The 56736-nt window shown below is 63.8% G+C and carries 52 protein-coding genes and 7 pseudogenes (1 of these 59 cut by a window edge); 35 read left to right on the top strand and 24 right to left on the bottom strand.

Annotated features, from left to right (window positions below; translation table 11 throughout):
* From J0I99_RS06305 to J0I99_RS06275, 7 genes are all read left to right on the top strand, one after another.
* Nucleotides 1-556, top strand: partial view of a carbohydrate ABC transporter permease gene (locus J0I99_RS06305; RefSeq protein WP_291391743.1) — the 3' portion only. It extends 383 nt beyond the left edge of the window; only the last 556 of its 939 coding nucleotides appear in the window; the start codon falls outside the window, past its left edge; the stop codon is at nucleotides 554-556.
* A complete protein-coding gene (locus J0I99_RS06300; protein WP_291396632.1) occupies nucleotides 553-1416 on the top strand; it encodes a carbohydrate ABC transporter permease in 864 nt (287 codons plus the stop codon). The genes J0I99_RS06305 and J0I99_RS06300 overlap by 4 nt, the downstream gene beginning before the upstream one ends.
* Nucleotides 1413-2663 carry an ABC transporter ATP-binding protein gene (locus J0I99_RS06295; protein ID WP_291391745.1) on the top strand — a complete coding sequence of 417 codons (1251 nt, stop codon included), beginning with the start codon at nucleotides 1413-1415 and terminating at the stop codon, nucleotides 2661-2663. Before J0I99_RS06300 ends, J0I99_RS06295 begins: the two co-directional genes overlap by 4 nt.
* A gap of 79 nt (nucleotides 2664-2742) precedes the next feature.
* Nucleotides 2743-3582: a sugar phosphate isomerase/epimerase family protein gene (locus J0I99_RS06290; RefSeq protein WP_291396631.1), complete on the top strand. Its 840-nt coding sequence runs from the start codon at nucleotides 2743-2745 to the stop codon at nucleotides 3580-3582.
* Nucleotides 3579-4448 (top strand): sugar phosphate isomerase/epimerase family protein, encoded by an 870-nt coding sequence (locus J0I99_RS06285; protein ID WP_291396630.1) that lies wholly within the window; start codon nucleotides 3579-3581, stop codon nucleotides 4446-4448. Before J0I99_RS06290 ends, J0I99_RS06285 begins: the two co-directional genes overlap by 4 nt.
* Nucleotides 4449-4521: 73 nt before the next feature.
* Complete coding sequence (locus tag J0I99_RS06280) at nucleotides 4522-5562, top strand: LacI family DNA-binding transcriptional regulator (protein WP_291396629.1); 1041 nt, start codon at nucleotides 4522-4524, stop codon at nucleotides 5560-5562.
* 8 nt (nucleotides 5563-5570) lie between these two features.
* Entirely contained in the window at nucleotides 5571-5879 is a 309-nt protein-coding gene (locus J0I99_RS06275; RefSeq protein WP_291396628.1) for a putative quinol monooxygenase, read from the top strand.
* A gap of 190 nt (nucleotides 5880-6069) precedes the next feature.
* Here the strand turns inward: J0I99_RS06275 and J0I99_RS06270 are convergent.
* The 9 genes and pseudogenes from J0I99_RS06270 to J0I99_RS06230 form a co-directional block, all read right to left on the bottom strand.
* Nucleotides 6070-6335, bottom strand: a pseudogene (locus tag J0I99_RS06270) (ATP-binding protein); the annotation flags it as partial.
* 113 nt (nucleotides 6336-6448) lie between these two features.
* Nucleotides 6449-6795 (bottom strand): annotated as a pseudogene (locus tag J0I99_RS06265) (IS21 family transposase); the annotation flags it as partial.
* 58 nt (nucleotides 6796-6853) lie between these two features.
* Nucleotides 6854-7019: pseudogene (locus tag J0I99_RS06260) on the bottom strand (integrase core domain-containing protein); the annotation flags it as partial.
* A 90-nt stretch (nucleotides 7020-7109) separates the two neighbouring features.
* Nucleotides 7110-8819: a recombinase family protein gene (locus J0I99_RS06255; protein WP_291396626.1), complete on the bottom strand. Its 1710-nt coding sequence runs from the start codon at nucleotides 8817-8819 to the stop codon at nucleotides 7110-7112.
* Nucleotides 8819-9370, bottom strand: a complete 552-nt coding sequence (locus J0I99_RS06250; protein WP_291396624.1) for a DUF2924 domain-containing protein — start codon at nucleotides 9368-9370, stop codon at nucleotides 8819-8821. The genes J0I99_RS06255 and J0I99_RS06250 overlap by 1 nt, the downstream gene beginning before the upstream one ends.
* The gene (locus J0I99_RS06245; protein ID WP_291396622.1) at nucleotides 9367-9993 is read right to left on the bottom strand and encodes a DUF3489 domain-containing protein; all 627 of its coding nucleotides are present in this window, start codon (nucleotides 9991-9993) and stop codon (nucleotides 9367-9369) included. Before J0I99_RS06245 ends, J0I99_RS06250 begins: the two co-directional genes overlap by 4 nt.
* A 420-nt stretch (nucleotides 9994-10413) precedes the next feature.
* A complete protein-coding gene (locus J0I99_RS06240) occupies nucleotides 10414-11304 on the bottom strand; it encodes an SMP-30/gluconolactonase/LRE family protein (RefSeq protein ID WP_291396620.1) in 891 nt (296 codons plus the stop codon).
* A complete protein-coding gene (locus tag J0I99_RS06235) occupies nucleotides 11301-12413 on the bottom strand; it encodes a cellulase-like family protein (RefSeq protein ID WP_291396618.1) in 1113 nt (370 codons plus the stop codon). The genes J0I99_RS06240 and J0I99_RS06235 overlap by 4 nt, the downstream gene beginning before the upstream one ends.
* A gap of 3 nt (nucleotides 12414-12416) precedes the next feature.
* Nucleotides 12417-13532: a cellulase-like family protein gene (locus tag J0I99_RS06230; protein ID WP_291396616.1), complete on the bottom strand. Its 1116-nt coding sequence runs from the start codon at nucleotides 13530-13532 to the stop codon at nucleotides 12417-12419.
* A gap of 146 nt (nucleotides 13533-13678) precedes the next feature.
* On the opposite strand from J0I99_RS06230, the gene J0I99_RS06225 reads away from it, so the two are divergent.
* From J0I99_RS06225 to J0I99_RS06170, 12 genes are all read left to right on the top strand, one after another.
* Complete coding sequence (locus tag J0I99_RS06225; RefSeq protein WP_291396615.1) at nucleotides 13679-14419, top strand: FadR/GntR family transcriptional regulator; 741 nt, start codon at nucleotides 13679-13681, stop codon at nucleotides 14417-14419.
* A gap of 31 nt (nucleotides 14420-14450) precedes the next feature.
* The gene (locus J0I99_RS06220; protein ID WP_291396613.1) at nucleotides 14451-15647 is read left to right on the top strand and encodes a mandelate racemase/muconate lactonizing enzyme family protein; all 1197 of its coding nucleotides are present in this window, start codon (nucleotides 14451-14453) and stop codon (nucleotides 15645-15647) included.
* 26 nt (nucleotides 15648-15673) lie between these two features.
* Complete coding sequence (locus J0I99_RS06215) at nucleotides 15674-16651, top strand: substrate-binding domain-containing protein (RefSeq protein WP_291396611.1); 978 nt, start codon at nucleotides 15674-15676, stop codon at nucleotides 16649-16651.
* A 70-nt stretch (nucleotides 16652-16721) separates the two neighbouring features.
* Complete coding sequence (locus tag J0I99_RS06210) at nucleotides 16722-17702, top strand: ABC transporter permease (RefSeq protein ID WP_291396650.1); 981 nt, start codon at nucleotides 16722-16724, stop codon at nucleotides 17700-17702.
* Nucleotides 17699-18430: an ATP-binding cassette domain-containing protein gene (locus J0I99_RS06205; RefSeq protein WP_291396609.1), complete on the top strand. Its 732-nt coding sequence runs from the start codon at nucleotides 17699-17701 to the stop codon at nucleotides 18428-18430. The genes J0I99_RS06210 and J0I99_RS06205 overlap by 4 nt, the downstream gene beginning before the upstream one ends.
* Nucleotides 18430-19185 (top strand): SDR family oxidoreductase, encoded by a 756-nt coding sequence (locus tag J0I99_RS06200; protein ID WP_291396607.1) that lies wholly within the window; start codon nucleotides 18430-18432, stop codon nucleotides 19183-19185. The genes J0I99_RS06205 and J0I99_RS06200 overlap by 1 nt, the downstream gene beginning before the upstream one ends.
* A 530-nt stretch (nucleotides 19186-19715) precedes the next feature.
* Entirely contained in the window at nucleotides 19716-20687 is a 972-nt protein-coding gene (locus J0I99_RS06195) for a substrate-binding domain-containing protein (protein ID WP_291396605.1), read from the top strand.
* A 65-nt stretch (nucleotides 20688-20752) separates the two neighbouring features.
* Nucleotides 20753-22270: a sugar ABC transporter ATP-binding protein gene (locus J0I99_RS06190; RefSeq protein ID WP_291396603.1), complete on the top strand. Its 1518-nt coding sequence runs from the start codon at nucleotides 20753-20755 to the stop codon at nucleotides 22268-22270.
* 73 nt (nucleotides 22271-22343) lie between these two features.
* Nucleotides 22344-23294: an ABC transporter permease gene (locus J0I99_RS06185; protein WP_291396601.1), complete on the top strand. Its 951-nt coding sequence runs from the start codon at nucleotides 22344-22346 to the stop codon at nucleotides 23292-23294.
* On the top strand, nucleotides 23291-24223 hold the full coding sequence (locus J0I99_RS06180) for an SMP-30/gluconolactonase/LRE family protein (RefSeq protein WP_291396599.1): 933 nt from the start codon (nucleotides 23291-23293) through the stop codon (nucleotides 24221-24223). The genes J0I99_RS06185 and J0I99_RS06180 overlap by 4 nt, the downstream gene beginning before the upstream one ends.
* Nucleotides 24224-24236: 13 nt before the next feature.
* On the top strand, nucleotides 24237-25460 hold the full coding sequence (locus J0I99_RS06175; protein ID WP_291396597.1) for a CaiB/BaiF CoA-transferase family protein: 1224 nt from the start codon (nucleotides 24237-24239) through the stop codon (nucleotides 25458-25460).
* Nucleotides 25457-26212, top strand: coding sequence for an enoyl-CoA hydratase/isomerase family protein (locus tag J0I99_RS06170; RefSeq protein ID WP_291396595.1), 756 nt, complete (start codon nucleotides 25457-25459; stop codon nucleotides 26210-26212). Before J0I99_RS06175 ends, J0I99_RS06170 begins: the two co-directional genes overlap by 4 nt.
* Here J0I99_RS06170 and J0I99_RS06165 read toward each other — a convergent pair.
* The gene (locus J0I99_RS06165) at nucleotides 26170-26904 is read right to left on the bottom strand and encodes a GntR family transcriptional regulator (protein ID WP_291396593.1); all 735 of its coding nucleotides are present in this window, start codon (nucleotides 26902-26904) and stop codon (nucleotides 26170-26172) included. The two genes, J0I99_RS06170 and J0I99_RS06165, sit on opposite strands and share 43 nt — an antisense overlap.
* On the opposite strand from J0I99_RS06165, the gene J0I99_RS06160 reads away from it, so the two are divergent.
* The 5 genes and pseudogenes from J0I99_RS06160 to J0I99_RS06140 all read left to right on the top strand — a co-directional run.
* Nucleotides 26904-28064: an extracellular solute-binding protein gene (locus J0I99_RS06160; protein WP_291396591.1), complete on the top strand. Its 1161-nt coding sequence runs from the start codon at nucleotides 26904-26906 to the stop codon at nucleotides 28062-28064. The two genes, J0I99_RS06165 and J0I99_RS06160, sit on opposite strands and share 1 nt — an antisense overlap.
* Nucleotides 28065-28070: 6 nt before the next feature.
* On the top strand, nucleotides 28071-29243 hold the full coding sequence (gene dgoD, locus J0I99_RS06155) for a galactonate dehydratase (RefSeq protein WP_291396589.1): 1173 nt from the start codon (nucleotides 28071-28073) through the stop codon (nucleotides 29241-29243).
* 1 nt (nucleotide 29244) lies between these two features.
* A complete protein-coding gene (locus tag J0I99_RS06150; RefSeq protein ID WP_291396587.1) occupies nucleotides 29245-30165 on the top strand; it encodes a hypothetical protein in 921 nt (306 codons plus the stop codon).
* Nucleotides 30158-30925: an SDR family NAD(P)-dependent oxidoreductase gene (locus J0I99_RS06145; RefSeq protein WP_291396585.1), complete on the top strand. Its 768-nt coding sequence runs from the start codon at nucleotides 30158-30160 to the stop codon at nucleotides 30923-30925. The genes J0I99_RS06150 and J0I99_RS06145 overlap by 8 nt, the downstream gene beginning before the upstream one ends.
* 90 nt (nucleotides 30926-31015) lie before the next feature.
* Nucleotides 31016-31563 (top strand): annotated as a pseudogene (locus J0I99_RS06140) (GguC protein); the annotation flags it as partial.
* Nucleotides 31564-31597: 34 nt separating this feature from the next.
* On the opposite strand, the pseudogene J0I99_RS06135 reads toward J0I99_RS06140, so the two are convergent.
* Nucleotides 31598-32571: pseudogene (locus J0I99_RS06135) on the bottom strand (IS3 family transposase); the annotation flags it as partial.
* A 69-nt stretch (nucleotides 32572-32640) separates the two neighbouring features.
* Complete coding sequence (locus J0I99_RS06130; RefSeq protein ID WP_291396584.1) at nucleotides 32641-33825, bottom strand: mandelate racemase/muconate lactonizing enzyme family protein; 1185 nt, start codon at nucleotides 33823-33825, stop codon at nucleotides 32641-32643.
* A 116-nt stretch (nucleotides 33826-33941) separates the two neighbouring features.
* On the opposite strand from J0I99_RS06130, the gene J0I99_RS06125 reads away from it, so the two are divergent.
* The 8 genes from J0I99_RS06125 (at nucleotide 33942) to J0I99_RS06090 (ending at nucleotide 41982) form a co-directional block, all read left to right on the top strand.
* On the top strand, nucleotides 33942-35039 hold the full coding sequence (locus tag J0I99_RS06125) for a LacI family DNA-binding transcriptional regulator (protein ID WP_291396582.1): 1098 nt from the start codon (nucleotides 33942-33944) through the stop codon (nucleotides 35037-35039).
* A gap of 4 nt (nucleotides 35040-35043) precedes the next feature.
* Nucleotides 35044-36117 carry a mandelate racemase/muconate lactonizing enzyme family protein gene (locus J0I99_RS06120; protein WP_291396580.1) on the top strand — a complete coding sequence of 358 codons (1074 nt, stop codon included), beginning with the start codon at nucleotides 35044-35046 and terminating at the stop codon, nucleotides 36115-36117.
* Nucleotides 36118-36222: 105 nt separating this feature from the next.
* Nucleotides 36223-37818, top strand: a complete 1596-nt coding sequence (locus tag J0I99_RS06115; protein WP_291396578.1) for an ABC transporter substrate-binding protein — start codon at nucleotides 36223-36225, stop codon at nucleotides 37816-37818.
* 63 nt (nucleotides 37819-37881) lie between these two features.
* Nucleotides 37882-38829: an ABC transporter permease gene (locus J0I99_RS06110; RefSeq protein WP_291396576.1), complete on the top strand. Its 948-nt coding sequence runs from the start codon at nucleotides 37882-37884 to the stop codon at nucleotides 38827-38829.
* A gap of 11 nt (nucleotides 38830-38840) precedes the next feature.
* On the top strand, nucleotides 38841-39713 hold the full coding sequence (locus tag J0I99_RS06105; protein ID WP_291396574.1) for an ABC transporter permease: 873 nt from the start codon (nucleotides 38841-38843) through the stop codon (nucleotides 39711-39713).
* Nucleotides 39710-40753: an ABC transporter ATP-binding protein gene (locus J0I99_RS06100; protein WP_291396572.1), complete on the top strand. Its 1044-nt coding sequence runs from the start codon at nucleotides 39710-39712 to the stop codon at nucleotides 40751-40753. Before J0I99_RS06105 ends, J0I99_RS06100 begins: the two co-directional genes overlap by 4 nt.
* Entirely contained in the window at nucleotides 40750-41754 is a 1005-nt protein-coding gene (locus J0I99_RS06095; RefSeq protein ID WP_291396570.1) for an ABC transporter ATP-binding protein, read from the top strand. Before J0I99_RS06100 ends, J0I99_RS06095 begins: the two co-directional genes overlap by 4 nt.
* Before the next feature lie 48 nt (nucleotides 41755-41802).
* Entirely contained in the window at nucleotides 41803-41982 is a 180-nt protein-coding gene (locus J0I99_RS06090) for a tautomerase family protein (RefSeq protein ID WP_291396568.1), read from the top strand.
* 286 nt (nucleotides 41983-42268) lie between these two features.
* Here J0I99_RS06090 and terL (J0I99_RS20295) read toward each other — a convergent pair whose 3' ends face one another.
* From terL (J0I99_RS20295) to J0I99_RS06075, 4 genes and pseudogenes are all read right to left on the bottom strand, one after another.
* Complete coding sequence (terL, locus tag J0I99_RS20295) at nucleotides 42269-42679, bottom strand: phage terminase large subunit (protein WP_367115355.1); 411 nt, start codon at nucleotides 42677-42679, stop codon at nucleotides 42269-42271.
* A gap of 263 nt (nucleotides 42680-42942) precedes the next feature.
* A pseudogene (locus J0I99_RS06085) lies at nucleotides 42943-43790 on the bottom strand (ABC transporter permease).
* Nucleotides 43790-44074, bottom strand: a pseudogene (locus tag J0I99_RS06080) (ABC transporter permease subunit); the annotation flags it as partial. The pseudogenes J0I99_RS06080 and J0I99_RS06085, both read right to left, overlap by 1 nt.
* A gap of 235 nt (nucleotides 44075-44309) precedes the next feature.
* Nucleotides 44310-44516, bottom strand: a complete 207-nt coding sequence (locus tag J0I99_RS06075; RefSeq protein WP_291396566.1) for a helix-turn-helix domain-containing protein — start codon at nucleotides 44514-44516, stop codon at nucleotides 44310-44312.
* 139 nt (nucleotides 44517-44655) lie between these two features.
* On the opposite strand from J0I99_RS06075, the gene J0I99_RS06070 reads away from it, so the two are divergent.
* On the top strand, nucleotides 44656-45438 hold the full coding sequence (locus tag J0I99_RS06070) for a hypothetical protein (protein WP_291396564.1): 783 nt from the start codon (nucleotides 44656-44658) through the stop codon (nucleotides 45436-45438).
* Between the two features lie 70 nt (nucleotides 45439-45508).
* Nucleotides 45509-45820, top strand: coding sequence for a hypothetical protein (locus J0I99_RS06065; RefSeq protein WP_291396563.1), 312 nt, complete (start codon nucleotides 45509-45511; stop codon nucleotides 45818-45820).
* On the opposite strand, the gene terL (J0I99_RS06060) is transcribed toward J0I99_RS06065, so the two are convergent.
* Genes terL (J0I99_RS06060) through J0I99_RS06050 form a run of 3 tightly spaced genes read right to left on the bottom strand, consistent with a single transcriptional unit; the run spans nucleotide 45768 to nucleotide 49111 of the window.
* Nucleotides 45768-47249 carry a phage terminase large subunit gene (terL, locus tag J0I99_RS06060; RefSeq protein ID WP_291396560.1) on the bottom strand — a complete coding sequence of 494 codons (1482 nt, stop codon included), beginning with the start codon at nucleotides 47247-47249 and terminating at the stop codon, nucleotides 45768-45770. The two genes, J0I99_RS06065 and terL (J0I99_RS06060), sit on opposite strands and share 53 nt — an antisense overlap.
* Entirely contained in the window at nucleotides 47242-47712 is a 471-nt protein-coding gene (locus tag J0I99_RS06055) for a DUF5681 domain-containing protein (RefSeq protein ID WP_291396558.1), read from the bottom strand. The genes terL (J0I99_RS06060) and J0I99_RS06055 overlap by 8 nt, the downstream gene beginning before the upstream one ends.
* 1 nt (nucleotide 47713) lies before the next feature.
* Entirely contained in the window at nucleotides 47714-49111 is a 1398-nt protein-coding gene (locus J0I99_RS06050; RefSeq protein ID WP_291396556.1) for a DNA methyltransferase, read from the bottom strand.
* 1140 nt (nucleotides 49112-50251) lie between these two features.
* Between J0I99_RS06050 and J0I99_RS06045 the strand changes: the two genes are divergently transcribed.
* Complete coding sequence (locus tag J0I99_RS06045) at nucleotides 50252-51736, top strand: MFS transporter (protein WP_291390203.1); 1485 nt, start codon at nucleotides 50252-50254, stop codon at nucleotides 51734-51736.
* Nucleotides 51737-51899: 163 nt separating this feature from the next.
* Here J0I99_RS06045 and J0I99_RS06040 read toward each other — a convergent pair whose 3' ends face one another.
* From J0I99_RS06040 to J0I99_RS06020, 5 genes are all read right to left on the bottom strand, one after another.
* Complete coding sequence (locus J0I99_RS06040) at nucleotides 51900-52820, bottom strand: GTP-binding protein (RefSeq protein WP_291396554.1); 921 nt, start codon at nucleotides 52818-52820, stop codon at nucleotides 51900-51902.
* The gene (locus J0I99_RS06035; RefSeq protein WP_291396552.1) at nucleotides 52817-54310 is read right to left on the bottom strand and encodes an amidohydrolase family protein; all 1494 of its coding nucleotides are present in this window, start codon (nucleotides 54308-54310) and stop codon (nucleotides 52817-52819) included. Before J0I99_RS06035 ends, J0I99_RS06040 begins: the two co-directional genes overlap by 4 nt.
* A 232-nt stretch (nucleotides 54311-54542) precedes the next feature.
* Nucleotides 54543-55526, bottom strand: coding sequence for a fumarylacetoacetate hydrolase family protein (locus J0I99_RS06030; protein WP_291396550.1), 984 nt, complete (start codon nucleotides 55524-55526; stop codon nucleotides 54543-54545).
* A 7-nt stretch (nucleotides 55527-55533) separates the two neighbouring features.
* Nucleotides 55534-55827: a putative quinol monooxygenase gene (locus tag J0I99_RS06025; protein ID WP_291390906.1), complete on the bottom strand. Its 294-nt coding sequence runs from the start codon at nucleotides 55825-55827 to the stop codon at nucleotides 55534-55536.
* Nucleotides 55828-55939: 112 nt separating this feature from the next.
* Nucleotides 55940-56725 carry an IclR family transcriptional regulator gene (locus J0I99_RS06020; RefSeq protein WP_291396548.1) on the bottom strand — a complete coding sequence of 262 codons (786 nt, stop codon included), beginning with the start codon at nucleotides 56723-56725 and terminating at the stop codon, nucleotides 55940-55942.
* Nucleotides 56726-56736 lie beyond the last annotated feature (11 nt).

Raw genomic sequence — 56736 nt, 5'->3', positions numbered from 1 at the left:
TATCCTCCCCATGGTGGTGGCACCGGTCGTCGTGGGTCTTCTTTCGCGCTACATGCTGAACGTGCAGTTCGGGATCATCACGTTCCTGACCGAAGCGCTCGGACTGGGCAGGATCGACTTCTTCGGCGAGCCGAACCTCGCGCTCGGCACCCTCATTGTCATCGATATCTGGCAATGGACGCCGTTCATGTTCCTCATCATGCTGGCGGCACTGCAAGGCGTTCCCGAGGACATCATAGAAGCGGCCAAGGTGGATGGGGCGCGGCCGGTCCGCATCTTCTTCGACCACATCCTGCACCTGATCCGGTACCCGGTCGCAGTGGCCGTGGCCCTAAGGCTGATTGACGCCTTCCGGGTCTACGACATCATCTTCATGACCACGCGAGGCGGGCCCATCGACGTCACGCAGACGTTGTCATGGCAGATCTACGACGCCGGCTTCAAGTCCCTCGATATCGGCTACGCCGCTGCCTACTCCTGGCTGATGCTGATCATCGTCGTGGCCACAGTCACCCTCGTCCTCCGTCTCCTGCTCAACGAACAGGCCAGCCGATGATCAGCGCCACGCCCGCCATGCCGCGCCGTTCCCCGCTTCGGACCCGCGCCCGCATCCTCACCGCGACCCGCGCCGGTGCCGCGCTCATCGTCTCGCTGCTGTTTTTTGCCCCGATCTACTGGATGATCCTGACGGCGCTTAAGAGCGGCAACGAGGCGTTCAAAGCGACGCCGAGCCTGATCGTGTGGCCCGACTTCGAGAACTTCGCGCTGGTGTTCACTCAGAGCAATTTCGGGTTGGCCCTGTCGACGAGCCTGTTCGTTTCCGTAACGTCCACGGTGCTTTGCCTGGTCCTTGGGGCGTCCATCGCCTATCCACTGGCCCGGGTGAAGATGCGTGGCCAGAAGCACATCGCGTTCTGGATCCTGTCGCTGCGGATCATTCCGCCGATCGCGGTGATCATTCCGCTGTTCCTGCTGCTGCGCAGCGTCGGGCTCACCGGGTCGATCTGGTCGCTGGTGATCGTCTACACCTACATGAACCTGCCGTTGACCGTGTGGCTACTGCGCGGCTTCTTCGCCGACCTGCCGACGGAGATCGAGGAGGCGTCGTTCGTCGATGGTGCAGGCCGCCTGCGCACCTTCATCGGCATCACGCTACCGCTTACCGCACCGGGCCTGATCGCCACGGCCCTGCTGTGCTTCATCTTTGCGTGGAACGAGTTCCTGTTCGCCAACATCCTGACCGGTGCCGCCACCCGCACCGCACCTGTAGGACTCACCGAGTACGTGACGCCGGTCAGTGTCGAATGGAACAAAATCATGGCCGCCGGCACCCTGGTGGTGCTGCCAGTCTGGATCGGGGCGCTGGCAGCGCAACGCTACCTGGTGCGTGGCTTGACCCTTGGAGCAGTGAAATGACCGCATACTCGTCAATCAAGGACGTTACGCCTGGGGTGAGCGACGGCAAAGTCGCAGGGATCGAGTTCGCGGCCGTCAACATGACGTTCGCCGACGGAACGACGGCCCTCAAGTCGCTCGACCTGACTATAGAAGAGGGCGAATTCGTGGTCTTTGTTGGCCCCTCCGGGTGCGGCAAGTCCACCGCGTTGCGCATCCTTGCCGGCCTCGAGCAGGCGACCGGCGGAACTGTCGCCATCAAGGGTCGCGATGTCACCGACTTGGGGCCGCAGCAGCGCGACATCGCGATGGTGTTCCAGTCCTACGCGCTCTATCCGCACAAGTCGGTCTACGAGAACCTCGCTTATCCGCTGAGGATCCGGGGCCTCGACAAGGGCACCATCGAAACGGCGGTCGCTGGCGTTGCTGATCTGCTTGGCCTCACGGCGTTGCTGAAGCGCAAGCCCGGAGCCTTGTCCGGCGGACAGCGACAGCGCGTCGCCATGGGCCGCGCTCTGGTCCGCAATCCTGAGGCATTCCTGATGGACGAGCCGTTGTCGAACCTCGACGCGGCCCTGCGCGTCGAAATGCGCGGAGAAATCAAGAGGCTGCACCGCCGGCTTGGCGTGACGACCGTTTACGTCACCCACGACCAGGTCGAGGCCATGACGATGGGCGACCGCGTCGCAGTGCTGCGCGGCGGCGAGTTGCAGCAGTTCGATGCGCCGCAGCGGCTCTACGAACAGCCAGCAAACATGTTCGTTGCCAGCTTCATCGGCTCGCCGGCGATCAACTTGGCGATGGCGGCGATCGGCGCCGAGTCGTCGGTGATGACTCTGGCGGGCACCGAAATCGGGTTGCCGCCGAGCCGGCGGCCGGAGGGCCATCCGGCTGGCCCGGTGATGGTCGGAATCCGTCCGGAGGCCTTCAGCTACCGGCGGGACCTCGAGCATGACGTATCGCTGACCATTACTCCCGACCTGATCGAATCGCTTGGAGCTGAACTGCTGGTGCACTTCGCGCTTCCCGCAGCCCCGGTGCCGGTCGCGCTGACCTCTTCGGCAAAGAGCGCGGTCAGTCCCATCGCGCTGTCGGGCAATGCCGCGGAGATGAGCACGCGCTTCATCGCCAAGCTCGACGCCCGCTGCGCCTACGCCGTCGGCAAGCCGGCGACCGTCTGGTTTTCGACAGACCACCTCATGCTCTTCGAGGCGGCCACCGGTCGGACGATCCTGGCCTCGGCGCCGATGATCAAGCTCAGCGTCTGAAGATCTCGGGACGCGCCCGTGCGCCCATTTATCCACCCGCCTCGGTCGCCCTCGTGCGCCCCAAACAAGGAAATTTGCCGTGTTCAAGTACAGCTACGATGCCCTGGTCTATGCAAGTGAACCAATCGAGACGTCGATCCGCCGTGTAGCGCGATTTGGCTATGACGCCATCGAGTTGGTCGGTGAGCCGGCGCACCACGACGTCGCCGAAGTCCGCCGCCTCTGCGACGCCGAGGGCATCGCGGTCTCCTCCATCTGCTCGATCTTCGTCGGGGCCGAGCGCGACCTCGTGGCGCTCGATCCAGAGATGCGCCGCAAGGGGATCGACTACGCCAAGTCGGTCGTCGATTTCGCCGCCGAAGTGGGGGCGCCGACCATAAACCTCGCGCCGAGCCCGGTGGGCAAGCTTGCTCCTGCCGGCAGCCGCCAGCAGGAATGGGACCTCGCGCTCGAAAGTCTCGCCGAGATTGCAGACTACGGCGCCAAGGCTGGTATCCGCACCTGCCTCGAACCCTGGAACCGCTACGAGACCTACTTCCTCAACCGGCTGGACCAGGCGCTCGGCCTGGCCGCGGCGGTCGGCCACGACAATCTCGGCGTCATGGGGGACAGCTTCCACATGAACATCGAGGACATCGACGTCGCGGGCAATTATCGGCTGGCCGCCGACAGGCTGTTCCATGTGCATTTTGCCGACAGCCAACGTGCAGCGCCGGGCCGGGGACATATCGACTTCGCCCCATTGGTGCAGGCACTGATCGAAATTGACTATCAGGGCTACATCGCGTTCGAACTGCTGCCGGCCGCCGCCGATCCGTTTGCCACGCTACGCAGCGGCGGCGGCGAGGAATTCCTCGACGCCTACACCGAACTCGCCATCAAGACGATCAAGGCGGTCGAGGCCGAAGTGCGGACATGATGAGACCGCAGTTCGGCGCCAGTACCTTCATCTGGGTGTCCCCATTCTCCAACGAGACGCTCTCGCTGATCGACACCGTGGCGAGAATGGGGTTCGATCTGATCGAGCTTTGCATTGAAGACCCTGCAACGATCGATCTGTCTGCGATCCGCGCGCGGCTCACCGCAGCCGGGATCGGGGCGCTGGTCTGCGGTGCGTTCGGACCCGACCGCGACGTGAGTTCCGACGATCCGGCGATCCGCGAGAACGGCCTGTTCTACATCACGCAATGTATCGAGATTGCGGCCGCGGTCGGCGCGCCATTTGTCGCCGGCCCAATGTATTCGGCAACGGGCAAGACCGAACTGGTGTCTGAGGACAAGCGCTCGCAGCAGTTGGCATGGGCTGCGGAGAACCTGGTGCGGGCTGCGGATGCCGCGGCGACTTGCGGTGTCGGTCTCGCCATCGAGCCGTTGAACCGTTTTGAGACCGACCTGATCAACACCGTCGATCAGGGTGTCGACTTCGTTCAGCGCATCGGTCGGGACAATGTCGGACTGCTCCTCGACACGTTCCACATGAACATCGAGGAGAAGTCCATTCCCGACGCCCTGCGCCGGGCCAAGGGTCATGTCTTCCATTTCCATGCGTGCGCAAATGACCGCGGCGTGCCTGGACGCGACCATTTGCCGTGGGCTGAAATCGATGCAACGCTTAGGCAAATCGGTTATCAGGGGCCGTGGGTCATCGAAGCCTTCAATCCCGCTATTCGGGAGATTGCGCGCGCTGTTTCACTTTGGCGGCCTCTCGCTTCAAGCCAAGACGAGATCGCGGTGAACGGACTGAGGTTCCTGCGTTCGACTGTGGAGAGGCCGGCCGCGGGATGACTTGCGCCCGCTCTGCCGGTTTGGTTGACTGGAGACGCGCCGCCACAATGTGCCCAAGCCGCCGGAGATATTGTTGTCGACACTAAAGGACGTTGCGAAATTGGCGGGAGTATCAACAGCGACGGTGTCGCTTGCTCTCAACAATGGTCCAGTCGCTGCGGAGACCCGGTTGCGAGTGCAGGAGGCTGCACGGGCCCTCAAGTATGTGCCCAACGCTATCGGCCGATCCCTGACTACCGGGCGTACGCGCACTCTCCTGCTTGTCAACATGATCTCCGAGAGCCACGCCGATACCGTACGCAAGACCTCGTTGTTCCACTACATTCTGGAAGGATTGTTATCTACGGCCACCGCGCGCGGTTACGGAGTCCGCTTTGACGTAATAAGTCATGACGATCCGTCGACGGCGTCGTACTTCGAGGAGCTTGTCGGGGGCGGTACCGTAGACGGAGTCGCGATCATCCCCCAGTTCAGCCGCGACGTCGATCAGCTCGCTCCGCTGAAGCGGGAGACATTTCCTTATGTCGTGCTGCGTCCCGGTCGTTTCGGCACAGACGATAACTTCGTAGATATGGGAAACTACGCCGGCGGGGAAATGGTGGCGAAGTTGTTTGCCGCGAGCGGCGCCAAGCGCATCGCTTTCATCAATGGACCGTCAACCCATTTTGACGCTCTCGAACGCGAGCGCGGATTTCGCGACGGCCTGGCGGCCGCCAAGCCAGAGATCATGAAAATCTGGTACGGCGATTACACCATCGAGGGCGGCTATGTCGGCATGTCGGAAATCTTGCGGGAGATGCGGCCGGACTCCGTGTTCTGCGGAAACGACTATATGGCTGCGGGCGCGATCCGCCGCCTTCTTGAGGCCGGTCTCAGGGTGCCGAACGACGTTTCGGTGGTCGGATACGACGACAACGACGTCTGCACCGGTCTGTTTCCACCGCTGACGTCCGTAAACAATCACTTTTTAGAACTTGGGAACGCCCTTGTGGAAAGTCTCCTCGCTCAGATCGAGGGTCAACCGTTCAACAAGCAGCAGACTCTGGTTCCGCATCTGGTTGAGCGCCAGTCACACCGACCGCCGCTTGCAGCAAGGCGCCGCAAGGCACGATAGGGATACTCATGAGTCTGGAACCCGTCACAATCATCGCCCGCATCGCTCCGAAGGCGGGCCGTACCTCACAACTGCGCGAGGTCCTGGTGGCAATGGTGGCACCCACCAATCGCGAAGCTGGCTGCGTAGTTTACAATTTGCATGAACACCCTGGCGAGGACGGCCTGACCTTCTCGTTCTACGAGGTATGGCTATCCCAGGTGGCACTCGACGAACACATGAAGACCGCGCATGTTCAGGGTTTCATCAATCGCCTCGAGGAATTGGTCGAGGGCGAGATCGAAATCGAGCGCATCCGGCTGCTGACTGACAGCTAGGCGCTGCGCCGCTCTTCCGTTCCTGTGGCCTGCGGTGAGCATCAGACGACGGCCTGAACTGGGTTTGTTGATTCCACTGAGAACTGACCCGGATTTCCACCGAGAAGTGACCCGCCTCTAGGTATGTTTCGGGTCGGGGTTTGATAGTCAAGGTTCTGGCTTTCTCCTTTGTGTTTTTGGGATGGTGAGCCGAGCTGTTCTTGAAGCGGAAGCTGTCGTTTTCCGGTTTCGAGGATGTGGCAATGATGGGTCAGGCGATCGAGGATGGGTTAGGCGATCGAGCAGCGCGGTGGTCATCTTGGTATCGCCGAAGACGCTGGCCCATTCGCTGAAGCTGACGTTGGTGGTGATGACGACACTGGTATGCTCGTAGAGCCGGCTCAGCAGATGGAAGAGCAATGCTCCACCTGAGGCACTGAACGGCAGATAGCCGAGCTCGTCGAGGATGACGAGGTTGTCAAACGGCGTCGAAGATTGACCCCTGATTGGAGTGCGCCCCTGCTAGGCGACAAGTTCAGGCGGCGGATTGACCGGGTGTCGGGCGTGTTGATCCTCGAACTGCTGCGGGCGACCAGGCGATGCAGCAGGTTGAGGACGTGGGTCTTGGCACGCCTGTCTCCGGAGCCATCTCCGTGGCCAAGAGCACGGCATCCTCATCGTGCTGCAGGAACAAGGCCAAGGTGTCGACCATCTCGCGGTCGCCGCCTGGCTTGTAGAGCAGGTACTGCTGCAGTGTTCTGAAGGCCTCGGGCAGATCGGCGAAAGGCGCGCCGTTGCGCAGGGCGCCAGGCTTGCGCTGAACCACGGCCAGGTAGTGCCGCCAGTCACAGGCTGGCTTCCCCGGCTGATCATGTGAGCGGTCGATGATGCGGCGATGCTCGCAGATGGCCATGCCCTCGGCCGCGACAACCACTCGGACGGGATGATCTGAGACCGAACGCTGGACCGCCGGAGGGTAGAGTTTTCCGGCTATTTCACGTCGGCGGGGTGCCGCCGTGATTGGTCAACGAGATCGGGACCTTGCGCCCGATCGCCCCCGTGGGGGCGATCCTCGTTGTAGTATCTGTGCCAAGCCCCCAACTTTTCGGCCGCGTCCGCAAGGATCAGGTACCAGTGGGCGTTCAGGCACTCGGCCCTGAACACTGCAATGGCGACTACTGCGCGCCATCGAGCGGTGCCACCGCGCTGCCGAGCGCATCGGCACAGGCCTCTACCAATCGGCTGCGGGACCTAACCAGCTCCGAGCATCGCTATTTGCTCGTCCCAACTCAGCGGCAGACGCTCGCGCCAAATCAGCTTGTTCGCCGTCAGCCCGGCCGGCTGCAGCCCCGTCAGGATCTGTTCGAAGAGTTCCGGGGACAGGAACGCCAGCGGCAGGACTTGGCCCACATACGTGTCGGTGAAGCCTTCGGCGGCGCAGATTTCTGCCATCGACGCGACCTCTCCGGTCTTGAGCCGCTCAGCCCAGTCCCAGGCGCGCACGATCGCCCTGACGAGCGACGGATTCGGTGTCGTTCCGTTGCCGGCTCCGGGCAGCACCAGCTTCATTTGCCGGCCGCGGCGTGCGGCGACGAAGGGCACCACCACGGCGAACTCGCCATCGTCGGGGTCGTTGGTCGGCCACATGCCCGAGGGTGTTGCGACACCGAGGATGGTTCGCGTGCTGCCGACCGAGAACACCAGCTGTATCCGGTTGCGGCCAACAATCACTCGTCGCAGGATTTGGCGAAGCTTGCCCTGCTGGTCCGCATCGATCCGGCCGCCAAGCGCCTGAAGCAGACTCCTAGCGGCATTCATCACCACGGGTGCCTCGGTGGCGCCATCGGCATCCAGCCGGTGCAGGAGACCGCGCTGATCGGCAAGGACGCTCTGGACACCGGTAACTACGGCGGTCTCGATCTCAGTCGCGGGCAAGCGGGTCGGCGGGAGTTGCTTGGTTCCGGAGCTGTCCGCATCGGGTTGCTCGACATAGTAGCGGTAGCGTTTTGAGCCCTTGTTGGCGGCACTGGGAATGAAGCGAGAGCCGGACTCGGAGTGGAGCAGCCCTTCCAGCAGATGAGTCTGCGGAGCTGCCCTGCGGCGCCGGGACCGCGGGCCCTGCGTGTTGTCAGCCAGCAGCGCCTGCACCGCGTCCCAGGTGGCCTTGTCGACGATCGCCGCGTGCTGGCCGCGATGCGAGGTCGACTTGTGCGGCACACGACCGACGTAGATCGGGTTGGCCAGGAGCTTATAGAGGTGCCCGCGGGTGAAAGGCCGATTGCCGTAGTGGTTGCCCTTGGCCGAATAGCGGGCTGCGGTGCGGATGTTTTCGCGCTCGAGGCGGTCGAGCAGGGCAGGGACGGATCTTTCTTCCAGATAGAGCGCGAAGATCCGCCTGATCGTTGCAGCGTCGGCTTCGTTGACGACCAACTGCCGGCCGACAATGTCGTAGCCCATGGGTGGGACACCACCCATCCACATGCCCTTCTTCTTGGACGCCGCGATCTTGTCACGGATGCGCTCACCGGTGATCTCGCGCTCGAACTGGGCAAAGGACAGCAGCACGTTGAGCATCAGCCGACCCATCGAGGTTGTGGTGTTGAACTGCTGCGTCACCGAGACGAACGACACGCTATTCTTGTCGAGCACCTCGGCGAGCTTGGCGAAGTCGGTGAGCGAGCGGGTCAGTCGGTCGATCTTGTAGACGACGATGATGTCGATGCGCCCTGCCTTCACCAGTTCGATCAGCTGATAGAGGGCAGGGCGCTCCATGTTGCCGCCCGAAAAGCCGCCATCGTCGAAACGATCGGGGAGCAGCTTCCAGCCCTCGTGCTCCTGCGAGCGGACATAGGCCTCACACGCTTCACGCTGCGCCTCGAGCGAGTTGAAGTCCTGTTCGAGACCTTCCTCTGATGACTTGCGGGTGTAGACCGCACAGCGAAAGGTCTTCTTCTCGCCCATCACGACACCTCCGCCACGCGTTCGGTTGGGGAGCGCATTCGGGGTCCCCGAAGCCTTGGCTTGGGAGGGGTGAGGCCAAAAAACTTCGGCCCTGACCACTTTGTGCCGGTGATGGCTACCGCCACCGCCGACAACGTCCGATAGGTGGCGCCGCGCCAGACAAGACCGTTGGCGACCACGTCGACAACCTCGGTGACGCCGTTCCACTCGCGCATTAGCCGCGTGCCCGGAGTGAGGTTCAGAGTTTGTACAACCGACGGTCGAAGGGGCACCTCTGCCGCGACTGCAGTCTCGCCAGCGGCTGGTACTCGTGCGGCTCGCAGGTCGATGGCGAGTTTTCGGAGGAGGCGGACGGTTTGGGGTTTGAGGCCGCCAAACGCCTTCTCCTGCAGCCGATAGGCGATACCGAGCCGAAGCAGTCCGGCTCGGATCCGCGAGGGTGGATCTCGGTCGTAGAGGGCCGCCCACTTCTCCTGCAGTGCCTTGGTGTCGAGGGTGTCGAGCGCGGCTATTTCGCGCTCGACTTCCTCTCTGCTCAGCCGCTTCCTCATTCGGCCGCCCCGTCGGTTGCGATGCGATAGACGCGGCCGCGGCCTTCGATGACCTCGGAGGTGACCTCAAGGTTCAGCTTCTTTTTGAGGTTGCCGCTCATTGCGCCGCGCACCGAGTGGGCCCGCCAGCCGGTGGCCTGCATCAGTTCCGGGATCGTGGCGCCCTCGGGCTTGCGCAGGGCTGCGATCATGGCGCCGAGCTTGGTCCCGTCTTTCGGAAGTGCCGCTCCGCCGGCTTTCGGTTCAGGCGTTGATGTGTTGGCACCGAGTTCACCCGTACTCCTATGGCTCGGCGAGACACTGCCGCCCTCTGCACCGCTACTGCCCTTATCGCCGGGTTCGATCACCTGGCCAGTTGGCTCGATCTCCATGAGCTGCAGGCCCTCGGCCGAGATGACTAGGGTGGTCCGCCCCATCCCTTCGGTCTCGCGCCAGACCTCCTCATCAGGCTGGATGGGGCGTTCGGCTATGAGCTCGCGGGTGAGCAGGCTCTTGAGGACGACGCCGAGGGTGCCGCGGTTGTCACCGAGCGACTTCGGCAGTGGCAGGACAAGGCCGCTTTCGCGTGCTGCGGCAGCGGCGAGGATGACGCGCTGGGCGTCGGTGAGTTTGGTGGTGGCCATCTGGCCCTCCTTCGATCGGGTCCTGCGAGGATCGCAGGACTTGCACTGACCGAAGCCCGGACCAGTCCGGGCGGAGGGTGACGCGTTCGCCGACGCCGACAGCAATGCTCGAACCCAGCCCAGAGTCCAGCACGACATTGCGAGTTGCCGGTCGAGCCTTTTGGCGCACTCACTTGCTGTGAACCCGGCGCGCATGGGTATCCCAGAGGCTTCTCTCTATCGAAATACCAACTAGCATGAAGTCCGCGATGTACGCTCTACTCCACCCCGAACGCTCGGGAAGCCTCGATGAAGTTTCCGATCGCTGGGAAAAGCTGACTGAAGTTGCGCGGACTGTCTTTGCGATAGCTGTCGCGGATGTGCGAACGCTTCACCCGATCGGGTTTCGGAGAGCGACCTTTATGGGCTTCCGGCTTCCACTCACCCAAATTGCATCGGTGGAATTCCACGGCCAACATCCTGAACCGCGAACAGAGCCCCGTCCGTGAGGTTGTCCTCGAGCTCGTTTGCGGTCATTCCGAAACGGGCCGAGGTGACATAAAGGACGTCCAAACCGCGGCCGCCGAAGCAGCAACTGGTCGGGGATTTGCACGGGAGATCGAGGTAATCGATCCGACCCGAGGCGGCGTCGATCCGGGCGATTGCGCCGCCGCCGGCGACCCGCGCGTTGAAGACGACGCCATCTGCGTCGCGGGTCGAACCGTCTGGCAGTCCGCGGTCGATCGGCCCAAGCAAGGGGCGGCGGTTGCTCAGCGTGGTTTGGGCCACGAGGTCATACTGATAGAGCTGGTTGGCGATGGTGTCGGCGGTGATGAACCGCCTGTCATCGGTCCACACCATGGTGTTGGTGATGCCGAAGCGATCGTCGCAGAGCGCCGTCACGGTGCCGTCGGGGGCGATGCGGTAGAGCCGGCCGGTCTTGCCGCTCATTGGCTGCGGGGTGCCATCCGGACCAATATTCTCCGCCATGGTCCCAACCCAGTAGCTGCCATCGGGCGCCACGGCCCCTTCGTTGAGCCGGTTGCCGGGCAGCTCGGGCTCGGGCACCGCGAACGTCTCAAAACTGCCGCCGGGCGTCCACAGCGCCACGCGCTGGCGCAGCCCGACGATGAAGCCGCCGGCTTTCCTCAGCCCAATCGAGGTCGGGTATTCCGGGGTCGGCCAGATCTGGTGCTCGCCACTCTCGGGCACGAAGCGGTGGATGCGGCTGCCGACGATATCGACCCAGTAGAGCGCCTGCTCGGCGGCCACCCAGATGATGCTCTCGCCAACGATATCGGTGCTGGCGAGTGCCAGCCTTGCCCCGCTCATTGGCGGAGCTCGGCATCGATCAGGCCGGCCTTGATCAGGTCGGTCAGCCGGCGGTGCCATTGGATATCGCGCCACATGCCGCGATATTGCGGCCCGCAGAAGTTCGAGGTGCAGATCGCCGTCCAGCGCCCGGTGGCCGAGGCTTGTTCGACGCCGGCGGCGCAGACATCCATCATCCAGTCCCAATCGGCCATCGGCCAATCGCGATACATCACCGAGGCCCAGGCTTCGGTGGTGACCAGCGGCAGCTTGCTACGCCGCGACCAGTCGGCGGCCTTACCGATCCACTCGGTGAGCGTGGCGTCGAAGCGCAGCTTGTTGGCGAGGTAATGCGGCTTGGCCTTGCGGATCAGCGTCTGGAATTCGCGCTGTTTGAACGAGTAGCCGATATCGGCATAAAAGCTACTCATCGCCGGATTGGTGATCCAGATATGCGGCTCGAGGAAATCGAGCATCGACACATCCTGCTGCTCCCAGAGCTCGAACTGGTCCGACTGCGAGAAGGTGTAGTCGAGGTCGGGATAGCGCTGTCGCAGCAGGGAGATGCTGTCGCGCATCCAGCCGATAACGCGGGGAGCGGTCAGCAGATCGGGCGCCGTCTGGCCGGGCGGATAGAGATAGGGCGCCCACTTCACGTTGGGGAACTCGTTGCAGAGATCGACATAGAGGATGGCGTCGATCAGGCCGGCCGCCTTGATGAGATCGAGCGTCGCGAGCCAGACCCGCGCCTGATCCTCCGCGGTCCTGATCAGCACGCGGGCATCTTCGTTGTCGCGCTTGTACCAGGTGGAGAGGCCGACCACGATGCCGCGGGCCTTGCACTTGGCAATGAACGCGACCAGCGCCTCGCCGACCCTGCTGATATCGACTTCGCCCGGTGCGCCCCAATCGCCATCCTGGCCATCCGAATGGATGGTCCAGGTCTTGTGCGGGTCGGCGGCAATCAGATGCGGGAAGGCATCGATGCGCACAGCGTCGTAGCCGCGCTCGGCCAACTCATCGAGGGCCTGGTCCCAATCCTCATAGCCGGCGCCCGGCCAGCGGCGTTCGATCCAGGAGAATTCCCACATGGTGATGGCGTAGGGGCGGGTGGTGCGGATGGAGGGCATGGCTCAGCGTCTCAGGTCGGAATCGATGGGCGAGGTCTTAATCAGGTCGGTGAGCCGGCGGTGCCAGGCGATATCGCGCCACATGCCGACGAACTGGGGCCCGCAGAAATTGGAGGTGGCGATGCCGACCCAGCGCCCCGTCTTGGCGGCATGGGTGACGCCGAGCTCGCACAGATCCTTGATCCAGCCCCAGTCGAGCAGCGGCCAATCCTTGTAGTCGACCACCGACCAGCATTCGGTGGTGACCAGCGCCTTGCCCGAGGCACGCGACCAGGCGGCGATATTGTCGATCTCGCCGGTCAGGGCCTGGTCGTAGCGGACCTGGTTGGTGCGGTAGGTCTCGTAGCCGCGGGCCACGATATTGTCGAAGCCCGTTGGCGAGAACTTCTCGAAATTGTAGCCGACAGCGGCGTTCCAATCGCTGGTCGATGGGTGCGACATCCAGATATGGGGCTCGAGGATATCGAGCATCGATACATCCTGCTCGGCCCAGTCCCGATACTGGGTGCAGAACGAGAAGGTGTAATCGAGATCGGGATAGCTCTGTTTGGCGATGGCGATGCTGTCGCGCATCAGGGCGACGATCTCGGGGTCGCGGCGTGAGCGCTCCTCGCCCTCGATGCCGCCATAGAGGAACGGCGTCCAGAACGGGATCGGGAACTCGTTGCAGAAATCGACATAGAGGATGGCGTCGATCAGCCCGGCCCGGTCGATGAGGGCGAGCGTATCGACCCAGACCTTGGCGAGATCGGCGGCCGACCGGATATTGAGGCGGACATCGTCTTTGTCCTGCCGCCACCAGGTGGAGAGGCCGACGCCGATGCCGCGCGCCTTGCACTTGGCAATGAACGCGACGAGGTCGGGACCCACGGTGACCCGGGTGAGCGACTGGGCGCCCCAGCTTACCTGGTTCCAGGTGGGGAGAATCTCCCAATCCCGATCGGCGCCGGCCGAAACCAGGTGCGGGAAGGCATCGATGCGGACCGCGTCGTAGCCGCGCTCGGCCAGCTCATCGAGCGCCTGGTCCCAATCCTCGTAGCCGGCGCCGGGCCAGCGGCGCTCGAGCCAGGAAAAGTCCCACATGGTGATGGCGTAAGGCTTGAAAAAGCTGGGCTTCATCCCCGGTCTACCTCCCTTTGGATCGCAGCGTGCTTGTAACCTGTCTGCTTGTCTGCGGCGCATTCGTAGACTGGATGCCCGCATATTGACAACAGGTATCTGGCATGCTTTTAACAAAATCAACGTGACCTAGTAGACAGGTTGAAATGAGCAATAGCGGATACCCCAGGCCGGTCGAGGCGGCCGACGAAGAAGATGCGCCGACCTCGCTGGTGCAGAAGGTGATCCTCGGCATCCGCCAGATGATCCGCTCGGAGGGCATGAAGGTCGGCGATCCGCTGCCCAGCGAAACCACGATAGGAGAGCAGCTCGGCGTGTCACGCGCGGTGGCCCGCGAGGCCTATCGCTCGATGGCGGCGCTCGGTCTGATCAGCGTTTCCAACGGCCGCCGGGCCCGCGTCTCGGCGGTCGATCCGCAGGTGCTGGCGCTGGTCATCGACCATGGGGTGCAGACCGACCAGGTATCGGTGCAGCAGATCCTCGATGTGCGCCGCACCCTCGAGATGCGCACCGTAGGGCTCGCCGCGCTGCGCCGCACCGACAAGGAAGCGCGCGAAATCAAGGCGCTGGCCGCGGCGATGCGGGCCGATTTCCACGAGATGGACAAGGTGATGGAACACGACATCGCGTTTCACGAAACCATCGCCCGCGCCTCGCGCAACCCGATGTTCGCGCTGATGGTGGGCTCGTTCCACGTGCTGACGCGGCAGACCTGGCGCGTCGGCTGGCTGGCGCGAGAGAGCGACGCCGACCGCTACGACAATGTGAGCTGCCATGAGGCCATCGCGCAGCACATCGAGGCGGGCAATCGTAGCGCCGCCGAGGCGCAGATGGCGGCGCACTTCGACAACACGGTGAAAGTGCTGCTCGCCAGCGGCATCAACTGACCAATCCTGAGGCCCGGGGGAGGGGCTGGCGGTGAAAATCCAGAAGATCGAAACGATCCGGATCGCCGAACACGGCAATATCTGCTGGGTCGAGGTGCACACCGATGCCGGTGTGACCGGGCTCGGCGAGACATTCTTCGGTGCCGAGGCTGTCGAGGCGTATATCCACGAAACGGCGGCGCCGCTGCTGCTCGGGCGCGATCCGCTGCAGATCGAGGCCATCTCGCGGGCGCTGACCGGTTATCTCGGTTTCGCCTCGACCGGCGTCGAGATGCGCGGCAACTCGGCGATCGACATCGCGCTGTGGGATATTTTCGGCAAGGTCAGCAACCAGCCGATCGCCCAGCTCTTGGGTGGGTTCACCCGCAGCGAAATTCGCACCTACAACACTTGCGCCGGCACCGGCTACATGCAGGAGGGCGGGCAGACGGTCGCCAATTACGGGCTGAGCGGCGGGCGCAGCCAATATGCCGATCTCGAGGCCTTCCTCAACCGTGCCGACGATCTCGCCGAAGAGCTGCTGTCCGAAGGCATCACGGCGATGAAGATCTGGCCGTTCGATGTGGCGGCCGAAAAGAGTCGCGGCCAGTATATTAGCGCCGCCGACCTCAAACAGGCGCTGTCGCCATTCGAAAAGATCCGCACGCGGGTCGGCGACAAGATGGACGTGATGGTCGAGTTCCACTCGATGTGGCAGCTCACCCCGGCCATCCAGATCGCCCGGGCTTTGGCGCCCTACAACACGTTCTGGCACGAGGATCCGATCCGCATGGATTCCCTCGGCGATCTCAAGCGCTACAGCGAGGCCTCGATGGCGCCGGTCTGTGCGTCGGAAACGCTGGCGACGCGCTGGCGCTTCCGCGACCTGCTGATGGCCGACGCGGCAGGCATCGTGATGCTCGATCTGTCGTGGTGCGGTGGGCTCACCGAAGCCAAGGCGATCGCCTCGATGGCCGAAGCCTGGCACCTGCCGGTGGCGCCCCATGATTGCACCGGGCCGGTAGTGCTGTGCGCCTCGACCCACCTGTCGCTCAACGCACCCAACGCCCTGGTGCAGGAGAGCGTCCGCGCCTTCCATCGCACCTGGTACGGCGACCTCGTCACCCAATTGCCCCCGATCAGCAACGGCAAGATCACCGTTCCCCCGGGGGCGGGGCTGGGGATGGAGCTCCATCCCGAACTCGACCGGCGGTTCAAGACGACCCGACGGAGTAGCGACCACAACTGAAAGCAGATTTTCCAGGGAGGAAAACCATGAAGACGCTTATTGCCGCTATGCTCGCGGCCACGGCCCTCTGCGCAATGCCAGCGCTGGCTGAGGAAAAGCCGCTGCGCATCATCTATGCCACCCATGCCGACAGCGGAAACACCTTCTGGCTGACAGTGAAGAAGGGCATGGACGACGCCTGCGCCATCGTCAAAGCCGATTGCCAGATGCTGTTCATCGCCAAGGCCGGCGACGTGGCGGGCCATATCGCCAACATCCAGGCCGCCATCGCGCAGCAGCCGGATCTGCTCATCACCTCGATCACCGACGACACGGCGTTCGATGCGGTGGTCAAGGAAGCCGTCGATGCCGGCATCGCGGTGATCTCGTCCAACGTCGATGACAATGAAGGCGCCAAGGGCAATGCCCGCGCCGCCTTTGTCGGCCAGAGCTTTTTCACCGCCGGCCAGGCGCTTGCCACCCGAGTGGCCGGCGATTTCCCCGCCGAGGGCCCGATCCGCGTGCTGATCGGCGTCAATGCGCCGGCCGACAACTGGTCGCGCACCCGCGCCAACGGCATCATTGCCGGGCTCGAAAGCTGGAAGGCGGCGAACCCGTCGCGCGATATCAGCTGGCACGAAATCGATGCCGGCCTAGACTACGGCACCAGCGCCGATCGCTTCGGCAGCTACTTCACCAGCGAGCCGAACCTCACCGCCTATTTCGACACCGGCTTCTGGGATGTGGGCGTCGTCACCGTGCTGAAGGATCGCGGGATCGAACCTGGCAAGGTGATCCTCGGCGGTTTCGACCTCGTGCCCGACGTCCTGGCGCAGATGCAGGCCGGCTACATCCAGTACCATGTCGACCAGCAGCCGTATCTCCAGGGCTGGGCCCCCGTGATGCAGGCCGGGCCGATCCGGGACTACAAGATGGCCGCTTATGACGTCGATACCGGCAGCGCCATCGTCACCAAGGACATGGTCGGCGCCATCGAAGAGCTGTCCAAGGCCGGCTACCGCTGACCCGTGGCGGCGGTGGCCCGTTAACGGCCGCCGCCGCTGCGTTCTCGGTCTCGCGAGGAGAAAGCGACCAATCATGCGACTGCTAAAGATCTATATGCAGCGACCCGAACTCGTCGCCCTCGTGGTGCTGATCGTGTTCACCACCTATTTCGCCGTGGCCAGCAATGGGCTGTTCCTATCCAACGCTAATGTGCGCGGCATGTTCAGCCTCTACCCGGAACTGGCGATCCTGGCGCTCGGCTTCAGCCTGTTGATGGTCGCGGGCGAGTTCGACCTGTCGATCGGCTCGGTGATGGGGCTGTGCCCGATCGTGCTGTGCGCCATGATCAATTTCGGCCTTCCGTTCTGGCCGGCCTTTATCCTCGCGCTGGTGGTCGGTGCGGCGATCGGCTTGTTCAATTCTGCGGTGACGCTGCGCTTCGGCATTCCGAGCTTCATCACCACGCTGGGCACGCTGTTCATGGCGCGCTCGGTGGCGGTGGTGCTCTATTCGAGCGGCCTTGCCACGACGCTCGACACAGCGGCGGTGCCCACCTGGGCCTTCTCCGAACCGCTGGGGATTTTCCGCGTCTCGGCGATCTGGCTGATCGCGCTTGCCTTGCTGGTCTGGCTGCTGCTCGAAAAGACCAATTTCGGCAACTGGATCCGCGCCACCGGCGGTTCGGTGGAAGCGGCCAAGGCGATGGGCATCCCGACCTCGCTGGTGAAAACCGTCTGCTTCATGATCTGCTCGACCCTCGCCGGTCTCGCCGGCATCATTCAGGTGGTCCGCATCGGCTCGCCGATCCCCTCGATGGGCGAATCCATGGAGCTGCAGGCGATCGCCGCCGCGGTGATCGGCGGCATCGCGCTCTCCGGGGGCGTCGGCAATATCGTCGGCGTGGTCATCGGGATGGCGATCATCCGGGTCATCGACTCCGGCATGATCATGAGCCGGGTCGATGCCAGCTGGTTCAAATTCGCCATCGGCTTCCTCATCGTCTGCGCCGTCATCGCCAACCACTGGCTGGAGCGCCGGGCGCGCAACATCAAGCTGGAGGTGGCCCAATGAACGCGCCGCTGATCGAATGCACCGGGCTGCAGAAGTGGTATTCCGGCGTCCATGCCCTCAAGAATGTCAGCTTGCGCGTCGAGCGCGGCGAAGCGGTCGGCCTCGTCGGTGACAACGGCGCCGGTAAGACCACGTTGATCAAGATCCTCTCGGGCGTGCACCAGGCCGATGCCGGCAAGATCAGGATCGACGGCAAGGACGTGACCATCAAGAACGCCCGGCACGCCATGGAACTGGGGTTGGAGACGATCTACCAGTACAATTCCATGGTCCCTACCATGACCATCGCGCGCAACGTCTTCATCGGCCGCGAGCCGCTCAGCTGGTCGCTGTTCGGCTTCGGGGTGATGGACCAGAAGAAGATGCGGGCCGAGAGCGTCCAAGCGATCGCCGATGTCGACCTGCATCTGCGTTCGCCGGATGCCCTGGTGGGTGAGCTCTCCGGTGGTCAGCGGCAGGGCGTCGCCATTGCGCGCGCCATGCACTTCAAATCGAAGGCGCTGATCCTCGACGAGCCGACCAACCACCTGTCGGTGAAGGAGACCGACAAGGTGCTGGGCTTTGTGCGCGATTTGAAGAAGCAGAACGTCACCGGCATCTTCATCTCGCACAACATGCAGCACGTGTTCCAATGCTGCGACCGGGTGGTGGCGATGGCGCGCGGTGAGATCGTGTTCGACAGCCCGATCTCGAAGACTAGCATCGACGAAGTGCATGGATACCTGTGATGAGCGAGTTCGCGGGCAGAACCGTCCTGATCACCGGAGCCCTGGGAACGTTGGGCACCGCGCAGGCTGAGGCCTTCGGGCGGCTCGGCGCGCGGCTGCTGCTGCTCGACCGTCCCGGTGATCCGTGGGGCGACGAGCGGGCCCGCGAACTTGCAACCCGGCACGGAGTGGTAGCCCGCTACATCGGCCAGGATCTCGGCGAACTGAAGCAGAGCGAGGCGCTGGTGCGTGGGCTCAGCGACGAGTATGGCGGCATCGAGGTGCTGGTCTCTAACGCGGCGCTGATCATCAACAAGCCTTTCGAGGAATTCTCTATCGAGGAGTATGAGGATCAGCTCAGGGTCAACTCTGCCGCGACCTTCGCCCTCGCCCGCGCCGTTGCGCCGGCGATGAAACAGAAGCGCGACGGCAAGATCGTCAATTTCTGCTCCGTGACGCTCAATGGCCGCTGGGACGGCTATGTCCCCTATGTGGCGAGCAAGGGTGCGATGCTGGGGCTGACCAAGTCGCTCGCCCGCGAACTCGGCCCGTTCAACGTCCGGGTGAACGCGGTGTCGCCCGGCGCGGTGGTTTCGGATGCCGAGAACCGGGTCTTCGCTGACCGCCTGCAGCAGTACCATGACTGGATTCTCGAGAATCAATGCCTCAAGGATCGCATCCAGGCCGCCGACGTCGCCGACCTGGTAGTTTTTCTCGCCTCGGATCGTTCGCGCATGATCACTGGTCAGAACATCTCAGTCGACGGCGGCTGGTAGGGCGGGCGTCCGTCCGTGCCCTGGCACTGAGTTCAGAGCCAGGGCGGTGCCCACCACCTCTACTACACGGCAGGAATCGGCGAGCAGGTAGTCGCTTTCCATGGCGATCTGGAACGCACCCGAGTTATATCCGCCAGACTTCCCCGCTGCTGCGTATGTGCCTCGTTCGCCAGACGGATCGAGCAGCCACTCGGCAGTTGGAGCACACCCGCCCCCGATTTCATTGCGGCGGTCAGAGAAAGCCGCGCTGCTGCTGCTGACCAGACGTGCTCCTCGCGAGGGTGAGTAGACTGCAGAAAGCCCGCTACGGGACCGGTTCTTCCATTGCGATCATTCGCATCGGCCAGCTGCAATCGACGACGCGGAACGAGATGGCGCCTCACTCTAAAAACTCATTCTCGCACAGGCGACGAGACCCATTGACGCGACCGAAATCAAAAGTATATACAAAATACACTTTGACAGGAGGGACGGTCCTGAGTGGCTGCCGGTTGAAGGGAACAGGCGCGAAGCGCCATTGGGAGGACATCATGAGACTCAGCGGAGTGGCCGGGTTGGCCCTCGTTGCAATGCTTGGGACGGGCGCCTTCGCCCAGGAGACCAGCTTTGCCTATATCAACAAGCTCGACGACAACGCCTGGTTCGTGAACGAGGTCGCTGGCGCCCAGGACGAGGCGGCCAAGCTGGGCGTGACGCTTACGCACCAAGGCGTGCAGTCCGACAGCAACAAGGCCATGAACGCGCTCGAGACGGCGATCGCCGCGGGCGTCAAGGGCGTCATCATCGTCGTGCCGGATCAGGCCATCGGACCGGCCGTACTCAAGCGCACCAAGGAAGCGGGCATCCCGGTGATCGCCGTCGATGACGGCATCCTCGACGAAGCCGGCGCGCCGGCGCCGTTCGTTGGCTTCGAGGCCAAGGCCATCGGTACGCAGGTGGGCGACACCATCGTTGGCTTCCACAAGTCCCTCGGCTGGGGCGACGCCGCTGCCAGCGACACCTTCGTGCTCTCGATCGAAGTGCAGGGTCTGTCAGTCTGCATGGACCGCAACAACGCGGCCAACGATGTGCTGAAGGCCTCGCTCGGCATCACCGATGCCCAGATCATCCACATCCCCTACGATCCGGGTTCGCTCGACAAGGCTCTGTCGGCGACGTCGCAGACCATCGTGGGCATCCCGCAGGCCAAGCGGTTCCTGATCGACGCGTGCAACGACGATGGCGTGCTGGGCGCGGTTCGCGCACTTGAACAGGCCGGCGTGGCGACCGCCGACATCATCGGCGTCGGCATTAATGGCCAGATGGCGTGCGAAGAATTCAAGAAGGCCGAGGACACCGGCCTGCGGGCGTCCGTCTATGTCGATAGCCGCGTACACGGTGCGACGGCGGTCCGACTCATGAATGCGTTCGTCGCCGAAGGCGCGCCCATTCCCGAGCGCACTATCATCGACGGAACGGTCATCACCAAGGCCGACAACAAGGGCGTGGCCGAGTGCCAGTGACGTCCTGAGCCCAAGTCCCAGCTCGGCAACGAGCTGGGACGTTCATTGCTTCGGTGGTTCTAGAAATGTTGCACCCACAAACCGGCAGCAAGCCGCCACGGCTTGGCTTTACCGGAATCTGTAAATCGTTCGGCGTGGTAAAGGCGCTCCGCGATGTGTCGCTCGATGTGCGGGCCGGCGAAGTGCTGGCGCTGATGGGCGAGAATGGCGCGGGCAAATCCACGCTGCTCAAGATCATGGCCGGCGCCTACCACGCCGATCAGGGCGCGATCACCATCGACGGCGTGCCGCAGCATTTCCCGACGCCGCTTCACGCGAGGAAGGCCGGCATCCGCGTCGTCTATCAGGAGCCGGACATTGTTCCCGGCACGACGGTGGCGGAGAACATCTTCATCGGCGAGTTGCCGCGCCGGGCCGGGCGGCTGGTCGACTGGAAACGCCTCAACGAGGACGCGGCGCAACTGCTGTCGACCTTCCGCTTCGGCCAAGAGATCGATCCGGAAACGATCGCTTCCGACCTGACCCCCGCCAAGCGGCAGATGGTCGAGATCCTGCGCTCGCTGCGTCAGGGGCTCAAGGTGCTGGCGCTCGACGAGCCAACCTCGTCTCTGTCGGAAGCCGAGGCTCACGACCTGTTCGATCTGGTGCGCCGGTTGCGCGCCGACGGCGTCGGCATTCTCTACGTCTCCCATCGCATGAACGAGATCCTCGGCCTCTCCGATCGCGTCGCAGTGTTGCGCGATGGTTCCCTGGTCGGCGTTCGCGAGGCGGCTGAACTGGATCAGCCTCAACTCATCTCGATGATGGTCGGGCGAGCACTCGACAGCGGTATGCGCAAGCAGCGCCAGGCCAATGGCGCCACGGTGCTGGAGGTTGAAGGGCTAACCTCCGAGGATGTCACCGACATCTCCTTCACCCTGCGGGCCGGGGAAGTCGTTGGCCTGGCCGGGCTCATAGGGGCAGGGCGAACCGAGCTCTCGAAGGCCTTGTTCGGCGCCCTGCCGCGCCGTTCCGGGCGCGTGCGCATCGCCGGTCAGGACGTCGCCCTCCGTTCGCCGCGAGAGGCGGTGGATGCCGGGCTCGTCTACGTGCCCGAAGAGCGCAAGGCGGACGGCCTGTTCCTCGAACGCAGCGTGATGGAGAACGCGTCTATCGCTATCCTCAGGCGGATCAGTCCGTTGCGTATCATCCGCAAGAAGGAAGAGCGCCGTGTCGTCACCGAATACACGCGGCGGATGCGGGTGAAGACACCCTCACTCGATCAATGGATCGGGAAGCTGTCCGGCGGCAACCAGCAAAAGCTGATCCTCGCGCGCTGGCTCGCGACCCACCCGCGCGTCCTGATCCTCGACGAACCAACTCGGGGTATCGATGTCGGGGCCAAGGCCGACGTCTATGCGCTGATCGACGAACTGGCAGCCGCAGGTGCTGCAATCCTGCTGGTTTCGTCGGAACTCCCGGAAATTCTAGGCCTCTCGGATCGCATCATCTGTCTTCAGGCCGGCCGCATCACCGCCACGCTGGACGCCCAGGGCGCCAGCGAAGAAGCGGTGCTCCGCGAAATCATGCCGCGTCACCTCTAAGGGGGAACTTATGGAAAACGCTACCTCTGAAGCTCCCGCCACTGCAGCCATGTCGCCGACCCGGAGCCATCCCGTGCGGCGCCTTCTGAACGCCATCGGGCCGCAGAACCTCAGCCTCCTCGTGGCGCTGCTGGTCCTCGTCGCCATTTTCGGTTCGCTCCGGCCCGATGCGTTCTTTTCGCCCCGCAACTTCACGGCGATCCTCAACGCGATCACTATCCTGGGCATCGTTGCGATGGCGCAGACGGTGGTCATCATTTCGGGCGGCATCGACGTCTCGGTCGGCTCGATCGTCGGGATGGCGTCGGTCGTCGCTGCGCTGGCGATGAGCAGTGTGGACTCGGCCGCCGTGGGCATCCTCGCTGCCGTCGCTGTCGGCGGCATTGGCGGGGCGGTGAACGGACTGCTTGTCACCAAGGGTCGGGTCAATCCGATCATCACGACATTGGCAACGCTCGCCATCTTCCAGGGCGTCGCCTACATCGTCTCCAACGGCAAGGCAATCGGTGTCCTCAATACCGATTTCAACTGGATCGGTGCGGGCCGTATCGCCGGCGTGCCGATGACCGTCATCGTGTTCAGCGTCATCGCGGTGCTGATGGTTTACTTCATGCGAGCCACCGACATGGGCCGCAACATTTACGCTATCGGTGGCAATCCGAACGCCGCTCGCCTCGCCGGCATCCGGCTCGAGCGCTACCGCGTCGGCGTTTACACGCTTACCGGCCTCATCTGCGGCGTCGCGGCGGTGCTGCTAACCGCCCGTTCGACCAGCGGGCAGCCATCCTCGGGTTCAGCCGGCCTTGAGCTCGAAGCGATCACCGCGGCATTCCTCGGTGGCTGCGCAATGGCCGGCGGCCGTGGAACGATCGTTGGCACCATCCTGGGCGTTCTTATCATCGGTACGCTCAACAACGGCATGCTGCTGATGATGGTGCCCAATTTCTACCAGCTGCTGGCCAAGGGCGTGTTGCTGCTGGGCGCGGTGATGATCATGGAATTCAGGACGAGGCGACCGGCATGAGTGTGGTGAGCAACGTGGATACGATCGCGTCCGACGAGGTCAGATGCGTCCTCGATTGCCGCGACAAGCTCGGCGAGGGGATCATCTGGGACCCGGTCGAGGGGGTGCTCTGGTGGGTCGACGTCCCGATGCCGTCAGCCATTCACCGCCTCGATCCCCAAACGGGCCAGCACGACCAGTGGCCGATGCCCGAGATGGTCATGTCGCTGAGCAAGCGCCGGGATGGGCGCCTGGTGGTGGCCTCTCATCACGGCCTGAACATCTTCAACCCTAGGGATGGCAGCCTGAAGCGCGTCGCCGCGCACGAAGCGGACAAGCCGCTCAACCGCTGCAATGACGGCAGCACGGACGCTGCGGGGCGCTTCTGGTTCGGCACCATGCGAAACAACATAGCGCCAGACAACACCTACCTCGATGTCCCCGAGAGCGTCGGGACACTCTACAAGGTCGGCGCCGATCTGATCCCGGTACCTATGGATGGCGGAATCGGCATCGCCAACGCCACCTGCTGGTCGCCCGATGCCAAGACCATGTACTTCGCCGATACACTCGTAGGCGCCATCTACGCATACGATTTCGACGTCGAACTCGGGGCGATCGCCAACCGGCGCGTGTTCGCCGCGCCCGAGGGTTGCGGGTTCCCCGACGGCTGCACGGTGGATGCGGAAGGCTACCTGTGGAATGCGCGCTGGGAAGGCGGATGCGTCCTGCGCTTTGCTCCCGATGGCAGCATCGACCGGAAGGTCGATGTCCCCGCTTCGAGGGTAACCTGCTGCGCCTTTGGCGGGCCGGACCTTGCCACCCTCTATATCACGTCCTCTCGCCTGCATCTGACGGTCGAGGATCTTTCAAATCAACCACAGGCCGGCGGGCTGTTTGCCGTTCGGCCTGGCGTGAGCGGAGTTCGCCCGACGCAGTTCGCGGGCTAGCAAGGAACCAGACATGACCACCATCGCAACCGACCCGACGGGTCCCTTGGCGGGGATCCGCGTGCTTGATCTTACCCTGGCGCTGGCCGGCCCCCTCTGCACCCAGCGCCTCGGAGACATGGGCGCCGAGATCATCAAGATCGAGGGACCGAACCGTGGCGACTTTACCCGCACCGCCAAGATGCGCGACGTCGTCCTCGGCGGCGAGACGACGACATTTCTGTCGATTAACCGCAACAAGCGATCCGTCGCGATCGACCTCAAGACGCCCAAGGGGCAGGCGCTGTTCTTCCGCATGGTGAAGGATGTGGACGTGGTCATCCAGAACATGCGCCCCGGTGTTGCCGAGCGCCTCGGCATCACCTTCGATGCGCTGAAGGCCGCGAACCCCAAAATCGTCTACGTCTCGATTTCCGGCTATGGCGACACGGGCCCGATGCTCCCACGGCCCGGGCAGGACCTGTTGGTCCAGAGCTTTTCCGGCACCACCTTCAACGCCGGCACGACCGACGGCATGCCGCATCCTTCGCCGATCTACATCGTCGATGTCGCCGCCTCCCACAATGCCTGCGAGGCGGTCCTCGCCGGCATCATCCAGCGCGATCGCCGCGGTGTGCCGGTCGAAGCCAAGGTGTCACTGCTTGCCGCCGTACTCGAAATCCAGATCCAGGAGATCACTACCCACATGAGCACGGGCCGTACGGGCCAGCGCGGCTCGGCTCCCTACGCCTCGGCCTGGATGGAGCCTCCCTATGGCATCTTCAGCACCACCGACGGCTACATCGCCATTGCACAATCAAGCCTTGCCGCCATCGCCGAAGTTCTCAACAGCGACAAGCTCGCCGAACTGGCAACCAGCCGCCCCGACCCCGGTGATGATGCGGCGCTCCAGAAGTGGCGTGACGCTGTCTACCCCGTCGTCCAGGAGGCGCTGCGTCCGCTGCCGACCGAAAGCACGGTGGCGGCCCTGGATGCCGCCGGCGTCTGGTGCGGCCCGGTCATGACCTACGACGATCTGATCGCCCATCCGCAAAGCGAAGGGCTGTTTACCGAGTACGAGCACCCGCGCGCCGGGCGGCTTAAGACCCTGTCGCCGGCGATCCGCTTTTCCACCCAGCCGACGCCGACGCTTCGCGGCGCCCCAATGCTCGGCGAACACACCGGCGAGGTCCTCGCCGAATTCGGGCTCAGCTCCACCGCGATCGAAGAGCTCAAATCTGAAGGAGTAGTCGCATGACCGAGGACCTTATCTTCACCAAGGGCGACGACGGTATCGCCGAGATCGTTCTGAACCGGCCGGCAAAGCACAACGCCATCAACCGCGAAATGATGGTGGCAATCCGCGACGCACGGCGCGCAATCAACGAGGATGACGAGATCCGCGCCGTCGTCGTCTCGGGGGCAGGGGAGCGGGCATTCTGCGCCGGCACCGACCTTAACATCCTCGACACCTACAAGGATGCCTGGGCCTGGCGAAACCGGATCTGCTACTCTACCGAGTTCCGCCGCATCAAGAAGCCGACGATTGCCGCCATCAAGGGCTGGTGCGTCGGTGGCGGGCTCGAGATCGCCACCAATTGCGACATCCGGGTCAGCGCGGCCGGAGCCAAACTCGGCGCACCGGAGGTCAAGCATGGCTGGCTTGGCGGCGGCGGTCAGACGCTGATGCTGACACATCTCGTCGGCTATGGCCATGCGAGCCTGCTCACCTTGACCGGCGATCCGATCGAGGCCGAGGAGGCTTATCGCATCGGGCTGGTGCAAAAGCTCGTAGCGCCTGGCGAAGAGCTGGCCGCGGCCCGCGATATTGCCCAACGTATCGCCCGCCACACCGCGGTTGCCGTGATCACCGTCAAGGATGGCATCAGGGCCTCGATGACGGGCGGGCTGGACCCGGCCGCGCGGCACGAGAACGACCTGATGATCATGGCCTTCGCCATGAACAATCAGCGCGCCGGGATCGCTGCGTTCAAGGGCCGCAAGGAATGACCGGGCCAGTTCTGCGGCAGGCGCTCATAGGCATCGACGATGTGGGCGCGCAGGGCGCTCCTCGCATGCTCGAGCGAGTGGGCCTCGAGGGCCGCGATGATGGCATCGTGCTCGACGACGATCCGCTTGATGTCGTTGACGCCGCTGCCGTGGAGCAGCCTCGGGATGCGCTCATGATAGCTCAGGCGCTGGTAGGCGTCGATGACCAGCGGATTGTGTGTCAGCCCGATCAGCAGCTCGTGGAAGCGTGCGTTGAGATCGATGAAGCTCTCGAAGGCCTCGAAATTGGCACCGTACGACCGGCTGCGGATGTCGTCGTTGAGGGCAGTCAGTTCCGCCACCAGTTCGGGGGTGACATTGGCCATCCCCACCTCGAGCGCCCCCAGCTCCAGCACGACTCGCGCTTCGAACAGATGCGCAATCTCTTCGGCGTCCGGCGCCGGCGCCACCCGGAACCCCTTGTTGGGCTCGTAGGTCACCAGGCGTTCGGCGGAAAGCCGGGCGAGTGCTTCGCGGATCGGAATAATGCTGGTGCCGAACTCCTTCGCCAGGTCGCCGAGCACGACTTTTTCGCCGTCCTTGAGGCGCCCAACTGTGATCCGGCGCTTGATCTCGTCATGCGCCAGGGCAGCCAAGTTTGCCTTGCGCAGCAAGGTGCGTTCGCCAGTCTTCAACTCTTTGGAATCCGTCAATGACAAAGACTGTCCTCCGCGGTCTGACCTGGGGGCACCGGCGTGCGACCGGTCCTCTTATCCCGCTGACCGCCGCCTTCCAGCAGCGCTACCCGGACATCGAAGTTGAGTGGATCGTGCGCCCGCTTTCCGACTTCGAGCACCAGGGTCTGCCGGGCCTGGCAAGTGTATATGATTTGATTATCTACGATCATCCGTTCAGCGGATCAATAGTAGAGACAGGGGCGTTCGAGCCGTTGTCCGGCCATCCTGAGCTTCAGGTCGCCCTCGCCGACGGCCATCGCTACCTTGGCCAGTCGCTGCTGAGCTATCGGTTCGGGGGCACCGTCTGGGGGCTGCCAATCGATGCTGCCACGCAGCATTCCGCCTATCGTGCAGATCTGCTCGCCAAGCACGAAGAAGCGGTGCCGGTGAGCTGGCACGACGCCATCGCACTCGGCCAGCGCCTGCGTCGGAACGGCCTGTCGCTCGGCCTCGCGGTGAAGACGCCGCATGCGATCTTGACTATCGCCGCACTGATGGCCAATCTCAGCAGCCCGTGGGAGACATCTCCGGATGGTATTTTCAGCGTAGACGGGCCTGGATTCCAGGAGGCCTATGGGCAGGTGCGCGCCTTGCTCGCCTTCTGCCCCGAGGACGCTCTGGCCTGGAATGCTATCGATCTCCACGAAGCGATGGTGCAGACGGACGCCATCGCCTACTGCCCCTGCGTCTACGGATACGGCACCTACGGCGAAGCCGACCAGCGCCGCCCGCTCTCGTTCGGCGATTTCGCCGGGTTGGCTGCGCCTTACCACGCCGGGTCGGTGCTAGGCGGCACGGGCCTCGCAATCTCGCGCGTATCCGCGAACAAGGATGCGGCCCTGTCATTCGTCGCGTTCGCATCGAGCGAGGAGGGGCAGCGTCTCATGACGGACAGGCATGGCCAGCCAGGTCTGGCGGCCGCGTGGTACGACGCCCAGATCGACCGGCGCTTCAACGGCTTTTTCTCAGGCGGTCGACGCTCGGTGGAGACGGCCTGGATGCGACCGCGGCATCGCGGCTACATCGACTTCCAGGCCCGTGCGGGTGAGGTCGTCGCCCATTCACTGCGGGCCGGTGACAGTGCGGCGAATGTCTGGTCGAAAATCGAGCCGCTTCTTGCAATGGTCAACACCTAGGCTGCCATGAAGATCACCTCAATCACCGCACGCGTCTGCAACGCAGAGATGCGCAACTGGGTATTCGTCCGGGTGGAAACGGACCAGGCCGGGCTGATCGGCTGGGGAGAAGCCACGCTCGAGTTCAAGACGAGGGCGATCGTCGGTGCAATTGCCGACCTCGAGCCGATGCTGCTCGGAGAGGACCCGCGCAATATCGAGCACTGCTTCCAGATCCTGACGCGCCACAGCTTCTGGCGGATGGGCGTCATCGGCATGTCGGCCATCAGCGGCATCGAAATGGCGTTGTGGGACATACTCGGAAGGTCCCTCGGCGTGCCGGTCTGGCAGTTGCTCGGCGGCAGCGTGCGCGAGCATTTGCGCACCTACACCCACCTGGGCCTTGGCGACATGCGCGCGGTCTACGAGTCGACAACCTCGAACGCCATCGTTGAGTTAGGCAAACAGGTGACTGAGGCCGGCTACGACGCGGTCAAGATCGTCTGCATCCCCTATAGTCACTATGTCACAAAGGCATCCGACGTCGATCGGGTCGATCGCATGGTTGGCGACCTGCGCGCTGTCGTCGGCAAGGACGTTGACATCATGGTGGATTTCCACGGCCGACCGGCCTCGGTGAATGCTGCTATGGACTACATCCGTGCGATTGCGGATCATCGCGTCATGTTTGCTGAGGAGCCTGTTCCACCTGAGGACTTGGCGGGACTGGCCGAGATCACCGGTCGATCACCGCTACCCATCGCTGCCGGCGAACGCCTGATCGGCCGACGCGAGTTCGAACCGGCCCTCAAGCACCGCGCGTTCAACATCGCGCAGCCCGACATCTGTCACACAGGAGGCTTGTGGGAAGCCAAGAAGATCGCCGCCATGGCCGAGACTGCCGGCATCGGCCTTGCCCCCCACAATCCCCTAGGTCCTATCGCCGGAGTCGCTGCGCTGCATTTCGGCATCTCGACCCCCAATGTGATCATCCAGGAGGAAATGTCGGGAGCCGTGCCCTGGTATGGCGACGTCGTTCGCTGGCCGATCGAGCGGCGCGCCGGCCGATGGGACAAGCCGAGCTTGCCGGGCCTCGGCATCGAAGTCGACGAATCCGTCATCGAGGCGCATCCCTTTGCTCCGGACATCCTACATGCCCGCGGCGCCGTGCTTGCCGACGGAACTGTGGTGGATTGGTGAGATGGACCCGATCAAGATCGAAAACGAGCAGCTGCGCGTGACCGTATCGCCAAGCTACGGCGCCCGCGTAGTAAGCCTGCTCGACAAGGCAGTCGGCCGGGAGTGGATGGCCCAGGGCGGATACAGCCCGAACACCGGCGAGGATGCCCAGTATCGAGCCGAAGAGTGCGTCGGTTGGGACGAATGCTTTCCAACCGTGTCCCCCTGGGACGCGAGCGGCACCAGCTGGGGCCGGCGCCTGCGCGACCACGGCGATGTCTGGGGCCGCGAGTGGACTGTAGTCCGCAGCTCCGAGATAGAACTCACCCTCCGCTACGACGATCCGCAGTTTCGGTTCGAGCGCCGGTTGCGGGTCGATGGCCCGCACCTGCGGGCTGACTACCGCCTCGACAATCTCGGCGGAACCCCGCTGCCCTATCTCTGGGCGCTGCATGCCCTCCTGGCCGTAAGCGACAGGGATCGCATCGTGCTTGATAGCGTCGATACCGTTTCGGTCACGCACCTCGCCCGTGACGGAGTTTCCGTCATCAAGGCGTCGCTGCCCTGGCCCGGTCCAAGTGCTGATTGCCTGGAACCTCTCGATCGCGTGCAGCCGGTTCAGTCCCGGTTTGCCGCCAAGCTTTACGCCACCGGCCTAGCCGGAAGGCACGTTGCCGTCGGTCATGGTGAGAAGTGGTTGACGATCGCATGGGACAGAACGATCCAAGACCTTGGCATCTGGCTCAACTATGGCGGCTGGCCGCAGCCCGGCAACATCCACCACATAGCGCTTGAGCCGACGACGGCTCCGGTCGATCACCTCGGCCAGGCGCTGGACCTTCCCGGTCCTGCGACACTGGCGGTGGGTGAAAGCCGCTCGTGGATGGCCACGATGAGTGTCGGTCCCCGCGAACAAGCAAACGAGAGCAACACGCATGACTAAGCGCCTTGAAGGTCACCACATAGTCGTCACCGGCGGCAGCCGCGGCATCGGCGCCGCGATTGTCGAAAAGGCACTCGCAGAGGGCTCCGGCGTCTCGATCATCGATGTCGAGGAGGAAGCCGGCCGGGCCTTCATCGCATCGCTGAATGCGCCCGACCGGGTGTATTTTGCCCGCGGCGACATTCGTTTTGCCGACGATATCGAGGACTTCCACCGCGGCGCGGTCGCCAAGCTCGGGCCGGTGACCGGCCTCGTCAACAACGCCGGGCGCAACTCGAATGCCGATCCGGTGACGATGACCGAAGTGCAATGGGACGAGTTCATGTCCGTTGACCTCAAGTCGGCATGGCTTTGCGCCCGGGTCGTACTGCCCGCAATGATCGCAGCGAGAAAGGGAGCGATCGTCAACATCGCCTCCGTCCATGCCGATCACACTTTCCCGGGCTATTTCCCCTATGCCGCGGCCAAGTCCGGTCTCGTCGGCTTGACGCGGTCGCTCGCCCTCGAGGTCGGACGGCACCAGATACGCGTCAACGCCCTGTCGCCCGGCTGGACCGAGACATTCCTCGTTGCCGAGTATTTTGCGCGCAACCCGCCCGAGATGCGTCAGAAGGTGTTGGACGTACACCCGATGGGGCGTATCGCCAGCCCGGCGGAGATTGCCAACTGCGCCGCCTTTCTGCTGTCCGACGAGGCCAGCTTCGTGACCGGCGCAAACTGGCGCGTCGACGGCGGCCTTGGTGCAAGGTTCGCCGGCTAGATGCACCTGATCCAGTTCATTGACGACAAGGGCAACCGCGCCGTCGGCGCCACCGAAGACGGTACCACCAGTACAGTGACCGGCGTTGCCAGTGTCTATGCCTTCGCGGCCGAAGCAGCCGAGCGCGGCCTGAGCCTGCGGGAAGTAGTGATCGAGAAGGGCCTCGGCGCTGCCGTGGACAAGAACAAGATCGCCGCCGAAGGCCGCCTGCTGGCTCCGGTCGATCACCCCGATACTGCCCACCTCTACGTCACCGGCACCGGCCCCACCCACCTCGGTTCGGCCTCGACCCGCGACGCCATGCACAAGTCGAACCAGGAGGCCGCCGAGGCACCGCTGGCCGACTCAATGAAGATGTTCCGGATGGGCCTCGAGGGCGGCAAGCCTGCACCCGGCCAGGTCGGCGTGCAGCCAGAATGGTTCTACAAGGGCAACGGCAACATCGTCGCTGCCCCGGCAAGCCGATCCCCTCGCCGGCCTTCGCCAGGGACGCAGCCGAGGAGCCCAAGATCGCCGGCATCTATTATGTCGGCAAGGACGGCACGCTGTTCCGGCTCGGCTTCGCGCTCGGCAACGAGTTCTCCGACCATGTGACCGATCGGGTGAACTACCTGTTCCTCGCCCACTCCAAACTCCGCTCCTTGAGCTGCTGCTGATTTTTCGGACACGAGGTTAAGCTAGCATAGCTTTGTCCTCGAACTCGACTGGGCTGAGATAGCCCAGCGTTGAGTGTCGCCGGCGCGGATTGTAGAAGCGCTCGATGTAGTCGAACACGTCCGCCCTGGCATCATCCCTCGTCCTGTAGACCTTGCGGGCACACCGTTCGGTCTTGAGCGAGGAGAAGAGGGGCTCCATCGCCGCGTTGTCCCAGACGTTGCCCGACCGGCTCATCGAGCAGGTGATGCCGTGGTCGGCCATCAGGCGCTGGAACTGCTCGGATGTGTATTGGCTGCCCTGGTCGGAGTGGTGCAGCAGGCTAATGGGCTTGCCTCTCCGCCAGATCGCCATGCGGAGTGCGTCGGTGACGAGCTGGGCCGTCATCTCTGCCTTCATCGCCCAGCCGACCACGCGCCGGGAGAACAGGTCGACGACAGCGGCAACGTAGAGCCAGCCTTCGGCGGTCTAGGTTGTCGGAGATGGCGGAACGCTTGCGGTATCCCTGGGCAGGCCACGGCGCCTTGGACGTGCCCGCAGGCCGTTCTCCCGCATCAGCCGCTCGACGCGATGCAGGCCGCAGTTCGGTCCTCCGCCAGCAGGTCGTGCCAGACACGCCGGGCACCTTAGGTACGGTCGCTGCTCGTGACGCTGCGATCGATGGTCGTCACCAGCCTTCGTCCTGCCGCGAGCGGGCGCTGGGACTGCGGTTGAGCCAGGCATGGAAACCCGACCGGGAGATATCCAGCGCCTCGCATAGCCATGCCACCGGCCAGATGCCCCGGTGCCTCGCGATGAAAGCGACCTCACGTCACTTCCCTCGCGAAGAAGGCTGCGGCCTTTTTTAGGATGTCGCGCTCCGCCTTCAGCTTCGCCGCTTCCTTGCGCAGCCGCTCGATCTCAAACTGCTCCGGCTTCATCTGGCCATGACCGGGAAACGCATGCTGGGGATCTGCCGACAGCTCCCTGATCTTCGACCCCTGCATGATCGAGCACGCCGCCTACCGCCTGATGCCGGGAACGGCATGCCCGACTGGCCGCCGCAGCCGGTGCGGGCGCTTCTAGTCGCGCGGAAGCAGGTTGGGATCGACCTCGACGCCGAGGCCCGGCGCGGCGCCGATATGCGCTCGTCCGCCACGGATCGCCACACCGCCGCTGAACGGCGTGCCGGCAAAGAAGGTGTGACCCTGAGCATCCAGCGGAAAGTGATGCCTGATCGTTGCACCCAGATGGCACAGCATCGTGTCGCCGAGCAGGGTGAACGGCATCGTGTCGAGGCTGACCCCGATGCCGTTCGCTTCGCAGATGTCGATGATGCGCCGGGCGGGCCACAGCCCGCCGACGCGGTTCGGCTTGAGCACGATGCGGTCGGCCGCCTCCATGCGCACGATCTGCAGCATGGCGGTTGGCGACGTTACCGATTCGTCCAGCACCACGGGAAACGGCAGCATCCGCCTGATCTGCGCGTGGCCAGCAAGGTCAAGGTGGTGCAGCGGCTGTTCGATCGCCATGTTCGGGTGAAAGGCCTGCCGCCGCACGCGTTCGAACATGGCCACCGCCATCTTGGCATTCATGATGCCTTGGTTCGCATCGACATCAACCTGGACATGATGCGGAAGCCGCGCCATGACGCCGGCAACCTTGTCTGCATCGGCATCGAACAGGGCCTTGGCGTAGCCGTGCTGTCGCAATTGCGAGCCGATCTTCAGCTTCAGTCCGGTGAAGCCGCGCTCCACGTAATAGTTGCAGACGCCCAGCAACTGATCGACCGTGTGGCCATGCATTTGCGTCTGCAGTTCCAGTTCCTGCCGATAGCTCCCGCCCAGCAGCTCGTAGACCGGGCAGCCCTGGGCCTTGCCCGCCAGGTCGTAGATCGCCATGTCGATCGCCGCCTGGGCCGGCCGGCATCCCGGGACGCCGATGCTGGCCACGGCCTCCATGCGGTGGTGGATGCCGGCGATGTTCAGGGGGTCCTCGCCGGTGAGGACGTTCCGAAAGCGGCCGAGCCAGTCCAGCATGCTGCCCATGCCATGGCCAAGATAGTGCGGCAGGGTGGCCCCGTCGCCATAGCCTTCGAGTCCTTCGTCCGTCCTGATGAGGACGAACACCGTTTCGGGCGGCGCATAACGGCGCGCTGCCAGCATCTCGGGCGTGAATGTTGCCTGCTGGTCGGCGGAAGCGTCGGTTCCTGCGTCGCCGGGCGCTTCGAGAGTAAGCGGGAAGAAGTCGATTGATATGATTTTCATCTTGCAGGAACACCCGGGTTACGAAACCTGATATAACGATATACGTTGACCGTCTAGCCGCCTCAGGTTATCTCAGGGCCGGTTCGGACCTAACTGCGGAACCAAGCGCGCGACGCATGACTAAGCGTTTATCCATCACTCTCAAGGACGTTGCAGCCGAAGCAGGCGTCTCCGTCGGCATCGCCAGCCGCGTTCTGGGGGGCTATGGCTCGTTCAGCGAAAAGTCGCGCGCCAGCGTCATGGCCGCGGCGAAAAAGCTCAACTACCGTGCCAACGGCGTGGCCCGCTCGCTGCGTCTGCGCCGGACCAATACGATCGGGGTGCTGATCAGCCAGATCAGCAGCTATCACTGGACCACGTTTGTCCAAGGCGTCGAGGAGGCGGCGAAACGTGCGGGCTACGGCGTCATTCTGTCCAATACCGGCGACGATCCCGCTCGTGAAATGGATTGCCTGCGCGACATGCGCGAACGAGGCATCGACGGCATCATCGCGTCACCTCTCGATCGTAACGTGCGCGCCTTCAGGCAGGCGGTGGATTCCGGCTTTCCCATCGTCACCGTCAACGTCGATGTCGGCAGCGAAAGGGCAGCCGTCGTCGCCACCGACGAGCGGCGAGCCGGCGCCGACGCGGTTGCCTACCTCAGCGGCCTTGGACATCGCCGGATCGGCCTCGTCGCCGGCGACCTGGAACTCGAGAGCGGCAGGCTGCGCCTCGAGAGCTATCGCGTCGGGCTTGCGGAGGCCGGCCTCGAGTCCGACGAAACTCTCGTTGTCTACGGTAACTACCGCCGGGACGAAGCCTATGCCGCGGCGCGCCGCCTGATCTCCCTGACCGAACCTCCCACCGCCATACTGGTATGCAACGAGTCGATGACGGGGGCAGTGCTCGAGTGCCTGCGCGACCATGACGTTCGAATCCCGGGCGACATCAGTCTCGTCGGGTTCGATGATCCGGACTGGGCCAGATTCTATTCGCCGGCGATAACGACGCTGCGCGAGGAGCGATATTACATGGGCAAGCTTGCATGCGATGCGCTGGTCTCCAAGCTAGAGCGGAGCGGTCACTCCCCGGACGCCGCCCAGTTGACCCTTCGGACCCGTCTCGTGGTTCGGCAATCGTGTGCCGCCCCGCGCGCGGCCCCATCCCCTGTCCACGGACTTGTTGGCCGAACGGTCGCGCCCGCAGACCCCCGCTCTCATCTGACGGATTGAAGTCGTGCAGATTCGCTGGTTCGAAATTGTGGGTGCGGAGGCCGGGGGCAGGGGTCTGCTGGCGTCCTTGCACGACGGCGACCTGACCGGATTCGGCGAGATCTGCCTGCCGCAGGCCGCTGCACAGTCTGCCGCACTCGGGCTGCTGCAATCAAGCGCTCGCCTACTCGGCGCCGTCGACGGGCGCAACATCAACTCCGCCCTCGATGCGATCGCCACCGTGACCGACCGGGACGCTACGATCGGGCCGCCGGTCCTCGCTGCGCTCGACATTGCACTCCACGACCTCAACGGCAAGCGCCGCGGCTGCCCCGTCCATGCGATGCTAGGAGGACGTTACCGGGAGGAGATTGCGCTATCGCACTATCTCGGCAGCGGAACCAGTTTGCCGGATCGGGAACCGGCCGGCGCTGCCGTGGTGCTCGAGTATCGCGGCGGGCCGACGCGACAGGCTGCTAGTCACGGTGTCGATTCTGCGGCAGGTTGGCTGTCGGGAGCGATTGGCCGGATCGGTCCGTCGGTGCAGGTCGACATCGAGGCATCCGGGGCCTTCGACAACCCCGCAGTCGCCCGCACTTTCATCGAGGGCCTGCTGATCGCGGGGCCGCGACTCAACCTCAGCCTCATCCAGCCGTTGACCGAGACCGACCTCGTCGGCCATGCGACTCTCTGTGAGACCCTGCCCATCCCGATCGTCCTCGACGGCTCGGTTCGATCCGCCGCAGCAATGGGGCAGATTGTCCGGTTGGGTGCCGCTGACCGCGTGCTTTTGAGCATCGAGCGCGTTGGTGGGCTTCGTGCCGCCATGCAGGTCGTCTCGCTGGCCGAAGCGGCTTCGATAGGCGTTTCGTCCACCACACGTTGCTGGACAGCTGTCGGCGCCGCCGCCGCCCTCCATCTGGCGTCGGTGCTGCATGACACGCTCCCGGCCAGGCTCGACAATCTTTTGGTTGTCGACGGGCCGGTAGCGGGACACGGTTTCGCCGTAGCGGCGGGCTCTGTGAAGCTCGGCGATGCGCCAGGGCTCGGGATCCGCCTGCACGACGATGCCCTACTGGCCTTCCGGCCGGTTCTCTAGTCGTCCCTAGCCCCGTCGTATTCCCTCGTTCTCCGCAGTTTGCGCTTGCACACCGGAAAGCTCGCGGCTAGTTTAAGTATATCGTTATACTCAGGGAGGGGTAAAATGGTACATCGTCGTCATGTCGTCGCCGGCCTCACGGGCGCTGTCGCAGCATCGATGCTGCCAGTGCCGCTGCTCGGTCTCGGGTCTCGGACGCTGGCGCAAGCGGCGCCGATCTTAGGTGGGACGCTCAACATCGGCCTGCATATCCCGCTCAGCACGCTGGATTGGCAGTCGACGGTCTCGCACCCGCTGCCGCACGTGATGGGGCACGTTTTCGAGGGGCTCTATGGGTTCGGAAAGGACTTCAATGCCGCGCCCGAACTGGCCGAAAGCGTCGAGGCGACGCCGGATGGCCTGAAATGGACCTTCAAGCTTCGCTCCGGGGTGAAGTTCCACAACGGCGACACAGTGGATGCTGAGGACGTGAAGGCGTCCCTCGAGCGCTGGCGAACCGTCGGACCCAAGGGTCCCGGCCTCGCCACCGTGACCTCGATCGACACTCCCGACCCGCTGACGGTCGTGCTTAACTTCAGCTCGCCGATGGGCCGCTTCCTGCTGCTTATGCTGGGCTCGGACGAGAACAAGTTCGTCGTCATGCCCAAGGAGATCGCCGAGGCTTCCACCACGCCGGGCAAACTCACCGAGGTGGTCGGAACGGGGCCGTACAAGTTCGTCGAGTATGCGGAAGATCAGTACGTCAAGCTCGCCAAGTTCGCCGGCTACGCGGCGCGGGACGATGCCCCGAACTACCAGGCGGGCAAGAAGGTCGCCAATTTCGATGAGATCATCTTCTGGATCGTCACCGAGTCCACCACCCGCGTCGCCGGCCTCGAATCCGGGGAGTACGACGTCATCACCGACGTGCCCGACACCGAGTATAAGCGCCTCAGCGCCAGCGCCGACATCGACGCCATCAAGAACGGCCCCGGCGTCCTGATGTACATGATGTTTAACCACAAGAAGGGTCCGACGGCGAACCTTGCCATGCGCAAGGCCATCCAGTCCCTCATCGATCCGATCGAAATCGCGAAGGTGGCGGTGTCCGATCCGGCCTTTGCGCTGACCAACCCCAGCATCTATGCGCCCGAGAGTGCCTACAACACCGACGCCGGCTCCGACCTCTACAAGCCCGGCGACATCGAAGCGGCCAAGCGCTACCTCGCCGAGGCCGGCTACAAGGGCGAACCCGTCACCATCCAGGTGATCTCGGGGAACGACCTGCAGGAGAAGGTGGCAGTGGTGCTGGTCGAGCAGGCCAGCCGCGCCGGCCTCAAGCTCGAGATCGGCAGCTACGACCTCAACACCTGGGTGGCACGGCGCCGGGACCCGGACGCGCTGAACATCTACACGTCCGGTGGATATTGGGTCGATCCGTCGCTATGGCACCCCGAGTTCAACGGCACTTTCCCCTCGCCCGAGGTGGGCTTTATCAGCGACGAAACCGAGGAAATCTTCGGCAAGCTCGCGGCGGCCACGGAATTTGATGTCCGCAAGAAGCTCGGCGAGGAACTGCAACGCTCCTTCTATGCCCAGGTCGCGATGGTCAATCTGGGCTATACCTACCGGCTTGTCGCCAAGCGCAAGAAAGTGCTCGATCCCGACGGGAACCTTGCCCTTGGCAACTTGACGCTCAACGGAGTGGGCTTCGCCGCCTAGCGCAAGAAGAATCGAGGGGCGCGGGCGGCAGCCGCCCGTACCTTTTTCCCGTGGGGAGGGAAGATGCTTGCTTATGCGCTGCGCCGTATCGTCATATTTGTTCCAACCCTCTTCATCGCCCTGACGCTGATCTTCGTGCTGACACGGTTGCTGCCCGGCAGTCCGGTGGCCACCCTGTTAGGGGGGCAGTCCGTGAACGCCGCCAAGATCGAGGAAGTGTCGCGCCAGCTGGGCTACGATCGGCCCATCCTGGTGCAGTATGTCGAGTGGCTGCCCAGGATCCTCAGCGGTAGCCTCGGGCAATCGCTTTTCTTCACCAAGCCGGTAGCCGAGGTGTTGCTGCAGCGCCTGCCGGTGACGCTTTCGCTGACCGTCCTGGCGCTGCTGGTTACCATCGCCATCGGCATCCCGCTGGGCATCTGGTCGGCGGTTCGGCGCGGCAGCCTGCTCGACTATTCTGCTAACGTGCTGTCGAGCCTCGGCATGGCACTACCGCCCTTCTGGCTCGGCTTCGTCCTCATCCTGGTCGTTGCCGTCGCGCTGAAATGGCTGCCGTCGTCCGGGTACCGGCCGATCGAGATAGGGATCTGGCCCTGGCTCAGCCGGATGATCTTACCAACCATCGCCCTCAGCCTGTCGCAGATCGGGCTGATCGTCCGCATGACCCGTTCGACCATGCTCGAGGTCCTCGAGACCGAGTATGTCGGCATGGCGCGCGCCAAGGGCATGCCGGAACGAATCGTCATCATCCGTCACGCGCTGCGCAATGCCATGGTCCAGATCATCACCGCCATCGGACTTCTCTATGCTCTCGGGCTGGGCGGCTCGGTGATCATCGAGCAGGTGTTCGCCCTGCCGGGTCTAGGCGAGCTCATCACCACGGCCGCCATCCGGCGCGACTATGCCACGCTCGAAGGCGGCATCTTCTACCTGACCCTGACTGCTCTCCTGGTGAATCTGGTGGTTGACCTCGCCTACGCGTACTTCAATCCGAGGGTGCGGCTGGCATGATCGACGGACGAGTGAGCCTAGCGAGTGTGCCACGGCGTCCGGCGCTGGGAGAGCGTCTGCTCCTGTGGGTCGCCAGCAACCCCATGCTGGCCATTGGCATGGCCATGCTGACCTTGCTGGTGCTCTTCACCCTGCTGACGCCGCTCCTGGTTCCCATAGATCCGCTCAGCATTTCGGCGACAGCAAAGCTGCAGCCGCCGGGCTGGGAGCATCCGCTGGGCACCGACGAACTCGGTCGCGATCAACTGTCGCGGCTGGTCGTCGGCGGCAGCATCTCGTTGCGCATCGCCATCGCCGCGACGGCCCTGACCGCTGTGTTCGGCGTGGCGCTGGGCATGGTATCGGGCCAGTACCCGGCGATCGACATCGTTGTCAGCCAGATCTCGGACTCGCTGCTAATCTTTCCGGGCGTCGTGCTCGCGATCATGATCCTCGCGGCGCTCGGGCCCTCCGAGTTGAACGTGATCATTGCCGTCTTCGTGCTCTACGTGCCCCGCGTCATCCGCACGGTGCGGGCTGCGGTCATCGAGTATCGCGACGCAGACTTCGTGCAGGCGGCACGCTCGCTCGGCGCAAGCGATCTGCGCGTTCTGGCCCTGCACATCTTTCCCCGCGCCATCGGACCAACCATGGTGCAGCTGTCGCTGGGCTTTTCCTCCGCCATCCTAGTGGAGGCCGGCCTTAGCTTTCTCGGTCTCGGCGCGCCGCCACCCGCGCCGACCTGGGGCGGCATGATCAGTGGGGCCCGCGAATACATCCGTACGGCGCCTTGGATGATGATCGCGCCGGGCGCTATCATCACTTTCGCCGTCCTTAGTCTCAATCTTATCGGTGACGGTCTGCGCGACATGCTCGACCCGCGTTCGAGGGCGGCCGGCCAATGATCTCCGATGCGTCCGCAGTCCTGACGGCTTCTCCGGTCCTCGACGTCCGCGACCTGACCATCGCGTTCCGCCACCGCGCTGGTCCGGTTCAGGTTGTCCGCGGTGTCGACCTGAGCGTGGGGCACGGCGAGATTGTGGGCCTCGTTGGCGAGTCCGGCAGCGGCAAGTCGATCTTCGCCCGGGCGATCCTGGGAACCCTGCCGCGGCAGGCGGAAGTTCTGGAGGGCAAGATCGCCTTCAGCGGCAGCGACTTGCGGCGCGTGCCCCCGTCCGAGGTGAGGCAACTGCGCGGCGATCGCATGGCGCTGGTCCCCCAGGAGCCGATGACCAGCCTCAATCCAGCCCTGCGCATCGGCCGCCAGTTGACCGAGGTACTCGAGGTGCACCGCCCCGAGATTGGTTCCGCGGCGCGGACCGCGCGTGCCATCGAGATGCTCGATCTGGTGGGGGTGAATCTTCCCGGTGAACGGCTTGCCCAGTATCCCCACCAGTTGTCTGGAGGACTCCGGCAGCGCGTCGCCATCGCCATGGCCCTCATCTGTGGTCGGGTCGAGCTGCTCATTGCCGATGAGCCGACGACGGCGCTGGACGTAACCATCCAAGCGCAGATTCTTGACCTGTTCGTCAGGCTGCAGGAACAACAGAGGATGTCGGTCCTGCTCATTACGCACGACCTGGGCGTGATCGCCCAGACCGCGCAGCGCGTTGCAGTCATGTATGCGGGCGAACTGGTCGAGGTCGCCGGGGTCAACGAGCTGTTCGCCATGCCGCATCATCCATACACCCGCGGGCTTCTCGATTCCCTGCCGCGCGGCGGCAACGCGGCCCGCAAGTCGCACCTGCCTTCGATCGAGGGCACCGTGCCGTCGCCGGCCGCTCCGCGGCAGGGCTGCGCGTTCGCCGATCGCTGTGCCTTCAGAGTCGATATCTGTGGTCGAAGGGCACCGATGCTTGAGGCTACAACTTCGGGACGCTCGGTGCGTTGCCACCGCTGGCAGGAACTAGCGGACCGCTTCGCTTGCCGGGACGCAGTCACATGAGCACACCCGCCCCGCCGCTGTTGCAGGCCAGTGGCTTGCGCAAGCGGTATCGCCTGCGGAGCGCCGGAGCCGTTCGCCAGATCACGGCGGTGGACGACGTCTCGATCCAGCTCGTCCCCGGCCAGACGCTGGCCATCGTGGGGGAATCGGGATGCGGCAAGTCGACCCTGGCCAAGCTCGTTACCCAACTGGAGACTGCCGACGCCGGCGAACTGGTGTTCGACGGACGCCCAATCTCGATAAGGAGTCGAAGCGAGCGACTTCGGTTCAGCCGCGATGTACAGATGGTCTTTCAGGATCCATACGGCTCGTTGACGCCCCATTTCAGGGTCGGCTCGCTGGTCGCCGAACCGTTGAGCGTGCACCGGCTGGCGAGCGCCACAGCCGTCCGGAAACGCGTCGCCGAGATTCTCAGCAGTGTCGGACTCGGACCCGAGATCGCCGGGCGCTTCCCGCACGAACTGTCGGGCGGACAGCGCCAGCGCGTCAGCATCGCACGGGCGATCGCGACCCGACCCCGGCTCATCGTCTGCGATGAGCCGGTCTCTGCCCTCGATGTCTCGGTGCGATCGCAGATCGTCAACCTGCTGCTCGATCTGCAGCGCGATCTCGGACTGTCCTACCTTTTCATCTCGCACGACCTGGCGCTGGTCGACCACATCGCCGACACCGTGTGCGTCATGTACCTGGGGCGGATCGTCGAGCAGGCGCCGGCCGCGGTTTTCTTTGCCGCGCCTCGCCACCCCTATTCGCGTGCCCTGATGAGTTCGAGCCCGGTCCCCGATCCCCGCCGCCGCAACAACGCACCTGCCGTGCAGGGCGAGGTGGAAGCGGGCGCGATCTCCACCGGCTGCCGCTTTCGCAACCGCTGTCCACTGGCGGTCGACCGGTGCGCCCAATCGGATCCCCCACTGGACCCGGTTGCGCCGGGTCACCTGGTCGCATGCCATCGGGCCGAGGAGCTTGGAACTCGGGCTCTCTGGACGGCGCAACTCGGGTAGAAGAGTTTCACGCCTGGACAAAGCCGGAAGGGCAGGTGCTGCATGCCAATGATCAGGGTTGAACTTCTTAAGGGGCGTACGATCGCCCAGAAGCGCGAGTTCGCGGAGGTCGTGACGCGCGAGGCGGCACGCATCCTGAAATGCGCGCCCGACGTCGTCGACGTCGTCTTCCAGGACGTCGAGCGCCACGATTGGGCTAGCAGTGGCAGGCTCGAGGCCGACAGGTGAACGTCGCCTGGGGGCGGCTGTCCCGGATGTCGTAAGTTGGGCTTGTTGACTTGCTGATGCCCCGACCCAATTGGTGCCCCGGGGAATGTGCTACGCCCCAGGCGCGATTTTTACCGCCCACCGAAGCTCAACTTTCGGATAACCTCGTTGCGGTAGCTTCAGATCAGCGGCAAACGTACCGAGTGGCCGCTCATGATTCCCCGATGGGAGCCAGCCATTAAGGGTTGTCATTCAATGGCGAGGATATGCGCGAGCGCGTCCTCCGCCAGACGGGCTGGACCATCAGCTAGGTCCGCGGCCTCAGTCGCTTTCGCTCAAACTTTGGCCGACCCTCAGCGGTAATCTTTAGTCGGCCCTTCGGTTGGTGGCGCATGTGGTTGAGGAACTGGCTGAGACTATCTACCTGATCGTCATACCGCGCGTTGGGAAAGCCGGCAATCTCGCTGAGAAAGGCCTGCAGCCATTCGGCTGACTCTGGCAAGTACACTCGCCTCTCCTCGATGCTGGCCGAGCAGGCTGAGAGACGATCTTCCTTGCTGCCTTTCGGATTGACCGTCCGATAGCGGCCCAGCGTATCAAGCTCGCGTAGGTCACTGTAGAGGTTGCGGCCACTGTCTGCGCGCTCGAGCAGGACACGTCCCGTTCGATGTCTGTCGACAACCTTCAGGATTCGCCGACGCAGCAGAAGGGTATTCAAGGCGTTCGCGATAGGGCAGCCGCCGCGTCATGGCCTTCGACTATTCCAGCACGGTGGCCGCCATCCCACTGCGACGAGGCGGCTGACCAGCCCGAAGCGGGCGATGGCGACCGCAGCATTGGCAGCCATGCCCCCGGCCTAAGCCCTTGGCCGAACGCCGAAATCTTCTGGTCGAAGCCGGGCATGGCCGGGACATCGACAATCATGTCAACGTCCAGATCGCCGATGCACAGCACATCCGCGCGCTCATCGTCGGCCCGCCATCAACTATTGACATGGGGGCCGCCATAGGTCGGATCGAAACGGTCGCGCATCCAGTCGCCGATCAGGCTGATCGCGAGCGTGGTCACCACGATGATGGTGCTGGGAAACAGCATGATCCAGAAGGCGTTGCTAATGTAGGAGCGGCTGTACCCGACCATGCTGCCGAGGCTGGTCATCGGCGGCTGCACGCCCAGTCCCAGGAACGACAAGCCGCTTTCCGCCAAGATAAACCTCCGGGAAGGCCAGAGTGGCGGAGACGATCATCGTCGCCGAGATGTTGGGGATCAGGTGCCGCACATATACCCGCAGCGGGCTCGCCCCCAGCTGGCGCAGCGCCAGCAGATATCCCTGGGTGTTGGCCGAAAGCGCGAGACCGCGTGCCAGTCGCGCGTGCCGCTCCCAGCCATAGAGGCCGAGCAGGCAAATGAGGATCACGCGCGAGGAAGGGCAAGGCGGCCTGCACGTCGATGAGGACCAGCGTCACCTGCTCGAACATCCCCCGGAAATGTGCGGCGAGAAGCCCCAGCAATCCGCCCAGGATCACGCCCAGTACCGTCGCACCGAAGGCGATCATCAGGCTGATGCGGATGGCAGTCATCAGGCGCGACAGCGGGTCCCGTCCGAGTTCGTCCGTTCCCAGGATGTGGACGGTTGTGCCCCCGAACCCGAGGGGCGGCGAAAGGCGCGCCGCAAGATTGATCTGCGTGATGCTGTAAGGGCGCACGTCTGCGAAGATGCCGATGAATACCATCAGCGCGACCCAGCCCATGGCGAGAGCAACGCTGAGCGGAATCGGGCGCCGTCGCTTCAAGTTTGCCGGCGTTGCCACGGGAGATACGTCAACCATTACTCGTCGCCTCCGCGAATTCGGGGATCGAGCACGCTGTAGAGAATGTCGACGGTCATGTTGGAGATAACCATGGTCGTGGCGACCAGCAGCAGCACGCACTGGACCACCGACACATCGCGCGCCGCGACCGAGGTGACGATCAACTGACCAAGCCCGGGCCAGCTGAACACACTTTCAACCACGACCGCGCTGGCGAGCAGGCCGCCAACCATGAAGCCGATGGTGGTCACGTTTGGAATTGAGGCGTTCGGCAGGGCATGGCGCGCCACGACCGCGCGCCAGCCGGCTCCCGGCCTCACCCACCAGCCGCCGGGCTACTCACGGCAGCGAACGCCGCCAAATCGCCGCCTAAATCAACGATATCGGCCAGAAGCGGTCACCTACCGCATACTGGGGCAACCGTCTGTCCGCCTGTCTGTCCGCCGAGCATCATGCCCGGAGAGCCGCAGTAACAGCCTGCTACGTCCTGACTCCCTCTCCGCCGTGACTGATTAGGTAGATATTCGGTGCTCCGCCTCAGGCGCGGAGCAATGCTTCCGGCGCCACCTTCAGGGCCGCAGCTATGACCCCGATATTGTCGAGCCCGACGTTTCGGATGCCGCGCTCGATCCCGGAAATATACGTCCGGTGCAGTCCTGACTCGAACGCCAGGTCCTCCTGCGACATGCCGCGTTCCTTGCGCAACCGCTTGATGTTCGTCGCAAAGATTCGTCGGAGCTCCATGCCCAGGAGCCAATGCGGATGTAGCCGATCAATCTACAGCCGATGAGTCTCATTTCGAGTTGACTTGTAGCCTATGAGTCTCATCAGTGTTCGTCATCAAACCGAACCTGATTGGAGATCAGTTTTGCGCACAAAGCCAATGGCTTACGGACAGCTCACCAATACCGAGGCCACGCCGGCACGAAAGCACTTGGGCGTCGTGGCCGCCCTCGCGGTCCTGGCCGCGGCGGGTGTCGGCGCCCCGGCGGTGGCCGAAGAGTTCGGGCCTGATGCTCTGAAGCTCTACTGCGACGGCCAGCAGCGCTACCTCGCCGCCATCCGCGAGGCCGACAGGAAGTTCGGGATTTCCGGCACCGATGAAAAGGGTGAGTGGATCCGGGCGCGTCAGGCCGAAAACTACACCCAGATCGAGAAAGACCTCGGCGCGCCCTACACCGAGTGGGAGCCCATCGCGATAAGTGAATCTTGGGGCCAGCGGTGCGAGGCGCTGTGGCGCGGCTGGGTGACCATCGACGAGGCCGACGTGAAGGCATCGACCAGCGATGATGCCAAAAAGGTCGAAGAGGCGCTGATGCTCTTCTACATCAAGATGAACGACCGAGAGCTGTTCAAGAATTTTGACGGCAGGCCGTACACGAACGTCAACTGCAAGTCCGACATGTTCGACGGGTTCCGCCTGACCGGCTGCACCCTCGCCGGTGGCGGCTTCCTCGATGGGTTCTTCAGTGACCCGATGATCTTCGTGGTGGCCAACAAGGACGGACAGCCCACGTTCGCACCCCTTGAGAGCAACACCAAAGAGCACATCAAGCTCGCCTCTTACGGCGACGTGGAGGGGAACCCGGTGATGACCAGCTGGTACGTCGGACCGTATCCGCTCCCGTTCAACTGGGCTGAGGCGGTGGAGCGGTTGGGCCAGTGACCGGCGGGAGGTCGGATCGGCGTGGGCGAAATTCCTCGCCCACGCACGACCGCGCGCCAGGGACTATGAGATGAATAAGCGCGAAGCTAATGCGCGGTACTACGCCGCCCATCGCGACCGGATCATTCTGCGCGAGAGCGAATTGCGGCCCTCGACCATCCTGGAGCTCATCGACTGTCTTGAAGACCAAGAGCCGCATCCGCACGACAAGCGGGTCGAACGGCTTGGGCGCCTGTTTGTCGAACTGACTGGCATTGAGCCCGAGCAATTTAGAAGGGCCAGTGGCGGGGCGGTGGCCAGCAGCACACCGCCAGTGCAGGCGGGTCTGCTCAGCGTGGACGAAGCCGCTTGCGCTCCAGCTTCGGGCGACCCTCGGGGCTGAGCTTCAACCGACCGCCCGACTGGCGCCGCATGTGGTTGAGGAACTGGCTGACGCTGTCGACCTGGTCGTCGTGCCGGGTGCTGGGGAAGCCGGTGATCTCGCGCAGGAATGCGGGCATCCAGTCAGCAGACTCCGGCAAATAGACCCGGCCCTCTTCGATGATGGCCGAGCAGGCGGCGAGGCGATCTTCCTTACTGCCTTTCGGGGTCACCGTGCGATAGCGGTTATGTCGGTCGCGCTCGATCAAGTCGGCATAGAGGTTGCGACCACTGTCGGCTTTCTCAAGCAGCACGCGCCCGGCGCTATGGCGACGGGCGACTTCGAGGATGAGACGTCGGAGGTCGGGATATTCGAGCCGCTCGCGGTAAACTCGTAGCAGATAGTAGCGATTGTCCTTCACGCCCCAGACGGTCCCCACCGAGAAGTCGTTGTTGTCGTTCGCCGCAGAGGCGGTATCCCAGGAGGCGACGATCGCATCGAAGCCCAGTGTGAGGTCGTCCGCTGTGTAGGTTTTGAACCACACCGTCTTCACCAGGTTGCCCTCGCGCGGCAGCGGCTCCTGCTGGTACTGCGCCGAGAACACCAAGGAACCGAGGTCGCGCTGGAGCTGGGCCAGGGTTTCGTGGTCCTCACGGTCAGGGTCGATGACGCTGCCGGCGGCACGGACGTACGGCGCCGGCCTACCGATCACCGGATGGAGGGTGTCCAGGTCGGCGATGGCCGGCACCTTCAGCACCGTCCAGCCATGGTCGGGCGATGCGGTGAGATAGCCGGTGACATCGTCCTCGTGCAGGCGCTGCATGGCGACGACGATGCGCCCAGTCTTCTTGTCATTGAGGCGCGAGAACAGCGTATTGGAGAACCACTCGTTGACGCGTTTGCGCTCTGCCTCCGACTGCACGTCACCCGGCTTGATCGGATCGTCGACGATGATGATGTCGGAGCCGCGGCCGGTGAGTGTGCCCTCGACCGAGGTCATGTTCACACCACCGTTTCGGTCGGTGACAATCTCGGACGAGGTGTTCTTGGTCAGGCGCAGCTCTGGAAACGCCCGCCTGAACCAGGGGCTGCTGAGGACGCTGCGCAGATCGCGCATCATCTTCTCGCCCAGCTCCTGCGAGTAACAAACGAGGGTGAAGGTCGTGCCCGGGTTCCGTCCGAGCACGAACGCCGGAAAGGCCACCGAAGCGGAGATCGACTTCAGGTGCCGCGGTGGCACATTGATGATCAGTCGCTTCAGTTCGACCCGCTCGACCTGGTCGAGGTGCCAAGCCATCGTGCCGAGCAGCCAGTTTGGCTTCAGATTCTGATCGTTGTTGAGGTGCTGAAACGTCTTGGCGATGAAGGCGTCGAACCGTCGAGTGAGCAGCACCTCGAGCACAGCCGCCTGATCATCGACGGGCAGGGGGTGTTTCAGGACCTCATTCATCGGCAAAACCTTTCAGCAGGTTGTGCAGCAGCTCCTCATCGGAGCGCGACAGGTTGCGATCTTCTGGGACTGATGCGTCCTGTGCCTCAAAGACGTGCAACAGAGCGAACAGCAGCTTGGTCTGGGAGGCCTTTCCGCTGAGTGTGTCAGCAACGACCCGCTTCATAATCGCTTCGAGCTTGGTGACTGTTGTCACCCTGCCGTTCTCACGCAGGGTGACCTTGCTCCGCAGCTCCTCGCGCAAGAGCGTGAATGGACTCTTTGCCCTTTTCGGTCGGCCGTTCGGGTTGCCAGACTGGCCCGGTTGGAACTGCGACTGTTTCGGCGGCTTGCCATAGCCAACCTCATACGGTTGTTCCGCGGGAGGCGAGGACTCCGGAACCAAGGTTTCGGTTGAAGGTCGGGGCCGCTCCCGCTGGCGAACAGTGGGAGTGGCACCCACACTGGTACGAGCACTGGTCATGTCAAACCTCCTCAACCAATGCGGGGCTCGGGCGCACGCGAGCGCGAACGGGTCGGTCAACGATCGGGGATATGTCTTCCGCGCTGGTCTCGGCCCGCTGAACCGCCAGCGTGTCGAACGTCAGGCCAGTTCCCTGTTGAATCGCCTCGATGCCGAAGCGCGACCTAAACCGTCGAATGGCGACATCGACGTAGAGGGGATCGAGTTCGGTGCACCTAGCGATCCGTCCTGTCTTCTGAGCGGCGACAATCGTGGTGCCGGAGCCGACGAAGCTGTCGATCACCAACTCGCTGCGATTGGTCAAATCCATGATAGCGTCAGCGATCATGGCGACCGGCTTTACCGTGGGGTGCGCCTCGAGGTCGGCCATGCGACCGGCGCCAAAAGTGTTCACGCCGGCGTAGTCCCAAACGTTGGTCCTGTACCGCCCCTTGGCGCCGAGCATCACGTTGTTGACGTGCGAAGCCTTACCCTTCTTGAACAAGCAAAGCAGTTCATGCTTGCTGCGATAGAGGCTCCCCATCCCGCCGTTCGACTTATTCCAGACGATGAGATTGAGCAGCCTTAGCCCAAGCTCACGTCCGACCCGGAGCATGGTCTCGACGCTGCGCCAGTCGATGAACAAGCCCACGACTCCGCCGTCCACCAGGTTGGCAGCCATCACCACGATGGCCTCGCGCAGGAAGTCCTCGAACTCGTCTGGCGTCATCTCGCCAGACGCCTGCACGAACTCCCGATGCTGTTTTTTGCCGAGCCCGCCCACGTGACCATCAACCGGCACGTTGTAGGGAACGTCGCTCAGCACCAGCCGCGCGGTCTCGCCGCCCATCAGGACGTCGAAGGTCTCGGAAGACAGCGCGTCGCCGCAGACCAGCCGATGCTCTCCCAGCCTCCACACGTCCCCGACGCGACTGATGGCGATCGCGTTCGGGGCAGGGGCCTCGTCATCGGGACCCTGCTGCTCCTCTGACGAAACGGGGTTGAGGACCAGGTCGATCTCCGCGGTGTCAAAACCGGTGAACTGGAGGTCGAAGGTGTTGTCGATCTCGAGAATGCCTTCGAACTCGAGCTTCAGGACATCGCGGTCCCAACTGGACATTTCGGCCAGTCGATTGTCGGCGATGCGGTAGGCCCTGATGTCGGCGGCGGACAGATTGCTCGCGACGAGCACCGGCAACTCGTCGTAGCCCGCCCGTCGCGCGGCCTCGACGCGAGCAACTCCGGCGATGATCTCGCCGGTCGGTTCAATCAGAGGCGGACACAGAAAGCCGTAGCGCCGAATGCTGGCGCGGATGCGTTCGATCTGGGCCTCGGGGTGCTTTCGTATTCTTGGACCGGGGCGCAAGTTTGCGGTGGGCCAGTATTCGATTTGTCGGCTGTTGTTCGCACGGTTCGGCACGGGTGGTTGGGTCCTTCGCACTTGAGCGCTCCTGTTTTAGCCGGCACTACAGCGGTGGCCGGGTGGTCGCGCGCCACTTCCGAACGAGGGAGAAGCAGCGACGCGAACAAGATTGCCGTCGTCGGGCGAACGAGGGAATTGGGGGTTCCAATGAAAAGTCGGCACCCCCTCATGGGGCGATCGACAATCGCTTGATGCGACCGGATCAGGGCGAGCACTCGTTGCGCTCAGCAAATGAACCCCGGTGCAAAGGCAGCCGGGCACCTGGATCGCGATCCTCAAAATTAGGCCGTTCCAGCGACCTTGATCACGGCGGGTTCAGGACCCGAAATTCGGTGATCGAGCGACAAAATTCCCTGTTCCAGGGCTTAGGGAATTCCCCTGCTAACGCACTGAAGAAGCGGAGAAGATCGGCGGCTCACCAGCTACGAGAAGGCCAGAGAACGGGAGAAATCCCTGTATTCTCCCGCCGAACAGGGAAATCGGAGACTGGTTTGGCGTGACTACATGCACCGCCATCAACTCCACTTATCTATCTGTAAATTAAGCTCAATTTCTGAGCGGTGGTGCCATGCCCCAGCTGATGCTGGGCTAGTCCCACTGTCAGGATGTCGACCCTGCCTGGAAGGCGGAGTGCGACAAGCGCAAGAGTGCGCCTTGAGTGTAGAACATCAGGGTTTGCAGCAGGTGTTAAGACACACGGGGCCGGGCATGGACCCACCCCCCACAGACTATTCCCGAGTTGAGGGTTGCACGGCCTGGCCCGAATGAGACGTGTCACATCGGAAGCGGGCGCCACTCGCCGGTCTCGCCGTCATAGACGTCGTCGTCATCAGGATTGCCAGTGGGCGTCCTAAAATGCCAAGCCCGCGGATACCGATACCGGGGACAGGACGCCCCGCGCTTCTCAGTTCGAGATGAACGTCCCCCACTCCCACCACGGGAGGGCAGAGTGCCGGCACCCGGCTCCCATGACCTTGACACGAGGCTCGGCAACCCCTTCGCGGCATGCGAGGCCCGCGCCATTGGTTCAGCACGTTTACAATGACATGTGCGGGGCTGTAATCTGCGGTGGACGCTCCGAACCCGCTAACGGTCGGCTCACGACTTGCCCGTGCCGCTTGGCCAAGGGAGGATATCGTGGAGCAAACGGCGCAAACCTACCGCGGCACCGAGCGGTTGCTATACGGCATCATCCTGGGCGTTTTGGCGTTTTGGCTGTTCGCCCAGACGACGCTGAATATTGCTCCGACCATGGCCGCCGATCTCCAGGTGGATCAGTCGTTCATGAATATCGCCGTGTCGATCACGGCGCTGTTTTCAGGCATTTTCATCGTAGTCATCGGCGGTCTGGCCGACCGGGTAGGTCGCGTCAGGATTCTGGTTCTGGGCTTCGTCCTCTCGATAGTCGGCTCCCTTCTCGTCGGGCTGGCGCCATCGGGCGCCATGGGAGGCACCTTCTTGATGCTGGGCCGGATCTGCCAAGGCCTGTCCGGCGCGTTCGTCATGCCTTCCTCGCTGGCCCTGGTGAAGGCCTATTGGGATGGCGCCCAACGGCAGCGCGCGATCTCGCTGTGGTCGATGGGATCGTGGGGTGGTTCGGGGTTCGCGGCGCTGTTCGGAGGCCTGATGGCCGAAAACGTTGGCTGGCGCTGGATTTTCATCATAGCCGCGGTGGTGTCGCTGATCGGCCTGCTCATGGTGCGCGGCACGCCCGAAAGCAAGGCGGCCCCGGATGAGGGCTATAGGCTCGACCTGCCGGGCGTGTTGACCTTCACGGTCGCCATGGTGGCCTTGCAGATCTTCGCGACGCAGGGCGCCGCATGGGGCTGGGCCAGCCTGCCGACGCTGGCGCTGCTGCTGGTCGCGGTGGTCTTCGGTGTCGTCTTCTACCGTGTCGAAAGCAACAACCCCCACGCCTTCGTGCAGTTTCGCCTGTTCAGGAACCTGACGTTCACCGGCGCAACGATTTCCAACCTGCTGCTCAATGCAACGGCCGGGATCATCATAGTTACCATGCTGGTGCTGCAGGAAGGCGGCGGGATGACGGCGCAAAGAGCGGGGCTGCTGACGCTGGGCTACGCCATTACCATCCTGGTCTTCATCCGGGTCGGCGAAAAACTGCTGCAGCGTTACGGTCCGCGCAAGCCGATGCTGTGGGGCACTTACATCGTCGGTCTGTCGATCTTGCTGCTGATGCCCACAAACCTGCTGCTGGGCACCTATACTGTGCTGGCGGTGGCCGCCTTTGCGTTGTTCGGGCTGGGCCTTGCCTTTTACGCCACGCCATCGACCGACGCGGCGCTGTCGAACCTGCCCGAGGACCAAAGCGGCGCCGGTTCGGGTATCTACAAGATGGCCTCCTCCCTGGGCGCGTCGTTCGGCGTCGCCATCTCGGCCACTATCTACACTGCCATCGCCGGCCAGCCCGAGGGCGTGCCATGGATCCAAGGCGTCATCACCTTTGCCGGCAACCAGGCAAATCTGCCATCCCGCGAGGCGGCTTTCTTCGCGTTGGCGGCCAACCTGGTGATGGTGGTGGCGGCTGTGGCTTCGATCGTGGTGACCGTGCCCCCGGGCAAGTCCAACGGGCGGATCGCCGCCCAGCCTTCGCCGAAGACGTGACATGAACGCGATCGTCAGGGAGCTGGACGCTTACCAAGCCCTGATGGAGCAATGGTTCGAGCACCTGCGTCGACATCCCGAACTTTCCACGCCGGCGACCCAGACGGCCGCGTTCATCGCCGAAACGCTACGTAGCTTCGGTGGCCACGGGGCCGATGACATGTCATCCATTCGGCCCACTGAGGCTCAGATCCACGAAAGTCTCCACCAGCAGGCCGCGGGCCATCTCGACGTCCAGCCTGCCTCGCTCGCCGATCAGCACCAGCCGGCAGGCGTCGTGGCGACGCTGCAGCGGCTCGACGGTGGCGCGGCGTCCGACCAGGTTGAAGCTGAAGCTGCCCTCCCGCTCGGCGAGGTTAACGATGCCCTTGGCGCGCACCAACTGGCTCGCAAGGGCACCGATGCAGGCTTGGAAACGCTCCGCGCGCACGACACCGGTCCATTCCCATTCAAGCGAGACAAAGCGATCAGCGGTGATGCGTGGCCGATCGTACGGGGGAGGGCGGTCGCCGGCATGAGCCAGCAGCAGGTCGAAGGCGGCGGGTTCGGAGGCATCGAAGACCAGCGCCTTGCCCTCGGCCGCTAAACGATCGCGGAGTGAAGTGGTGTCGTGTCCGGCGCCCTTGGACAGTCCGACGAAATCTGCCGCCTGCAGCTGGGCGCGCCAGAGTGGATCGCCGAGCAGGGTAGGATTGTCGATGACGGCCTCGACGTCGATGATCGTGACGACGGCGTCAAGCCGCACCGCTTCGCGCAGCACGGGATCCATCAGTGTCTCGATGATGCCTTGCGGGTCGGCAACGCCGCTGGCCTCGATCAATATATGCTCGATGTCACCACGCCCCACCACCTGGTGCAGGGTGCGCAGCAGATCACCTTGCAGCGAACAGCAGATGCAGCCGTTCTTCAGGCCGACGATGCTGTCGGTGGTTTCGGCGATCAGTTCGGCATCGATGTTGATGGAGCCGAAATCGTTGACGATGGTGGCGAGCTTCAGCCCTCCGGCATCGCGTAATGCGCGATTGATGAACGTGGTCTTGCCGGCCCCGAGAAAGCCGGTGACCAGCGTGACAGGGGTGCTCACGCGTCGCCTCTGCGGATCGGTCGGCCCGGCGCGGCATCTTCGACCAGCGCGCGATTGGCGATCACCGGCGTACCATTGACCAGGACATGCACCATGCCGTCGGACGGCCGGTTCATCTCGGAGAACGTGGCGCGATCGATCAGCGTAACTGGATCGAACATCACGATATCAGCATCAGCTCCGACCTGGAGCCGCCCCTTGCGCTTGAATGCCGGAGCGGCGGATTCGATGATCCGCGCCGGGATGAGCGTGCATTTGGCGATGGCGTCGATGAGCGGTAGCGCCTGCCGGTCGAGGGACCAGCGCCTCAGGAATCGCACGAAGGTGCCGGACGAGCGCGGATGCGCCGTCTTGTCGGCCCCGAGGGGCCATTCAGTGCCGTGATAGGGGGAGCCATCTGCATTGCTCCAGGGCATGGCATCGGAGGCGATGGCCGAGTTGGGGAACAGTACGGAGACATCGAGCAGGTCGCGGTGGCGCTCGTTGTGCTCGGTATCGAGGAAGTGCCACAGCACAAGCGAGGTTGGCTGTCGGTCGCGCTCGGCGACATATTCGGCCCTGTCGGTCATGCGGTGCTGGGTGGAAACCAGTTCGATGTCCGAATAGGTGCCCCCAGTACGGTCCGGGAAAGCCGGGTCGGCAAAGAAGGTGGCGCCGAGGAAGGTGGAGCCGGTACCGTAGGGATAGGCCTCGGTGGTGATCTTGAGTCCTGCTGCCTGCGATCTGGCGATCAGCTGCGCCGCCCGCTCGATGTCGTGCAGGCTGGTCGAGTTGAGGTGGCAGATATGCATGTGCGCGCCGGTGGCGGCGGCAAGGCCGATGAGATTCACATAGGCTTCGACCGAGCTCTTGGGGTCGATGTTCGACATCTGCGCCACGTGCGTATAGGTCGGCACGTCGGCGGCGGCGGCGAGGTCGCAGATGAGGCTCATTTCCTTGGCGCCAGCTCCCGGGGCGTAGGCATAGGGAATACCGATGCCGAGCCCACCTTCCTCGATGCCCCGCCTGGTCATGGCGACGATGCGTTGGGCCTGCTCGTTGCTCGCTGCATCCTGCGACCAGCGCGGATCCTCGCTGTTGCGGCTCATCGCGGTGACGGCGGGCGTGCCGCCGACGAGCTCGATACCGGAGATGACATTCTTGCGCGCCATGACCCAGGCCGCCGCCGTGCCATAGTTGAGGACGCGCGGCACTTGCGCCTGAGCCTCGTACCACGCGGCGACCGGCAGCACGCCGACTTCCAGTTCGAGCGCGGTGGTGACGCCGTCGAAGGCCTGCATACGGTCGGCGGGCACGGACTGGCCGTGGGCGTGGAGATCGAGGAAGCCCGGAGCGACGACGAGTCCTGTTGCATCGATGGATCGCTTCGCCTCTCCGAGACCGTTGCCTATCGCGGCGACGCGACCGTTCGCGATCGCGACGTCGGCAATGCCGTCATGGCCGGTTTCCGGGTCGATGACGCGGCCGCCTGTGATGAGGATGTCGAACATGAAAGCTGGTCCAAAGGAGGGTATCGGCCGTCCCGGTGCGGTTGGCGCCAGGCTTGGGTGAAGATCGGCAGTAGCGGTCGGGCGGTCAATTCGTCGAACGGCGTCTTGCCGCGCTCGCCCATGAGCACGGCAATGGCGTCGTCCGGCAGGAATGGCCGATCATCGCCACAGGCGACGCCTGCGGCTCCGACTGAAAAAGCTGGCTGCGGCGGGCGAGCGTAGCCCTCGCACCTCACCCCACCCTGTTGGTCAGGGTGCCCAGGCGGTCCATGGTCAGCACGACCTGGTCGCCCCGGTGAAGCACCTTGCCCACTTCCGCGGCCGAACCGCCGCCGACGGTGCCGCTACCGAAGATTTCGCCCGCCACGATGGTCTCGTGCATCGAAGCGTGGGCGATCATCTGGTCGAAGCGCCAGTGCATGGTGGAGGTACTGGAGTTGGTCCACGCCTCGCCGTTGACGGTTGCGGTCATGGCCAGGGCATAGACGTCAGGAATCTCGTCGGCGGTGACGAGACAGGGGCCGAAGACGTGGGCGCGCCGGAAGTCCTTGCCCTTGGCAGGGCCGAGGCCCACGGACATTTCGCGCTGCTGGATCTCGCGGGCGCTGAAGTCGTTGTAGATCATATAGCCGTAGATATGCGACATCGCATCGGCGCGCGAAATGTCGGTCCCGCCCTTGCCGATCACCGCCGCGAACTCGAATTCGAAATCCATGTTGGTCGCATATGGCGGCATGTCGACAACGTCCCCGTCGGCACCGACGGCGCTCGGGTTGCCCTTGTAGTAGACGGGCATCTCATACCATTGCGGCGGGATATCTCGGCCCAGCTTGGGGTAGATGTTCTTCAGATGCTGCTCGAACGCCATGAAGTCGCGGATCAGCGGCGGCCGCGGAATGGGCGCGAGCAGCTTCACGGCAGCGGGGGAAAAGACCAGGGTCGCGCCGTCCGGCGACCGATCACCCCTCGCGTTGACCCAATCGAGAGCCGACTGCGCCGCGTCGAGCGCCGTCGTCCCGTTCTCGATGAAGGCGACCATGTCCGAGGGGATGGTCGCTTGGGCAAGACGCGCCGCGCCGGCCTTCGAGGCTCCGTTGTCGATCTCGACGGCACGATAGGCGGATTGCAGGTCCGCGTACCGCCCATCGGAAAGGACTGCGCCGATGCGGGTCAGGGCGCCCGCGGGAGTGGCCAGCTCGAAGGAAACGAGGCGCATCTGAGCCTCAGGAGATGGCGAGTTCGTAGAGCTCGCGCTCGCGTTTCTCGAGCATCGGGATCACGGTGCCCTCGATGATCTGCTTGAAATGCGGCGTGTCGCGGTGGGCGGCGAGGGCAGCCTGGTCGACATAGTGCTCGTAGAGCACGATCAGGTTCTCGTTCTCGGTGGACGTCGACACCTGGTAGAACTTGCAGCCCGGCTCGGAAGCCTCGACCAGGGGCTTCATCTTCCTGAGCTGCTCGAGCACCTTGGGCACGTTGCCGGGCTTGGTGGTGTACTTGGCGATAAGGACGATCATTCCTGCTCCCTTTTGCTGATCGTTCAATTAGATGAACGTTTTTCTGTATGTTGAACAATTGACTGGCGGGAGGGAAATGTCAATCGCGGGCGTCCCGTGGAGGCCTCAGCCTTTAGTGGCGATTGCCGCCCAGACGGTGGCTGAGCTTCTGCGCCAGGGACTGCACCGCGTGGCTGACCAGGCTGGTACTCGCCTCGTTCACCTCACCGGAGAGAAGTCCAATAGCGATACCGGCGATGGCGCGGTCGTCGCTGGCGCCGAACACGGCAGCTCCGAAGCAAACCATGGCGTCGCGCAATTGACCGTCATCGATCGAATAGCCGCGCTCGCGCGTCTCGTCGAGTTCACGCAGCAGCGTCTTGAGGTCCGGCACGCTGCGCCGGGTCCAGGGCTCGGGCCACCCGTCGGCAAACAGGGCTTCGACTTCCGCGCGCGGCATCGTCGACATCATCGCCTTGCCGGTGGCCGTGAAGGGCGCAGGCAGGCGGACGCCGGGGCGGAATGAGACGCCGAGCGGATCGGTACCGCGGCGGCAGGCCACGTACATCACCTCGCGGCCCGTGAGGATGGAGAGGTTGATTGCCTGTTTCGAAATCAGGTCGTTCGCATCGGCGATGCGCATGAACTCCTGGGTCAGGTCGGACTGGCCCTCGAAGGCGTTGGCCCAGCTCAGCACGTGCGGACCGACGGCGAACTGGTTGGGGCCGACGCGCATCATCAGCCCGAGGTCGACCAACGTGTGGCACAGGCCGTGGACCGTGCTCTTGGGCAGATCGAGCATGCGCGCGAGCTCGGACACGCCCTTGGGCTTGCCGCCGGCGCTCAGCGCATCAAGGATCTTCTTGGCCCTGACCAGCGCAGGCACTGCCTTGCCGCGCTGCTCGGTCTCTTCGGTCATCAACGGCGACA

Source organism: Devosia sp., assembly GCF_017307495.1.
Classification (GTDB): domain Bacteria; phylum Pseudomonadota; class Alphaproteobacteria; order Rhizobiales; family Devosiaceae; genus Devosia_A.
Note: the sequence above shows the minus strand (reverse complement) of the source record. Positions and strands in the feature narration are given on the sequence as shown.

Excerpts from the sequence above, each read along its gene's own strand:
- J0I99_RS06300 (WP_291396632.1), top strand. The coding sequence starts at position 553 with ATGATCAGCGCCACGCCCGCCATGCCGCGCCGTTCCCCGCTTCGGACC.
- J0I99_RS06295 (WP_291391745.1), top strand. The coding sequence starts at position 1,413 with ATGACCGCATACTCGTCAATCAAGGACGTTACGCCTGGGGTGAGCGAC.
- J0I99_RS06285 (WP_291396630.1), top strand. The coding sequence starts at position 3,579 with ATGATGAGACCGCAGTTCGGCGCCAGTACCTTCATCTGGGTGTCCCCA.
- J0I99_RS06275 (WP_291396628.1), top strand. The coding sequence starts at position 5,571 with ATGAGTCTGGAACCCGTCACAATCATCGCCCGCATCGCTCCGAAGGCG.
- J0I99_RS06255 (WP_291396626.1), bottom strand. The coding sequence starts at position 8,819 with ATGGGCGAGAAGAAGACCTTTCGCTGTGCGGTCTACACCCGCAAGTCA.
- J0I99_RS06250 (WP_291396624.1), bottom strand. The coding sequence starts at position 9,370 with ATGAGGAAGCGGCTGAGCAGAGAGGAAGTCGAGCGCGAAATAGCCGCG.
- J0I99_RS06245 (WP_291396622.1), bottom strand. The coding sequence starts at position 9,993 with ATGGCCACCACCAAACTCACCGACGCCCAGCGCGTCATCCTCGCCGCT.
- J0I99_RS06240 (WP_291396620.1), bottom strand. The coding sequence starts at position 11,304 with ATGAGCGGGGCAAGGCTGGCACTCGCCAGCACCGATATCGTTGGCGAG.
- J0I99_RS06235 (WP_291396618.1), bottom strand. The coding sequence starts at position 12,413 with ATGCCCTCCATCCGCACCACCCGCCCCTACGCCATCACCATGTGGGAA.
- J0I99_RS06230 (WP_291396616.1), bottom strand. The coding sequence starts at position 13,532 with ATGAAGCCCAGCTTTTTCAAGCCTTACGCCATCACCATGTGGGACTTT.
- J0I99_RS06225 (WP_291396615.1), top strand. The coding sequence starts at position 13,679 with ATGAGCAATAGCGGATACCCCAGGCCGGTCGAGGCGGCCGACGAAGAA.
- J0I99_RS06215 (WP_291396611.1), top strand. The coding sequence starts at position 15,674 with ATGAAGACGCTTATTGCCGCTATGCTCGCGGCCACGGCCCTCTGCGCA.
- J0I99_RS06205 (WP_291396609.1), top strand. The coding sequence starts at position 17,699 with ATGAACGCGCCGCTGATCGAATGCACCGGGCTGCAGAAGTGGTATTCC.
- J0I99_RS06200 (WP_291396607.1), top strand. The coding sequence starts at position 18,430 with ATGAGCGAGTTCGCGGGCAGAACCGTCCTGATCACCGGAGCCCTGGGA.
- J0I99_RS06195 (WP_291396605.1), top strand. The coding sequence starts at position 19,716 with ATGAGACTCAGCGGAGTGGCCGGGTTGGCCCTCGTTGCAATGCTTGGG.
- J0I99_RS06190 (WP_291396603.1), top strand. The coding sequence starts at position 20,753 with ATGTTGCACCCACAAACCGGCAGCAAGCCGCCACGGCTTGGCTTTACC.
- J0I99_RS06180 (WP_291396599.1), top strand. The coding sequence starts at position 23,291 with ATGAGTGTGGTGAGCAACGTGGATACGATCGCGTCCGACGAGGTCAGA.
- J0I99_RS06175 (WP_291396597.1), top strand. The coding sequence starts at position 24,237 with ATGACCACCATCGCAACCGACCCGACGGGTCCCTTGGCGGGGATCCGC.
- J0I99_RS06170 (WP_291396595.1), top strand. The coding sequence starts at position 25,457 with ATGACCGAGGACCTTATCTTCACCAAGGGCGACGACGGTATCGCCGAG.
- J0I99_RS06160 (WP_291396591.1), top strand. The coding sequence starts at position 26,904 with ATGACAAAGACTGTCCTCCGCGGTCTGACCTGGGGGCACCGGCGTGCG.
- dgoD (WP_291396589.1), top strand. The coding sequence starts at position 28,071 with ATGAAGATCACCTCAATCACCGCACGCGTCTGCAACGCAGAGATGCGC.
- J0I99_RS06150 (WP_291396587.1), top strand. The coding sequence starts at position 29,245 with ATGGACCCGATCAAGATCGAAAACGAGCAGCTGCGCGTGACCGTATCG.
- J0I99_RS06145 (WP_291396585.1), top strand. The coding sequence starts at position 30,158 with ATGACTAAGCGCCTTGAAGGTCACCACATAGTCGTCACCGGCGGCAGC.
- J0I99_RS06130 (WP_291396584.1), bottom strand. The coding sequence starts at position 33,825 with ATGAAAATCATATCAATCGACTTCTTCCCGCTTACTCTCGAAGCGCCC.
- J0I99_RS06125 (WP_291396582.1), top strand. The coding sequence starts at position 33,942 with ATGACTAAGCGTTTATCCATCACTCTCAAGGACGTTGCAGCCGAAGCA.
- J0I99_RS06115 (WP_291396578.1), top strand. The coding sequence starts at position 36,223 with ATGGTACATCGTCGTCATGTCGTCGCCGGCCTCACGGGCGCTGTCGCA.
- J0I99_RS06110 (WP_291396576.1), top strand. The coding sequence starts at position 37,882 with ATGCTTGCTTATGCGCTGCGCCGTATCGTCATATTTGTTCCAACCCTC.
- J0I99_RS06100 (WP_291396572.1), top strand. The coding sequence starts at position 39,710 with ATGATCTCCGATGCGTCCGCAGTCCTGACGGCTTCTCCGGTCCTCGAC.
- J0I99_RS06095 (WP_291396570.1), top strand. The coding sequence starts at position 40,750 with ATGAGCACACCCGCCCCGCCGCTGTTGCAGGCCAGTGGCTTGCGCAAG.
- J0I99_RS06090 (WP_291396568.1), top strand. The coding sequence starts at position 41,803 with ATGATCAGGGTTGAACTTCTTAAGGGGCGTACGATCGCCCAGAAGCGC.
- J0I99_RS06075 (WP_291396566.1), bottom strand. The coding sequence starts at position 44,516 with ATGGAGCTCCGACGAATCTTTGCGACGAACATCAAGCGGTTGCGCAAG.
- J0I99_RS06070 (WP_291396564.1), top strand. The coding sequence starts at position 44,656 with ATGGCTTACGGACAGCTCACCAATACCGAGGCCACGCCGGCACGAAAG.
- J0I99_RS06065 (WP_291396563.1), top strand. The coding sequence starts at position 45,509 with ATGAATAAGCGCGAAGCTAATGCGCGGTACTACGCCGCCCATCGCGAC.
- terL (WP_291396560.1), bottom strand. The coding sequence starts at position 47,249 with ATGAATGAGGTCCTGAAACACCCCCTGCCCGTCGATGATCAGGCGGCT.
- J0I99_RS06055 (WP_291396558.1), bottom strand. The coding sequence starts at position 47,712 with ATGACCAGTGCTCGTACCAGTGTGGGTGCCACTCCCACTGTTCGCCAG.
- J0I99_RS06035 (WP_291396552.1), bottom strand. The coding sequence starts at position 54,310 with ATGTTCGACATCCTCATCACAGGCGGCCGCGTCATCGACCCGGAAACC.
- J0I99_RS06030 (WP_291396550.1), bottom strand. The coding sequence starts at position 55,526 with ATGCGCCTCGTTTCCTTCGAGCTGGCCACTCCCGCGGGCGCCCTGACC.
- J0I99_RS06025 (WP_291390906.1), bottom strand. The coding sequence starts at position 55,827 with ATGATCGTCCTTATCGCCAAGTACACCACCAAGCCCGGCAACGTGCCC.
- J0I99_RS06020 (WP_291396548.1), bottom strand. The coding sequence starts at position 56,725 with ATGACCGAAGAGACCGAGCAGCGCGGCAAGGCAGTGCCTGCGCTGGTC.